At 39.6% G+C, this 57,671-nt stretch carries 41 protein-coding genes (1 of these 41 running past the window's edge); 21 read left to right on the forward strand and 20 right to left on the reverse strand.

What is annotated here, in order from left to right; genetic code table 11:
* Positions 1-174: 174 nt before the first annotated feature.
* The 10 genes from ACOB82_RS15355 to tssA all read right to left on the reverse strand — a co-directional run bounded on the left by ACOB82_RS15355 (position 175) and on the right by tssA (position 12,174).
* Positions 175-1,305, reverse strand: a complete 1,131-nt coding sequence (locus ACOB82_RS15355; protein ID WP_448213862.1) for a hypothetical protein — start codon at positions 1,303-1,305, stop codon at positions 175-177.
* Between the two features lie 154 nt (positions 1,306-1,459).
* Positions 1,460-4,156, reverse strand: coding sequence for a type VI secretion system ATPase TssH (tssH, locus tag ACOB82_RS15360; protein WP_448213863.1), 2,697 nt, complete (start codon positions 4,154-4,156; stop codon positions 1,460-1,462).
* Positions 4,157-4,246: 90 nt separating this feature from the next.
* Positions 4,247-5,269, reverse strand: coding sequence for a type VI secretion system baseplate subunit TssG (tssG, locus tag ACOB82_RS15365; RefSeq protein ID WP_448213864.1), 1,023 nt, complete (start codon positions 5,267-5,269; stop codon positions 4,247-4,249).
* Positions 5,233-7,104: a type VI secretion system baseplate subunit TssF gene (gene tssF, locus ACOB82_RS15370; protein WP_448213865.1), complete on the reverse strand. Its 1,872-nt coding sequence runs from the start codon at positions 7,102-7,104 to the stop codon at positions 5,233-5,235. Before tssF ends, tssG begins: the two co-directional genes overlap by 37 nt.
* Positions 7,105-7,107: 3 nt before the next feature.
* On the reverse strand, positions 7,108-7,608 hold the full coding sequence (gene tssE / locus ACOB82_RS15375; RefSeq protein ID WP_448213866.1) for a type VI secretion system baseplate subunit TssE: 501 nt from the start codon (positions 7,606-7,608) through the stop codon (positions 7,108-7,110).
* A 9-nt stretch (positions 7,609-7,617) separates the two neighbouring features.
* Positions 7,618-8,403 (reverse strand): type VI secretion system accessory protein TagJ, encoded by a 786-nt coding sequence (locus ACOB82_RS15380; protein WP_448213867.1) that lies wholly within the window; start codon positions 8,401-8,403, stop codon positions 7,618-7,620.
* A 68-nt stretch (positions 8,404-8,471) separates the two neighbouring features.
* The gene (locus tag ACOB82_RS15385) at positions 8,472-8,954 is read right to left on the reverse strand and encodes an Hcp family type VI secretion system effector (protein ID WP_448213868.1); all 483 of its coding nucleotides are present in this window, start codon (positions 8,952-8,954) and stop codon (positions 8,472-8,474) included.
* Positions 8,955-8,969: 15 nt separating this feature from the next.
* On the reverse strand, positions 8,970-10,463 hold the full coding sequence (gene tssC, locus ACOB82_RS15390; protein WP_448213869.1) for a type VI secretion system contractile sheath large subunit: 1,494 nt from the start codon (positions 10,461-10,463) through the stop codon (positions 8,970-8,972).
* A 13-nt stretch (positions 10,464-10,476) separates the two neighbouring features.
* Positions 10,477-10,974 (reverse strand): type VI secretion system contractile sheath small subunit, encoded by a 498-nt coding sequence (tssB, locus tag ACOB82_RS15395; RefSeq protein ID WP_448213870.1) that lies wholly within the window; start codon positions 10,972-10,974, stop codon positions 10,477-10,479.
* A gap of 60 nt (positions 10,975-11,034) precedes the next feature.
* Complete coding sequence (gene tssA, locus ACOB82_RS15400) at positions 11,035-12,174, reverse strand: type VI secretion system protein TssA (RefSeq protein WP_448213871.1); 1,140 nt, start codon at positions 12,172-12,174, stop codon at positions 11,035-11,037.
* A gap of 258 nt (positions 12,175-12,432) precedes the next feature.
* Between tssA and ACOB82_RS15405 the strand changes: the two genes are divergently transcribed.
* Genes ACOB82_RS15405 through ACOB82_RS15420 form a run of 4 tightly spaced genes read left to right on the forward strand, consistent with a single transcriptional unit; the run spans position 12,433 to position 17,604 of the window.
* Positions 12,433-15,915, forward strand: a complete 3,483-nt coding sequence (locus ACOB82_RS15405; RefSeq protein ID WP_448213872.1) for a type VI secretion system Vgr family protein — start codon at positions 12,433-12,435, stop codon at positions 15,913-15,915.
* A 12-nt stretch (positions 15,916-15,927) separates the two neighbouring features.
* Positions 15,928-16,389, forward strand: a complete 462-nt coding sequence (locus tag ACOB82_RS15410) for a DUF3592 domain-containing protein (protein ID WP_448213874.1) — start codon at positions 15,928-15,930, stop codon at positions 16,387-16,389.
* Between the two features lie 13 nt (positions 16,390-16,402).
* Positions 16,403-17,209: a hypothetical protein gene (locus ACOB82_RS15415; protein WP_448213875.1), complete on the forward strand. Its 807-nt coding sequence runs from the start codon at positions 16,403-16,405 to the stop codon at positions 17,207-17,209.
* Between the two features lie 5 nt (positions 17,210-17,214).
* A complete protein-coding gene (locus tag ACOB82_RS15420; RefSeq protein WP_448213876.1) occupies positions 17,215-17,604 on the forward strand; it encodes a DUF4280 domain-containing protein in 390 nt (129 codons plus the stop codon).
* Between the two features lie 80 nt (positions 17,605-17,684).
* Here ACOB82_RS15420 and ACOB82_RS15425 read toward each other — a convergent pair whose 3' ends face one another.
* Complete coding sequence (locus ACOB82_RS15425) at positions 17,685-18,449, reverse strand: hypothetical protein (protein WP_448213877.1); 765 nt, start codon at positions 18,447-18,449, stop codon at positions 17,685-17,687.
* A 49-nt stretch (positions 18,450-18,498) separates the two neighbouring features.
* The gene (locus ACOB82_RS15430; RefSeq protein ID WP_448213878.1) at positions 18,499-21,102 is read right to left on the reverse strand and encodes a protein kinase domain-containing protein; all 2,604 of its coding nucleotides are present in this window, start codon (positions 21,100-21,102) and stop codon (positions 18,499-18,501) included.
* A gap of 264 nt (positions 21,103-21,366) precedes the next feature.
* On the opposite strand from ACOB82_RS15430, the gene tagH reads away from it, so the two are divergent.
* The 10 genes from tagH to ACOB82_RS15480 all read left to right on the forward strand — a co-directional run bounded on the left by tagH (position 21,367) and on the right by ACOB82_RS15480 (position 41,587).
* On the forward strand, positions 21,367-22,830 hold the full coding sequence (tagH, locus tag ACOB82_RS15435) for a type VI secretion system-associated FHA domain protein TagH (RefSeq protein ID WP_448213879.1): 1,464 nt from the start codon (positions 21,367-21,369) through the stop codon (positions 22,828-22,830).
* 14 nt (positions 22,831-22,844) lie between these two features.
* A complete protein-coding gene (tssJ, locus tag ACOB82_RS15440) occupies positions 22,845-23,315 on the forward strand; it encodes a type VI secretion system lipoprotein TssJ (protein WP_448213880.1) in 471 nt (156 codons plus the stop codon).
* Positions 23,316-23,339: 24 nt separating this feature from the next.
* Positions 23,340-24,683 carry a type VI secretion system baseplate subunit TssK gene (gene tssK, locus ACOB82_RS15445; protein ID WP_448213881.1) on the forward strand — a complete coding sequence of 448 codons (1,344 nt, stop codon included), beginning with the start codon at positions 23,340-23,342 and terminating at the stop codon, positions 24,681-24,683.
* Positions 24,680-25,996 (forward strand): type IVB secretion system protein IcmH/DotU, encoded by a 1,317-nt coding sequence (icmH, locus tag ACOB82_RS15450; protein ID WP_448213882.1) that lies wholly within the window; start codon positions 24,680-24,682, stop codon positions 25,994-25,996. Before tssK ends, icmH begins: the two co-directional genes overlap by 4 nt.
* A gap of 9 nt (positions 25,997-26,005) precedes the next feature.
* The gene (tssM, locus tag ACOB82_RS15455; protein WP_448213883.1) at positions 26,006-29,428 is read left to right on the forward strand and encodes a type VI secretion system membrane subunit TssM; all 3,423 of its coding nucleotides are present in this window, start codon (positions 26,006-26,008) and stop codon (positions 29,426-29,428) included.
* A gap of 8 nt (positions 29,429-29,436) precedes the next feature.
* On the forward strand, positions 29,437-30,123 hold the full coding sequence (tagF, locus tag ACOB82_RS15460) for a type VI secretion system-associated protein TagF (RefSeq protein ID WP_448213884.1): 687 nt from the start codon (positions 29,437-29,439) through the stop codon (positions 30,121-30,123).
* Positions 30,120-31,199 (forward strand): PP2C family protein-serine/threonine phosphatase, encoded by a 1,080-nt coding sequence (locus tag ACOB82_RS15465; RefSeq protein ID WP_448213885.1) that lies wholly within the window; start codon positions 30,120-30,122, stop codon positions 31,197-31,199. The genes tagF and ACOB82_RS15465 overlap by 4 nt, the downstream gene beginning before the upstream one ends.
* 260 nt (positions 31,200-31,459) lie before the next feature.
* Complete coding sequence (locus ACOB82_RS15470) at positions 31,460-34,723, forward strand: VPS10 domain-containing protein (protein ID WP_448213886.1); 3,264 nt, start codon at positions 31,460-31,462, stop codon at positions 34,721-34,723.
* Positions 34,724-34,887: 164 nt separating this feature from the next.
* Complete coding sequence (locus tag ACOB82_RS15475; protein ID WP_448213887.1) at positions 34,888-38,163, forward strand: WD40/YVTN/BNR-like repeat-containing protein; 3,276 nt, start codon at positions 34,888-34,890, stop codon at positions 38,161-38,163.
* Between the two features lie 163 nt (positions 38,164-38,326).
* Entirely contained in the window at positions 38,327-41,587 is a 3,261-nt protein-coding gene (locus tag ACOB82_RS15480) for a VPS10 domain-containing protein (RefSeq protein ID WP_448213888.1), read from the forward strand.
* A 149-nt stretch (positions 41,588-41,736) separates the two neighbouring features.
* On the opposite strand, the gene ACOB82_RS15485 is transcribed toward ACOB82_RS15480, so the two are convergent.
* Positions 41,737-42,294 (reverse strand): GAF domain-containing protein, encoded by a 558-nt coding sequence (locus ACOB82_RS15485; protein ID WP_448213889.1) that lies wholly within the window; start codon positions 42,292-42,294, stop codon positions 41,737-41,739.
* A gap of 167 nt (positions 42,295-42,461) precedes the next feature.
* Between ACOB82_RS15485 and recR the strand changes: the two genes are divergently transcribed.
* The 4 genes from recR to adk all read left to right on the forward strand — a co-directional run bounded on the left by recR (position 42,462) and on the right by adk (position 47,138).
* Entirely contained in the window at positions 42,462-43,067 is a 606-nt protein-coding gene (recR, locus tag ACOB82_RS15490; protein ID WP_448213890.1) for a recombination mediator RecR, read from the forward strand.
* Positions 43,067-43,825, forward strand: coding sequence for a substrate-binding periplasmic protein (locus ACOB82_RS15495; RefSeq protein WP_448213891.1), 759 nt, complete (start codon positions 43,067-43,069; stop codon positions 43,823-43,825). The genes recR and ACOB82_RS15495 overlap by 1 nt, the downstream gene beginning before the upstream one ends.
* 283 nt (positions 43,826-44,108) lie before the next feature.
* Positions 44,109-46,070 (forward strand): molecular chaperone HtpG, encoded by a 1,962-nt coding sequence (gene htpG / locus ACOB82_RS15500; protein ID WP_448213892.1) that lies wholly within the window; start codon positions 44,109-44,111, stop codon positions 46,068-46,070.
* 423 nt (positions 46,071-46,493) lie between these two features.
* Entirely contained in the window at positions 46,494-47,138 is a 645-nt protein-coding gene (gene adk / locus ACOB82_RS15505; RefSeq protein WP_448213893.1) for an adenylate kinase, read from the forward strand.
* Positions 47,139-47,216: 78 nt separating this feature from the next.
* On the opposite strand, the gene ACOB82_RS15510 is transcribed toward adk, so the two are convergent.
* Entirely contained in the window at positions 47,217-47,642 is a 426-nt protein-coding gene (locus tag ACOB82_RS15510; protein ID WP_448213894.1) for a CBS domain-containing protein, read from the reverse strand.
* A gap of 183 nt (positions 47,643-47,825) precedes the next feature.
* Positions 47,826-49,397, reverse strand: coding sequence for an alkyl hydroperoxide reductase subunit F (gene ahpF / locus ACOB82_RS15515; protein WP_448213895.1), 1,572 nt, complete (start codon positions 49,395-49,397; stop codon positions 47,826-47,828).
* 301 nt (positions 49,398-49,698) lie between these two features.
* Between ahpF and ACOB82_RS15520 the strand changes: the two genes are divergently transcribed.
* Positions 49,699-50,376: a substrate-binding periplasmic protein gene (locus ACOB82_RS15520; protein WP_448213896.1), complete on the forward strand. Its 678-nt coding sequence runs from the start codon at positions 49,699-49,701 to the stop codon at positions 50,374-50,376.
* Between the two features lie 76 nt (positions 50,377-50,452).
* Here ACOB82_RS15520 and trhA read toward each other — a convergent pair whose 3' ends face one another.
* The 4 genes from trhA to ACOB82_RS15540 all read right to left on the reverse strand — a co-directional run bounded on the left by trhA (position 50,453) and on the right by ACOB82_RS15540 (position 55,753).
* The gene (gene trhA / locus ACOB82_RS15525) at positions 50,453-51,088 is read right to left on the reverse strand and encodes a PAQR family membrane homeostasis protein TrhA (RefSeq protein ID WP_448213897.1); all 636 of its coding nucleotides are present in this window, start codon (positions 51,086-51,088) and stop codon (positions 50,453-50,455) included.
* 409 nt (positions 51,089-51,497) lie between these two features.
* On the reverse strand, positions 51,498-53,558 hold the full coding sequence (locus tag ACOB82_RS15530; RefSeq protein ID WP_448213898.1) for a M13 family metallopeptidase: 2,061 nt from the start codon (positions 53,556-53,558) through the stop codon (positions 51,498-51,500).
* Between the two features lie 357 nt (positions 53,559-53,915).
* Entirely contained in the window at positions 53,916-54,530 is a 615-nt protein-coding gene (locus tag ACOB82_RS15535; protein ID WP_448213899.1) for a TetR/AcrR family transcriptional regulator, read from the reverse strand.
* A 2-nt stretch (positions 54,531-54,532) separates the two neighbouring features.
* Complete coding sequence (locus tag ACOB82_RS15540; RefSeq protein ID WP_448213913.1) at positions 54,533-55,753, reverse strand: threonine/serine ThrE exporter family protein; 1,221 nt, start codon at positions 55,751-55,753, stop codon at positions 54,533-54,535.
* 132 nt (positions 55,754-55,885) lie between these two features.
* Between ACOB82_RS15540 and ACOB82_RS15545 the strand changes: the two genes are divergently transcribed.
* Positions 55,886-56,062 (forward strand): hypothetical protein, encoded by a 177-nt coding sequence (locus tag ACOB82_RS15545; RefSeq protein ID WP_448213900.1) that lies wholly within the window; start codon positions 55,886-55,888, stop codon positions 56,060-56,062.
* A gap of 19 nt (positions 56,063-56,081) precedes the next feature.
* Here the strand turns inward: ACOB82_RS15545 and ACOB82_RS15550 are convergent, their stop codons facing one another.
* A complete protein-coding gene (locus ACOB82_RS15550) occupies positions 56,082-56,849 on the reverse strand; it encodes an NRDE family protein (RefSeq protein ID WP_448213901.1) in 768 nt (255 codons plus the stop codon).
* Between the two features lie 109 nt (positions 56,850-56,958).
* Between ACOB82_RS15550 and ACOB82_RS15555 the strand changes: the two genes are divergently transcribed.
* On the forward strand, positions 56,959-57,671 hold the 5' portion of the coding sequence (locus ACOB82_RS15555) for a class II aldolase/adducin family protein (protein WP_448213902.1). Its footprint extends 58 nt past the window's final position; only the first 713 of its 771 coding nucleotides appear in the window; it begins with the start codon at positions 56,959-56,961; the stop codon falls past the right edge of the window.

Consider the following 57,671-nt stretch of genomic DNA (forward strand, 5'->3'; position numbering starts at 1 on the left):
ACGGGCTTGGCTATCCGTTAAGTTTTCTAACTCGGTTATCAGCTTTGTAAATTGTGCTGGGATCATGAGTAAACCCTCGTTAACTGTATCTACATACAGTGTAGCAACAATTTACGGGAACATAGCCTAAATGTTAAATAATTAACTCTAGGAAATTTCAAATGATTTATGAGTTTAAGCACTTGCAACATATTGACTGTAGCCGTCAACTAGCCAAGTGTCAGCAACTTTATTCAAATCAAATATAAATTGGCATTTATTTAAATCAGCAAAATCAATCATAACAATATTGGGTAAGAAAGTTCTTAATATTGCTCCAGAAGCATAGTTTGTGCCATGAAGGTGACGTCGTTCAAACCGCCCTTGAATTGACTCGCCCAAACCACCCTCGAATAAACTAAGTAATTGTCTTTTACCCGGTTCCGTCCACATGAAATCATTGCGGTCTTTTATACTTTGAAAAAGCCCTGTAGAAGTCCAGTACATCATTCCTATTACCCAAGAGCCATAATCCATTTCATTGCCGGCCATTTTACTTAGGTTTTTTCCTTGTTTTTTAATATTTTGCTTGGTTTTACTACTGAAGTTGCCACCACTAAAAGGATTCGTGCCGCCCTTTCCGTAATACTGTAAACCATCATAAGGCGTAGTGTAGGGCTTGTCGGGAATATTCGAACGAAACATTCTACTTTTACCTTTTAAGCTTCGCCAACTAAATATACCTGCTTTATTTTGGACTTCTTGTAAGCCTGATTCAGAAAAAAGAACAATTACCTTACCTTTAAGTTGAAATAAAGACTTAATATTAATGTCACCGCCATCAGTATATAGCTTATCGCCTAGAAGCTCCTGACAGTAGCATGCGATATAATCCCAGTTTTTGCATTTATCAAATTTTAAAATTAAAAACTCGGTGGTATTTGTTTCAACAAACTTTCTTGCGTCAGTTAGCATGTCTACCAAGGATTCACCTAATTGACCTGCTCGAAGTTTTGTATAAGTTAGCTGATGTTGTTCGCCCGTCTCAGCGAGAGTTCGAGTTTTTTTCTTATGAGATATTAATTTTTCATCGGCATGATAAGCCCTAAAAGCTACCTGTTTTCTGCCATTGGCGTCAGTACCTGCTTTGGCCGCTATAACCCTTAAGTCGAATATTCTTACACCACTTACTGCTTGTAAATAAATACCAACAGACTGTGTTTTTGCGTTTTCTGCGCCTGATGTAATACCAGCATCATGGCTGCCTGCAATAATGATGTCGCAAAGTCGTTTATCAGAACCTAATGAGTAATAATTAATAGTCATAATGTCTTATCCTTAACAAGTAGTATGTTACCTTCCCAATATTCGATCTTTATTAAGAGTGATCGTAAGGAATTAAATCGTGCATGCCTAAACTTCCTATTGGCATGCCGCGCTCATCTTTTATATATATTCCATATTATCTAACGACTTCAAGTTAGGTTATTTGATAATGGAACTCACCATTTTCTGCTCTAACTTCAACTTTAGATAATGGCTTACCTTCCAACATATTATTTAAGAACCGATGACTTACTTCAGGTAGCAGTGTGTTAGTCAAAATAGAATCTATCATTCGGCCGCCACTTTCTAATTCGGTACATCTGCTGACTACTAAATCAACTACTGAGTCATCGTAATTAAATGCTATCCCTTTGCCTTTTTCGACGCGTTGTTTGATGCGATCAAGTTGTAAACGGGTAATTGCGCTAATCATGGCATCTGATAATGGGTAATAGGGGATAGACACGATCCGACCAAGTAGAGCTGCAGGGAACACTTGTAACTGTGGTTCGCGAAGCGCTTTAACAATACCATCTGGCTCTGGCATTAAATCGGGGTCTTTACACATGTTCATAATCAGATCGCTGCCAACATTTGACGTTAAAAGGATCAGGGTATTTTTGAAGTCGATTAGGCGGCCTTCACCGTCTTCCATGACTCCTTTGTCAAATACTTGGAAGAAAATCTCATGGACATCTGAATGGGCTTTTTCTACTTCGTCTAATAAAACGACTGAATATGGCTTACGGCGCACTGCTTCGGTTAAAATGCCGCCTTCACCATAGCCAACATAGCCAGGAGGGGCACCTTTTAATGTAGAAACTGTATGTGCTTCTTGAAACTCACTCATGTTAATAGTGATAACGTTTTGCTCGCCACCATATAGCGCTTCTGCTAATGCCAGTGCTGTTTCTGTTTTACCTGTGCCAGAGGGACCACATAACATAAACACACCGATAGGTTTATTCGGGTTATCTAATCCTGCACGTGAGGTTTGAATACGCTTAGCGATCATTTCCATACTGTGATCTTGGCCAATTACGCGTTCTTTCAAAATATTAGGTAGGTTAAGCACCGTATTAATTTCATCGCTAACCATTTTTCCAACAGGAATTCCTGTCCAGTCCGCGACAACAGAAGAAACCGCTTGAGCATCACAAGACGGCAATATTAGTGGTGATTCCCCTTGCAACTTGGACAAGCTCGCATAGTGCTCATTTAGCTCTACCTGTGCTTGTGTGATGGCTTCGGCATTATCAATGGGAGATTCACTGTCTTTACTATCGTTTTGTTCTTGCAGTAACTCTTTGAGTTTACGACGACTTTCTAAAACAGCATCAACCACTTCTTTTTCTGATTGCCACTTTTGTTCTAGTTCGTTTGCTTTTTCTAATTCAAAGGCTAAGCATTCTGCAACATTATCAATACGGCTTTGATTGATTAAACCTATTGTTGCTTCTTTGTATAAAACTGACTGTTCAACTTTTAAATTTTCAATTCGCTGTTTACAATCTTCGAGCTCGGCTGGAGTGGCAAATTGACTAACTGCGACGCGAGCTGCAGCAGTGTCAATTAAGCTAACTGCTTTATCAGGTAACTGTCTTGCTGGAATATAACGATGTGATAATTTAACTGCGGCCTCAATTGCTTCATCTAGCATTTCAACATGATGATGTTTCTCTAGCATACCGGCAATATTACGCAGCATTAAAATTGCTTTTTCTTCACTGGGCTCATCAACTTTAACCACTTGAAAGCGACGAGTTAGGGCGGGGTCTTTTTCAATGTGTTTTTTGTATTCCGCCCACGTTGTTGCACCTATCGTTCTTAGTTCGCCCCTTGCTAAAGCGGGCTTAAGTAAATTAGCGGCATCACCTGTACCAGCTGCGCCGCCTGCACCGACTAAGGTATGAGTTTCATCAATAAACATAATGATAGGCGTAGGCGATGACTTAACTTCTTCTATTACTTGTTTTAAACGATTTTCAAACTCGCCTTTCATGCTGGCGCCTGCTTGTAGCAGACCTATGTCTAAACTCAGCAGTTTAACGTCTTTTAAGCTTGGCGGAACATCACCCCTGACTATTCGGTGGGCAAAACCTTCAACAACCGCAGTTTTACCGACACCTGCTTCGCCGGTTAATATCGGGTTGTTTTGTCTACGTCTCATCAGAATATCAATTAACTGGCGAATTTCTTCATCACGACCGATGATAGAGTCGAGCTCGCCTTTACGCACTTGCTCGGTCATATCTGTTGTAAATTGTGCTAAGGCTTCTTGTTTACCCATTTGTGCAGGCGCCATGGCATCACTCGCAGTACCAGGCTCTGAACCTGCTGCTAAGTTAGAACCATCGGTTGCGCCTTGAGAATCTTCTGGGGAACCTGCAACGATACTATTGAGTTCATCGCCCAATTGTTCGGCTTTAATTTTATTAAATTCGCTCGAAATAGAGAGTAGAGCATTTCTCAAGTCTCTAGTCTTTAACATACCTAAAGTGATGTAAGCCATTCTAACTTTAGAGTCGCCAAATACTAAGCTGCCATATACCCAGCCTCGCTCTATCGATTCCTCTATATGACTCGATAAATCGGATATGGCACTCGCGCCTCTTGGCAGGGCATCCAAGGCATCGGTTAAATCTTTGGCTAAACGCGCAGGATCAATGTCGAAATGTTGAATAATTTTATGGAGATCTGAATCTTGTAATTGAAGTATTTGCTGAAACCAGTGCACAAGTTCAACGTAAGGGTTCCCTCGCAACTTGCAATATACAGTGGCACCTTCTACAGCTTTATAAGCTAACGGGTTGAGTTTGCCAAATAAACTCACTCTACTAATTTCAGCCATGATCCTTGTTCCTTGTTTTTATCGTAACGCCAATGTAACTAACGAATAAGTTTTACCCATTTAGCTTAGGATATCTTAATTAGTTTGCCACTAAGCATTACTCTCTTTTTTGTACACTAAAATAGGTTCAATTTGATGTTGATAATAAGAGTCACCTTGACACCAAGAATTTTGTCCCAATTGTGCATTACCTAACTTGCTGCTTTTACTTTGATTTTTATCTAAATAAATATTGATGTCGTATTCAAATTCTGCGCCCATGGCTTTACGAACGATACTTTCTATTTGGTCAAACTGGGTCGTGTCAGCCAATATCGACTGATATTGTTGATAGGTTAGTGGACCAATGTTTATTGCAAACTTAAAAATCCGTTGAAAGCTTAAGGTACCTAACGTAGAACTAATCCCTAAGTGGCTATTTGTTTTACCTAAAGCGGTTGTATCTTCAATGTTTAATGGGTACCAAGCACCCACAAATTCTTTAATATTGACCGCGAAGGTTAAGCTTTCAGCAAGCATTTGTTCTAACACTGAAGCACTTCTATTTTTATGGCTAAGTAAGCCAGATAAGTACGTTTCGAGCTTATATTTTTTATTTGGTTTATCGTTGTCGACGGTAATTTGCCCGGAAATTGAGCTTAATAACTGCTTAAAAGAGTCGTCGGATGGGCGATCATGGCTCACTGCAGGTTGGCTATCAGCCCATGCTCGATAGAACAGCGAAATAAACCTATGATTGAAGATGTCTAAAAACTGGCTAAAAGTATTATCTTTATGTCGGTGCTGGCGCTCCAACGCATGTTCAGTTAAATGCAGAGGTAATGGCCCATTAATACCTAACATGCCAAAGTAGCTATTTCTTAATTTATAGTAACCACTTGCTTGAGAGAACTTGACATCTGTGAACGCAGCTGGGAAGAAGCTAAGCAATGGAGTTTGACCAAAGCGAACAAAATCTTGTTTAGGTGATACGGAATAGCCAACTCGACTCGCTAATGGCGCGTTAGCTTCCAGGTATCTGACTAACGGTTCAAAACCTTGTTCATGCAGACTTTTCTTGTCTTCGCTAAGCTCGGCTAGATAGGATTTCGCAAGCCGATTCGAATTGGCCATCGATGTATCTCCCCTCTATCTTGCGAATGTAAGACTAATTGTGAAAATGAATTGACGCTAACGTATTGAGCAAAAAATTGATCTAGAACCATACCTAATAAAAACACACTGCTGCCTTCATAAGCTAATTCATCTATCACTAGTTTGATTTCGACACCGCGACCAAAACAAATAGGACCTGCTATTGGTAGGCGTTGTGTTATTTGCCTTGTATTTACCGCTGTAATACCGTCAATCAGTTTTGATTGGGTGTAGTCGTTTTTATCCATCATCAACTTCAATAATGTTTGCAAACTGAGCAGGCTCTCTCTTTGTTCTTCGTCACTGAGGCCCAAAAAATTAATTGATAGGAGGTTGATTAAGTCCCATGCGACACTTCCTTGGCTTAGTGGCGGATGTGGACGGCTGGGTTCGCCAACACACCGGACCGATTCACATGGCGCTCCGGTTTCTATAGTAAAGTCAGTTTTTCCTTTCCCTAAAGGCATCATTAATGGCAAGTCACGATTGCAGCACATGGTTGCAACTGAGATTTGCTTTAGGTCATCAGCATAGGGCGGATGCTTGGGATCAGAAATTGATATAAATACTTCTGAGCCAATGTAACTTGATCGGTGACCAAACTTTCGCTGATTGACATTTAAATTTCTAACGCGTCGCTTGCTTGTATAATAAGCGTGTGATTTATGGTCGTTACTTTTGTGACTGCCATACAGTGGTAAGAATAAATTAGTTGGCTCTATTCCTGTGCTAAATCCTTTGACGTCAGTTATTGAGCACACTTCAAAATCCAGTGGCCTTAATCGATCAGGGACTACGTGAAAGTCATTTTTAACCCTAGATATATTGATTCGTTCAGCACGTTTTGGAAATAAGTTGATAGCGGGAGTGCAATACAAGGCAAAGTTGTCTGCAGAAACTAAGTTTTCTAAGCGACTATCATTGTGATCTAACAGCAGCAATAACTGAACTTTGTTTTCATGGCATTGCTGAAGTGTTGAATGTAAGTGACTTATGGTTAAAAATAAAAATCGGCTAGGAAAAAGAAAATATTCTTTAAGTAGCCGAAAGCCATCAAATTGACGATTTGAATAGGGTAACAAGGCTTGCGCTTTATCATAGCCATTAGCTTGAGTTGTTGTTACCGCTTCCTGAATGCGCCACATATTACTACCTGATTTATAAAGACAACCTTGGAAGCCTTTATAAATAGCTTCGAATAAGTACAAAGGAAAAGATTCCGAACCTCTAATAAATAGTTCTAGCTCATCTAAGCTGATTTCAGAAAATTTTTGTCCTGGCGGCAGCTCTAGAGTTAATAATATGCCACTTTTAACTTTAATATTGGCTGATAATTTCTGGGTATAAGATCCTATCGATTGTGCGTTAATATACTCGGCACCGGTTATTGCCACTGGCCATAATGTTACATCATGTGCGGTTCTGTACTCACAGGCTGTTTGTTCACCTTTACTCAATAAACTATGCAAAGCCGTGCCCTTTGCGATAGTAACGCCTTCCATTAAGGAACCTTCTTCATAGTCTGGGTTAAATTGGCTGATTAACATAGAAGGGCAGGGTTGTAAAAAGGTTGGAAAAAGCAACTCCATTAAATGCTGAGTAAATTGAGGAAAACTTGCATCAAGCTTTTGATGAATGCGAGCGGATAAAAAGGCAAAGCCTTCAAGTAATCGCTCTACATAAGGATCTGAACAATCGAAGCCCTCGAGACCCAGACGACCGGCAATTTTTGGGTATTCTTTAGCAAATTCAGAACCTGTTTCGCGAATAAACTTGAGTTCTTGGTTATAAAATTCGAGAAATTTTGCGTCCATATACTAATTCCAATGACTCAAGGAAACGCTACCCGTTTCAAGATCAACATCTGTTTTTAGAAAAAGCTGTAATGGCAAGGGTTGGGCCCATAAATCGCCACTAATTTCAAAGGTTATTTGATTTTTGTTCATCTCTTCTGGGGCAAGATTAATTTTTACTTTGAGCGTATTTGGGATGATGCGGGGTTCATAGTAGCGGATGCGTTTTATCAATTCACGCTCGATAAACTTAGGACTAAAAGTCGCACCGCTATAGCCTGTAAGATCCATAATGCCGTAATTTAGTGCTGAGCTTTCAACTTCTGAGTATAGCGTTAAATCGAGATGAGAAGCACTGGCAACGCTATTAAGCAACCACGCAAGGTCTCTTTGAACTAAAGTGCGTAGTCGGTTAATAGAAATAACCCGTTTGTCTCTTGACTCAGTTTTTTTATCAGGCTCGTCGTCACTTAGCCTATCGAGTAGTGATAGCTGTAGACGTTCTTTTTGTGATAGTTCGGGCATGGTGAATCGTTAATTAAATTGAATACTGTCAATATTCATTAGGGGATATTCGCTAGCATCAGTTATTAATACTTTTTGGCCATTGCCGACATAATAATTTGCAATTGGTTCATGCCAGTCACATACTTTTGCCAGCAGCTGTTCATCTGTGGTGTTGGCATGAATAGGGTAACGCATAGGCATAAAGATGATTAATTGACCATTATTTTTTAACGTTAAGTTAGCGGGGCGCCATACTACATCACGTAAATCTTCAATTGGTTCAAAGTTAATTTCTTTTATATATTCAAAAGGTAAACGGTAGTAATTACCATTAAGCATAACTTCAAATGATGGGCCAAATCGAATATCGCCATCGCTTAACCATGCAAATGATTCAGAGTTGTTGATAGTGCCAGATATGGCAGGGGCTAGATCTGCACCTTTCTCTATTAAGGTAAGTGATTGATCAAAATGCCCATTTATATATTGTTGATAGCCTTGAGTATAAAAAGCTAACCATTGTGCGGGCTCACCAAAGCAAGTTGGCTCCTTGTTGCCTGATAATACGTTAATTCGTTTCTGTTCACATCCAATAAGCTGCTCATAGGTACTAACCATAGCCAGAGTGGCGTCAGACATTTCTTTAAGTACGTTGAGTTGGTTTTTAGCTCGTTCCCAGTCACATGACACACAAGCAAGTTGAAATAAGAAAATTCTGAGATTGATATTACTTGGATCTTTTCTAATTTCACCAAATAGCTGGTCTTTACATTCGCTTAAATTGCCTTCATGTAACAGGCTTTCTGCATCCATGTGATTGTCCTTAACTAAATGAAAGATTGCCACAAGTTTGTGGCAATCTAATGTTAACGCTAAGTGTCTTAAGCTGGTACGTTAGCCGGTATATCCCACTTAAACTCAACTTCTGCGCCAGCACCGCCTTTATCATCCTGGGTCTTATAGACGGTTCGAACTTTTGCAAAATTAAGTGTAATATTTTCCGTAAGCCTATCTTCGCCACCAGAGCCGCCCGTTGAATAAGAAGTAACCATCACTTCTTTTAATTCAATGACGAAATATTCTAATGGTTTTCCACCGGCTTTTCGGACAACAATTTTACCATCAGCAATATGTTCGCCTGTGGCAATTTTATTCATTAATGTCGCGGAAGAATTATCGACATATTTAGTAATGCTAATATCTTGAAAGTTTGCTTTACCTGCACCACCACCTTTACCCATATGCATGGTACCACTTTGAGATAAACCCCAGCTCCATGCTAGTACATCAATCTGATCTTTATACGTTTTATCTTCTGATTCACCTTTTATGCCGTTAAGCACAAGGAACATATCAACAGCCATAGTTATTCTCCTTTATTAACCTTTTTCTGAGGGTAGTTTTGAAACTAAACGAAGCGAAGCAGTTAGTCCTTCAAGCTGATAGTGAGGCTTTAAGAAGAATTTAGCACTGTAATAACCAGGGCTACCTTCGACATCATCAACAACAACTTCAGCATTCGCTAATGGTTTGCGAGCCTTGGTTTCTTCTGTTGAATTCCCTGGATCACCATCAACATAATTGTTGATCCAAGACTGCAACCATTTTTCCATGTCGGCTCTAGCTTTGAACGAGCCAACTTTGTCACGCACAATACATTTTAGGTAATGAGCGAATCGGCACGTTGCAAAAAGGTATGGAAGGCGAGCTGATAAAGCTGCATTTGATGTTGCATCAGGGTCGTCATACTCCATTGGTTTTTGTAGGGTTTGGGCACCAATAAAGGCTGCCATATCACTGTTTTTACGATGAATAAGAGGCATTAAACCACAGGCAGAAAGCTCAGCTTCACGACGATCACTAATGGCGACTTCAGTAGGACACTTCATATCAACGCCACCGTCATCACTTGGGAACGTATGAACAGGCAGGCCTTGGACATCACCACCAGACTCAATACCTCGGATACGTGAACACCAGCCATATTCCTTAAATGAGCGATTAATATTAACAGCCATTGAATAAGCAGCATTGGTCCAGCAATATTTTGATGAGTCAGAGCCAGACGTATCTTCCTCAAAATTGAAACCTTCACAAGGTTCCGTGTCAGCGCCATAAGGCAAACGAGATAGCACTCTTGGCATTGTTAAGGAAATATATTTAGCATCTTCTGTTTCGCGCAGTGACCTAAATGAAGCAAAGTCTGGAGTAGAGAATATTTTGGTTAAATCTCTAGGGTTAGTAAGTTCACTCCATGTATCCATTTGCAACAAACCTGGCGATGCAGCAGAAATAAATGGTGAATGTGAAGCTGCACACACTTTTGACATGTTAGTTAGTAAGCTGACATCTGCGGGGCTATTGTCAAAATAATAATCACCAACAATACAGCCAAATGGTTCACCACCAAACTGCCCATATTCTTCTTCATAAAATTTCTTAAAGACAGGGCTTTGATCCCAAGCGGTACCTGCAAATTTTTTAAGGTTTTTGCCAAGCTCTTTTTTAGAAATATTAAATACTTTTACTTTTAAATATTCATCAGTTTCAGTGTTATTTACTAAATAATGTAAGCCTCGCCATGTACCTTCTAAAGTTTGAAAGTCTTCGTGGTGAATGATTTGATTAACTTGATCCGTTAGCTTTTTATCTATCTCGGCGATAATGGCTTCGATTGAATGTACAGTATCTTCAGAAATTATCGCCGCATCCTGCAAAGCATAACCTGCAAGGGTGTTTACCGCGTTTTCAACTTCTGCTTTAGCACGATCTGACTTAGGCTTAAACTCTTTGTTTAATAGCGAGGCAAAGCTATTCGCATCAAGCTCTTCGACTGTGCCTTGCTCTAGTTCTGTGGCTTGTTGTTCAGACATTGTCATTCTCCTACTATTCCGCTTCAGGCTTAGGTGCTGAGCTTAAAGATGCAAGCAATGCAGGATCTTTTAATGCTTTAGAAATTAATTGTTCTGCACCTTCTTTACCATCCATATAGGTAACTAAGTTTGCTAACTGAGTTCTTGCTTCAAGCAACTGTTTTAGGCCATCAGTATGTTTGGCAATAGACTCTGGAGAGAAGTCATCCATACTTTCGAATTTTAATTCAACTGCTAAATTCCCTTCGCCAGTTACAGTGTTTGGTACAGTAAATTGGACGCGCGGTTTAGCTGCTTTAAGCCGATCATCGAAGTTGTCTACATCTACCTCTAAAATTTTTCGCTCTGATAATGGTGCTAACGGCTCTTCCGGGTTACCACTTAGATCGGCCATTACCCCCATTACAAATGGAATTTGAACTTTTTTTTCTGCGCCATAAAGCTCTACGTCATACTCTATTTGTACACGAGGTGCTCTATTGCGTCCGATAAATTTTTGACCGCTGGACACTGTATTCTCCTTAATTTGCATTTAGTTAGTGGTGATAGTGTATGTGTGAAACACATATACCTACCAATCACTTGTCACACTAGTGGTTGATGATTCTGCTGCTTTTGCTTGCTCAATATTTGATTGGCCATCATCTGTTTTTTTTCTATCAGATTCTGAAATGCCGCCAAGTTTCATTATTTCAGCCAAAGCCTCTGGAGATAAATCTTCGATAATGTCTAAGAAGTCCATGTGGACAAATTTCTTAGCTCGGCTTATTAACACAGGAATAGGGCTTGATGGCTCATATTCTTTATAATATTGGCAAATAAGCTCAAAGCATTTATCTACATCTTGTCGAGACGTTAGCTGTGAATTAGCAATATTAAAGGATAGTTGGTTTTGGCTAGATTGCGTGGTATTTGAAATGGAAATAGTTGATGAAGTATTTTCATCCGTAGTTGTAGTCATCTCTACGGAAGTTTCTTGCATTAAATCGGCATTATCCTCTAATGCAATTTTGATATGTGTGAGTACATCAGATAACGGATCGAAATTTACCGCATAATTGTTGCCAGCTTCTCTAATAAATGTTTCCGAAATATCAATAACTGCAGTAAGGGCGGCCTGAATTGCTAGATAAGTATCATTAGTAGCTTCTTTATCAGCATCACTAAATATCCCGCGTATTTGCGACGGCTCTAAATCGTTATCTTCAGGTTTTAATGAGGAATCTTTTGAACGCTCTATAACTCTAAGAGTGACACTGCCTGCAACTTTTGAAGTAACAAGAGGGGTATTTTTTAAAATATCGAGTATAAAGCTTTTATCGGTTAAATGGCCTAGTGCTGAAATCCTTTCCATAGGATCGCCATCATCTTCATCGAGCGGAGGGTAAAGCGCTTGCCATTGGTTTTGAATTAACAAAGAAAGTCCAGTCAAACATTCACTGAATTTTAATATCCCTTCTGTATTCAGCACTGCTTGGGTTAGGATGGATAATAATTTTAAATCGCGAGTTTTAGCACAGAATTCAATGGCTGACTTTTTTACATTGCGCCATTCTGGTGGTTCAGCGGGAATCGTATTTTGACCATCAAATTTTTCGGGCGTGCCTTCGGCTTCAAAAAAAAAGTTTTGAAAGCTAGCATCATCTTCTAGGTTTTCTCCACATCCATTATTTCCGGGAACTACTGAAGAGAATAGATCTTTATAATCCATAGTGAAATAAATCCATCATTTCATTTTTATATTTTTTAGTTGGTTATAACCTAGTATAAAACAATAATGAATTAAAGGTATTTTATTGAATATTTTTTAATCTATTTGTCGTTTGATGGAAATTAAAGAACGCCTTTTTCGGAATATGCGTTAGTATTTAATGCGTTGACTTAATTATTTGGTAGTTAACTAAACAGTAAACTACCATTAACATTCCGTTAAATTAATGACGTACAAGGATCTGTAAGGGACAGTGATATGCGCTCACAAGAGCATAGGTTAATTGCTATTTCCACGCCGTTAGCAGAAGATAAGCTGCTGTTTTACAAAGGAAGTCTAATTGAGGAATTGGGGCGCCCCTTTCATTACGCTTTAGATTTATTGAGTGAGGATGACGGGGTCGAATTGAGCGATCTCCTTGGTCAAAATATTACATTAAGATTAGAAACGGCAGAAGATGAACCACGTTATTTCAATGGCTTTGTTACAGAGTTTCACCAAAAAAGTACGGAGTCTCATTTAACTCACTACGTAGCAATTGTTAAACCATGGTTTTGGCTACTATCCTTAAGTGAAAACTGTCGAATTTTCCAAGAAAAAAATACACCAGATATTATAAAAAATGTCTTTGACGAGCTCGGTTTTTCTGACTACGAAGATAGATTAACCAACACTTACGCTGCACAAGATTATGTAGTGCAATACAATGAATCTGACTTTAATTTTGTTTCTCGGTTAATGGAAGAAGTGGGGATTTTTTACTTCTTTGAGCATATCAATGGCAAACATACCTTAATTTTAGTCGATCAAAACTCAACTATCTCTTTGTTTGGTGAGGTTATCTACTTACCGATGTCAGAGCAGGAACCTGATAATCATATTGAAGTGATATCTAGTTGGGAAAACTCGAAAAAGGTGAAAACCTCTGGTATTAGGCTTACTAGTTTTGATTTTGAAGTTCCAAGTAAAAATTTAGAAGCTGTAGCATCTGTACCAACAACGCCATCATTATCTGCTATCGAAAAGTTTAGTTATCCGGGTAATTATAAAGAACGTAATGAAGGGACAAATTATACAAGGCTTTTGATGGAGCGGGAAAATGCTGATTTTGAAATTAAGTCGGCAAAAACCAATATTCGTCAACTTGGGGTCGGTCTACAATTTAAACTAACTGAGCATTTTAGAGAGGACCAGAACACTGATTATCTAATCACCAAAATATCAATGGAGTTATATTCCGATGACTACGTTAGTGGTGACGATGAGCTAGAACAACCCCTGTTTACTGCACAGTTGAATGCGATACCTTCTAAAGTTCATTTTCGAACTCCACTTCTAGCAAGAAAGCCTTCAATGCAAGGTCCACAAACGGCAATGGTTGTAGGTAAAAACGGTGAAGAAGTTTGGACAGATAAATACGGCCGTATCAAAGTGCTGTTTCACTGGGACAGGTACGCAAAAGCGAATGAAACCAGTTCGTGCTGGGTACGCGTTTCACAAACTTGGGCAGGTAAAAATTGGGGGGCGATGCAGATCCCTCGTATTGGTCAAGAGGTTTTAGTAGATTTCCTCGGTGGCGACCCCGACCGCCCAATTGTTATAGGAAGTGTCTACAATGGCTCAACTATGCCTCCCTATGAATTGCCTGCAAATCATACTCGCTCAGGATTTAAATCTCGCTCGACTAAAGGTGGCGGTGGTTTTAATGAAATCCGCTTAGATGATAAAAAGGATAATGAACAACTTTTTATCCATGCAGAAAAAAACCAAGATAATCGTGTTAAGAACGATAGATTAAGTTGGGTGGGTAATGATGCCCATGAAATTATTAAAGCAAATAGTTTTGCACTGATTGAAAAAGATAAACATCAAACGATAAAAGGCAATGATTTTTCCAGTATTGAAGAAAATCAGCACCTTGACATCAAAGGTGGTTTTTTTACTCAAGTGACCAAAACCTTTAATGGTAAATACCTTGCGGATTATAAAATGTCGGTTGGTGGCGATAGTCATTGGCAAGACGAAGCTAATTATAATCATAAAGTAGCGCAGCAATATTCATTAAATGCTGGCAAAGATATTCAAATGAAAGCTAGTATGAATATGGCCGCAGAAGCTGGTATGGCTATACATATCAAAGCTGGCATGAATTTAGTACTTGAAGCCGGTGTACAAGTTACTTTAAAAGTTGGTGGTAGTTTTGTTTCGGTTGGGCCGGCTGGCGTAGATATTTCAGGCCCATTGGTCAAAATTAATAGTGGTGGCGCTGCTGGCTCTGGCTCAGGCAGCAAGCCGATAGCACCCAAGGCGATCAAAACGCCTAAAGAAGCAAAAGAAGCAAAAGAAGCTGATAACGATAAAGCTGGAGGACAAGCGACAGCCCCGAAAGCTAAAAAAATTGACTCAAATCAAACGACCTTAAAAAGCCAACAGGTTGGTGCTTTTGTTGCCCAGCCTATTGCCGCAGCGGCAGTAAATAAATCTGTAGAACCTCCACCTAACTGTAAAATTAAGTCACTTACTACTCAGTGTAGTCATAGCCGTAAACCAGATGCTAACTACAATTTGCTAGAAGTTGTGCCGACAGCAACCGAGCAAAAAGAAGAAGAAACAACTATTAAGCTTGATGGGGCTTCGTTATTGAGTGCTGACGATCAAAATGCATCATCTTCAACCGGACGTTACGGGCAAGCGGTAAATAGCGCAGCAAGTTCTTCAAGCAACTTACCCAACTCAAACAAGGTGGGTAGTGCTTCATATGTTAAAAAAATAGAGTATGGTGGCAGCGAAAAGCTGGCAACTAAATTAGCAATTGACGACGACTGTGGTACAGGCCAACTCATGTGTTCTTCAGACAGAAAGTGGCTTAAAAGTTACAGTAAAAGCTTTGAATTAACACCAGAGCCTGCTGATACCGATAAGTTAGGGGATACACCCGCGCGCAGTTATTTCCTTCAGGGCAAGTGTGAACACCACAGTGGTGAAGTTTTAGAAGTTAAAGTTTATCCTTCTGAGCAAGTATCTGCCGAAGTTTCACTGCAGTTTATATCCGGGAAAATGGATCAGTTTAACAAAGCATGGGAACAATGGGGCAGCAAATTTATGGGGTTGACCCCATTAGATTTGAAGCCGAAATTGATACCACCAAGCGGAAAGTTAAGCTATAGCAAAGGCTGGAAAGAAAATAGTAAGGACTGGCGCGCTTATTATGAAGTGGAGTTTAAGGCATCACTAGAGCCGATTGCCGGTATTGAAATCGAAGTTCAGTTTAGTATTACTCGATTAATTGGCACTATGGTAGGCATACCCCCACATTTAGCTCATTTTGCTTCTGAACATATCGCTGATGTATTGGTGCTGTTCGAAACGGGCGTTAATCTAAAAAGTAGTGGTTCTGTTCTTAATCAATACTATTCAACTGGCGAATGCATGACGAATGGGCAAATTACTTTAGGGGTCGAAGGAAAATTATCATTTGGCTTTATGGCACGTGCTGGTAGTCAGTATTTAGCCAGTGTTAGCGCCTCCGGGCGTTTAGCCATTACTCCTTATGGTGGCGGTGAAGTGGATATTAATAAAGATGGAATGTTTATTGAGCCAAAATTGAAGTTACCTCCAGCGACAGCCACGGTGAAGGTAGAATTTAGGGCCTTTGTTATGTTTTCTAAGAGCAAGACTAAGCAATGGAAGCTTTGGGAAAGCGATAAAGAAGTCGAATGTCGTAAATACCAACTGGTATAACAGGAGCAGCAGATGACAACATCAATACTTAATATTGTGATAGCCCTCGTAATTATTGTCGCTTTGTATTTGTTATTTCAATTAAAAAATAGTGGTCAGTGGCTGCAAACACAAGCAACAATTACTGAACTTGCGATCACTGAAAATTTTAACCGCAATAATAGTACTAATAGAAATAGTGTAGAGCACCACGTGGATATTCGCTTTAACTACTCCGTAGCAGGTAACTCTTACCAGGGGACTAAAATATACCCTAGTTTGCCTAATGTGTTCACAGATCAAAATGATTTAGCGCGGTTTACGGAACAATATCAACAAGGGATGCAAACAACAGTATATTATAATCCAAATGACCCTAAACAGTCGGCCTTAGTCAAAGTGCAGTTAAGTAATGTTGCATTTCTTGTTCTAGCTTTGATTATTTTATTGGTGGCGGGCATTATTTATTGGGTGATAAATAAACTTATAGCGTAGGGACAGCACTTTCATGCAAGCAAATTATTATCTCGATTTTTATAGTTCTGGCTATCAAGTAGCACTGACAGTAAATGAATTTCCGATTGTCTCAGAGCTCAGTGGTCAAGAAGTGACAACAACACAAATTATTAACCGTTGGCTTGGACAGAAAAATAATCGAGCTCATATAACGTTAACTATTCCAACATTCACGGCAAAAGATCCTGACGATCAACCAAGTACGAACAAGGCGGTTCGTATAAATATTTTTAAAGGAGAAGAGCGCGATGGGAAATTAGTTGCTATCGACAATTTAGTGCAGTTAGAACTAAGTGAAAATGACCCGATCATACAACAAATGACTAGCCCTGATGGATATGAAATTAGCTTTCCGCAAGTGTTAAGTGATTTACCGTTAACACGTTTGTGGCAATACGCAGAGACCATGGAGCAATTATCTCAGCAAGATAAGTATGATATTTTTTTAGTGTTAAAAGGCGTTCGTAGTTTTTTCGCTAAAAAACAGTTCGAGCAAGCATATGAGTTTTTCAAGTATCGCTATGAAGATGAAGAGATAGCCGATCATATTCCTAAGGGGCAATTGCAACAATCGGTTCTAGCAATGTGGAAGCAATATTTAGCGGATCCTGAATTATCTTTAGTACAATATGCAGCTGAGTCTGTTGCTATCAACTGGTTGGATAATAAACGGGTTGCACAAATAGTGGTTAACGATGGACAGTATCCAATCGAGTTTGTCCATGCAGAGCAAGACATGAGCTTTGGCTTTCCATTATTTCTGTGCAAAATTAACGGTCAATGGATCATAATTCGGTAGATTAAATGGCTATTCAAGTTACCAATGGAGCGATGTTGATGTGCAGTCAAGGTATGGCACCTAGCACCCTAGTTGTGCCACCTATCAACCGTGTAATGGTTGATAATATGCCTGCGGCTAATATTATGGACTTTAAACCTATGGTTAATATTTTACCATTTGGTATGTGTCGTTCCCTTGCTAACCCAACAGTCGCAGCAGCGACTTCAGCAGCATTAGGTGTACTGACCCCTATGCCTTGCATACCTGTAATACCAGCACCTTGGGCACCTGGCGCACCAACCGATCTTATTGCCTATTTCCCGGCTTTAAACAACTCAAGTAAATGTATGTGCACGTGGGCAGGCACTATATCAATCACCAACCCAGGGGCAACCACTGTAATGGTGCCTTAACCTGAGGTTTGTATAAAAAATAATAAGATAAAAAGTTGCCGCGTAGGACGGCAACGCTCTGAAATAGAAGTTTTCAGAATTTATTGGTTAAGCAAGCCAAATACGCCCATTGAGTAAGCTCGTTTTTGGTTAGTCCCCATTAAAGAGCTTACTTGAATATTTGAGCCAAGTGCTAACGGCTGATTTGAATAACGGCTGCTGCCTGTGCCTGTGCTATAACCGACTCCAGGTGTTGCCGTAAACTCGTAAGCGATGACATCACCTTTCTCCACTCCAACTGTATTATTAAATTGAAGGCGATTAGGTCCAGTAGTATCCATTGTAATGACTGAGCTCTCCCAAACTGTTACCAAGTTCGACTCAATATAGCGAAGAACTTTAACTTTCATCGCTGTTGGTCGAGTGACGTAGGCACCGACACCAGTTAATACACCAGCACTTGGCATACGATTACTTAAATCAACAATCGTTATTGGTTTTTCATCTAGATTAATGCGCTCTACTAATTCATCACCAACATAATCGAGTAAATCACCTTCAACTAAAAAAGCTTTTAACGCATCAATCTCATTTTGCACAAAGTTACGTACTTGCCCCCTAAGAACAGTGGACTCTTGAACCCTCGAGCTTTTTTCAGTATCTAGCACCGCGATGACTTGGTTAAGGTTATCAATTTTCTTATTTAGCAAAGTATTATTTGCTAATAGCTCACTATTTTCTTGCTTTTGTGCTGCAAGTGCTTGTCGCAAGTTGGTATTAACAGTTTGAAGGTCGTTTTTATTGCCTGTAGAGCCACAGCCTGATAGTGCTATTATGCTGATAGGTAGCAGAAGTATTTTACGCATTTTATTCTCCATGAATTATCGTTCTTCCATCAGTTAAGTTGATAACTGGTTAATTTTCAATCGCAAATCGTTCAGATGCTAACTTTTCATTATTTATGGTGAGTTCAAGGATGTACCCACCTTCAGCAAAACCGTCAACGGGTTTAGAAATTTTGAAAAATTTAGTGCCATTTTCTTCGGTTAATATAACCGGAACTGTTGAAATTTTAACAGTTTGTGAGCCATCAAACAGCGAAGCTTGTACCACATTTGTACCCGGGGAAAAATTGCTAAACTCAAAACCAATAAAAATGGTTCTATCGGCAGAAATAGTTTTTTCATGACTGCTTGATATTTCAGTAAACGCTTGCCCTTTTACTTCAAGAACGCTAATTCTTGGCTTAGAAGCTTCAATCTGAGCTTGCTCGGCATCCACTAAGTTACGGTTAAAAGTTGTAATAGCGGTACTTTCTGGAAAAAATTTGGCGGCATCAAGCAAAGTAGCTTTTGCCTGTTCAAACTGCTTATTAGCAATTTGCTCGGGAACACTTTTAATCAGCGCTTGTTCGATTGTGTAAAGTCCTTCAATCGCTTCCGGATTTTCTGGGTAATTGACTAAAATGTCACGGAACGCTTGATATGCATTATTACTATCGGGTGGCAAAATATTACCTAAAGTTAACTGCTGTTGAGCCAAGGTAATTTGATTAGCTAAGGCTTTATTTTGAGCTTTTTCCTGGGCAATTTGAGCAAATGCTTGATCGATATTCTCACGTAAAACAAGCAAAGATTCGTGTTTATTGTTAGAGGTTATCAGCCCTTTATCTGTGTAAAGCTTAGCCCGTTGTAAGTTATTGCTATCAAACTGAGCTTTTGCCAACTGATAGTAGCGATCACTTATTTTAAGCAAGCCTTTGTTAGCCGCTGGATGTTGTGGGTTAATTTCTAAAATCTTTTTAAAGTCATGGTAGGCATTATTATCATCGTCACCGGTTAGCTGGTCTTTAGCTAAATGACTTTCTGCAGACTCGATTAAGCTCAATATATAAAGCTCGTTTTGAATTTTTTCACTAATGGCTGTTACTTGCTCTGATTGTTTAAGTTCAGGGTATTTGCGTAAGGTGGATTTTAATAACTGACTAGCGTCTGCATAATTTGTCTGTGATAAATGTTGATTGATGCTATTTAAATAAGCTTTTTGTAATTTATTTTTGCCTGCAACAACTGTTGGGTGGTTATCAGCCAAAAGTGAGATAAATTGGTAAGTTTGATAGAGTTCTTCTGCTACATCAATGGAGCTGTCTAGCTCTTGTTCCAATGATTCAGCCTGAGCTACCAGTTTTGCTAATTTTTCCTTATTTTTTTTGTCTTGTTCCGATTCTTGCGCTGGGATGGGGCTATCTGATGGTTGATATTGCTGAGCTTGATTATCTTTTGATTGCACGGGAACAATATCGTTAGTACTTGCTTGGTTGTTCCCTTTATCGGCAACTTCTAGAGGTTGAGTTGTTTGAGTCTTTGTTGCTAGTTGATTCTCTGGTGCAGCTTGCGTTGTTAGCGGCTCTTCCAATTGTTGTTTTGAGTTGTTGTAAAACCAATAACCGCCAATGGCTATTACGACGATAACACTAATGATACTTGCATAGATGAGTGTTTCGTTTTTATTTGAATTAGTATTCACTGCGGATTGTTGGGGGATTGATTTAAAATCAATCACTTGAGTTTCATCAGTGATTTGCTTTGAAACAACCATGGTATAGTCGCCAGTATCTGATGAAGCTGCAACTGTCCCACTGTGATAATCTAAAGGTTTGGTTTTTTCTCGTTCGGCATGTTTAGCAAATAACTCATTTAATTCATTAAGCTGTTGGCTTGGTATCTGATTTAAGGCACTCACTAATTCACTGCCATTTTGAAAACGATCGTCAGGTACTTTTGCCATTAATCGCTCAATGATTTCCTGAAAACTAGCTTGTAAATAATCGGGAATTTTGGGAATTGGATCACTAAGATGTTTTATTCCAACAGAGACAGCTGAGTCGCCATTATAGGGAACTTCACCAACAAGTAATTGATAAAATACAACGCCTAAACTGTATAGATCCGAACGCCAGTCTATTTCTTTACCCTTAGCTTGTTCTGGGCTCATATAATAGGGAGTACCAATTGCAGTACCTGTTTGCGTCATTTCACTAACAGTATCAAAGGCTTTTGCAATGCCAAAATCCATCAATACCGCACGGCCATCTTCATTATTTATCATAATGTTTTCTGGTTTTATATCGCGGTGAACATAGCCTTTACGCCCAGCATAATCCAGTGCTAAAGCAATTTCTTTAATGACTTTTAAGATATGAAATAGGGAAATGGAATGTAAACGGTTTTTAAGGTCATCACCTTCAATGTATTCCATCGATAAGTAATGGTGATTGTTGACAACTCCAACATCGTAAACCGTCACAATATTGGGGTGAACTAGTCGACTGACGATTTTAGCTTCGCGAAGAAATCGCTCTCCAAATGCAGGGTCAGAAGAAAGTTGCTCGGCCATAACTTTAATCGCAACATCTCTTTCGAAACTATTTTGAATTGCCAAATAAACAGTAGCCATGCCACCGTGCCCAAGCACCTGTTTAATTTGATAACCATCTATTTTAATTGTCGTCTCGTCCATAATACCTAATTGTTAGCCGCTAACGTGCGATAGAAGAAAATTTGATTGGTTGGTATATCAGTATAGTTTTTATTATCTTAGCTAATTTAAATAATATTTGGTTTTAAGTAAAACAAAATACTAAACTGATAAAACTAAATATCTTTTTCTCATATTTACGCGGTTTACAGAGGTATCAATTTTTTGGCTATTGAAATAAATTTCAATTAGGGCAAACTGATTGAGTAAAGGATAGACAACAACGTTAGGGATTTATTGTTGGTTATGGCGCAATTGCTATTAAAACTCGTCTCGGGTACTGCAGGTACACAAAATTCTGTATGGTTTTATGAACAGGGTGGCACTATTGGCCGTTCAGCGACATGTGATTGGTCGTTACCTGATCATGATCGCTTTATTTCAAATAAACACGCCTCAATTTCTTACCAAAATAATCAATTTTATTTAACTGATACCAGTACAAATGGCGTTTTCGTAAACGATACAGCAAACTTATTAGGTCGTGACAACCAAGTAAAAATGGCGGAAGGTGATGTCTTTATTATTGGTGAGTACAAACTTCAAGTGGCAACAATTGAAGCGTCGGTGCCTGCCCAAACAAGCCAACCAAATGAGGAGTCAGGTGGCTTATTAGATTTAGTGCTTGGCAGCAACGCAAATTCATCAGTGTCACAATCTAAAGATCCGATTGCGTTAATGAATCAAGAAGATCACCCAAAACAAGATAATTCACTTGGATTAGGTGAATTGCTTTCTTCACCAGTTGTACCTTCCAATGAAAGTGCCAACTTTCAGCCACCTAATTTATCGTTTGATGATGCTTTTGCACAGGATGAACAGCCAGCATCAACTCCTGCATCAAGCCATGTTAATCAAGGGATTCCAGAAGACTGGGAGTTATCAGGAATAGTTCCAGCAATACCTAATGCAGACGCTTCCTCGCCGATACCAGTACAATCAAATAAAATTGAGGAACAAAACAACCTTAACGCTAGCCCGGAAATAAGACCGCCAAATGTCAATTCTTCAGCTACAGACAATACCGTCCAAGAGCAAGTAAATATATCTGCGCCACAAGAGCTAAATGCGAGTATAGAGAACCGAAGCGCTCAGCCGGTAGCGGCAAATAAAAATACTGGACAAAGTGATAGTTTTTTTACGTTGTTATATCAGCAACTGGGGTTGCCAAATGAATATCAAGAAACTGTCGATCAAGCAAAGTTTGCTGAGGATATTGCGACAATACTATTATCAAGCACTAAAGGCTTAATGGCACTGCTTAACGGTCGAAGTATTTTCAAACAGGAATCACGCCTTTCTTTAACCTCGATTCAGCCGCGTTCCAATAACCCACTAAAGTTTTCTATCGATCCGTCTGACTCATTAGAGATGCTACTAATTAAAAAGAAAGCGGGCTATTTAAGCGCAGAACAAGCCTATGAAGAGGCGATAAGCGACTTGCAATCTCATCAAATGGCATTTTTAGCAGGGTTGCAAGCAACGTTAACTGGCATCTTGGAACAACTATCATCAGATGTTATTGAACAAGAGCAACAAAAGAAAAGTGGCGGCTTTATGGGGCTCAATGTAAAAGCACAAAAGTTAAATATTATTGAAAATAAACAAAAAGAACTGGCAGATAGTGTGCAGCACAACTTAAATGAGATTCTGAGTAAGTATTTTGCTGAAGCCTATCAGGCACAAATAGATAATATTAAAAAAGATTAAAGAAGGAATTTTCCATGATCAAGCGATTTTTCCCTGTGTTTGTTGTGGCGTTAATGACGATATTGGCTTCGTGCTCTTCAACTAATGAGCATAATGTCGATTTTAGCTATTTTATCACTGCAAGTGACTCTATTAACCCTGATATTCAAGGACAGCCCTCGCCAGTTTTAGTGAGGGTTTATCAATTAGCTAATAATGTTAATTTTGAAAATGCCACTTATGATTCGTTATTTCAATCAAATCAAAATACGTTAGGTGGCGAATATATTTCCTTGAATGAATACTTAATTCACCCTGACTCTAAAAATAATGTTGAGTTGCAAATCTCTGAAAATGCGAAATATATTGGTGTCGCTGTTGGTTATAGAAGTGTTGAAATGGTCACTTGGCGGACCATAGTAAAAGTACCTGAAGGTAAGTTTTGGCGTGATGCTGGATTGGAAATCAAGGTTGATAAATTATCTGTCCGAGTAATTGAACTGTAAATAATAATTATAAAAGAGGCGTTTATGGCGTGGGAGAAGCGAGTTGTTTGGTCAGAAGGGATGTTATTGCAACCTCAGCACTTTCAACAAAATGCTAGGTTTCATGAGGCACAGCTACGTAATGTCACCCAGCTTTGCCAAAATAGTTTATGGGGTATGGCCACCATTGAAATTGATAAATCTCAATTAAAGCAAGGTAAGTTGAGCTTAAATCAAATATCCGGCATGTTACCTGATGGCAGTTACTTTGATGCACCAGAAATAGACGGTTTACCGAATGCGTTGGATATCAACGAGTCTCATTTAAATCAAACCATCTATTTAGCATCAACAATCAGAAGGTATGGAAATACCGAAATCTCAAGAGAAATTCATGCTAATGACGTCAGCAGGTTGCGTATTGAAGAGTATGATTTTCGAGATGTCTCTAGTACGGGTTCATTAAAACAGACACTAGAAGTAGCCGGTTATAATTTTTGTTTATTGACCGATGCTGATGTCAGAGATGAGTATGACTGCATTGCCATTGCTGTTATTGACGATATTAGTGCAAATGGAGAAGTCAGCCTAAAAAATGAGTTTGTTGGTCCGACAGTAAATATTAAACAAAACCTTTATTTAAGAAGCTTTGTTGGCGAATTAGTTAATTTGGCCCAGCATAGGGTATCTTCATTGGCAGCCAGAGTTTCTGTGGCAGGCAAAGCATCAACTTCTGAAGTGCAAGATTTTTTAATGCTACAAGCGTTAAACAAAACTTTGCCTATGTTAAAACACCTTGATGCAGTTGCTAAACTTACTCCAATGGCACTTTATGAGTTTTTGATTGTGTTAATTGGTGAGCTGAGCACCTTTATTAAGCCTGATAAAATGCCGCCAGATTTACCGAGCTACAAACATAAAGAGTTAACTGAAGTATTTTCAATATTAATTCAAGAAGTTAGGCAAAGCTTCAGTGTTGTGCTTGAGCAAAATTCGATAAATATTCCGCTGCAAGAGAAAAAATACGGTATTCGCGTTGGTGTAGTAGCGGACAAATCATTGTTTACTACTGCATCATTTATTTTAGCTGTACATTCCGATTTATCGCCTGAAGAAATGCGACAATACTTTTCACCTCAAGTGAAAATAGGGGCGGTCGAGCAGATAAAAGAATTAGTCAATGTGCAACTCCCTGGTATTCAACTTAATAGCCTTGCCGTTGCTCCTAGAGAAATTCCCTACCAACGAAATTTTGTTTATTTTGAGTTGGTTCCTAAGGGGGAATATTGGCAGGCTCTAGCCCAATCAGGTGGTATAGCAATACATGTCGGAAGTAACTTTCCTAATTTATCGATAGAGCTATGGGCGATAAGAGGAAATCAAGAATGAGTGATGATAACTTATCCAAAACCTTGATTGTTCCCAACCCAGGAGGGCGAAGAAAAGGGACGGAAACGAACATCCCTGTACCTAAGCAACCAGGGCAGCCTCAAAGTAATCAAACCCCACCACAGCCTTCTTCCAATGCTCCGCTAGCTTTGCCTGATAGTGAAAATATTATTTTAAGCTCATGCCAAGAAATCCTAACTCTAGCCAGCAATATTAAATCGTTAGAGCCAGCAAATTCTATATTACAGTTACGCCAAGATATAGATCGTTTAATCAGCCAGATGAACGATAAATTAACACGGGCCAACCAAAGTAATGAAGTTATTCTTACCGCTCGTTATATTGTCTGTTGTTTGCTGGATGAGCTTGTGTTGTCAACCCCATGGGGCAGTGAAGGCGTATGGAGCCAGCAAACGCTGTTAAGCCAATATCATAATGAAACCTGGGGCGGTGAAAAGTTCTTTCTAATTGTTAATAAATTATTAGAGCAGCCAGAACGCAACATTAATTTAATTGAACTTTGTTATGTTTGTTTATCTGCAGGTTTTTGCGGTAAATATCGAATTGCTCAAAATGGTGAGCGAGAGTTATTGAAAGTCAGCCACACTTTATTACAACAAATAGAGCAACAACGTCCTGTTTCAGCTGAATTATCCCCCCATTGGCAAGGCGTGGGGAGTGAGCAGAAATATCGAGGTAAACAAGTTAATGTTTGGATGGTATTCATTGCTATAAGTTTAATGTTAGTTGCAATATATGTTGGCTTCCTTGCTAATTTAAATGGCAAAGTTGAACCAGTTTACCAAGAGCTAGAGTCCGTTGGTTGGCAAGACTTCGTCGAAAAAATGGCTGAAACTCAACCCGCAACTTTAGATATTAATGATGTTGCGCAACAAATAAGAATATCTCTTTCCAAAGAAATAGATAATCAGCTAGTCGCGGTAGATGTGCGCGATAAAATGGTTATTATACGCCTAATAAGTACTAGTTTATTTAAGTCAGGTAGTAGTTTTGTTAATGAAGATGCGTTACCTGATGTTAATAAACTAGTAAATACCATTCGCGAACATGCGGTGAGTGTAGTGGTTGTCGGTCACACCGATTCCACTGGCAAAGCTGAGTCTAACTGGCTTATATCGAGAAAACGCGCTGAGGCTATTGCACATTGGTTAACCAAAGCTAATCACCAATTACGTAATACGATAACCCGTGGTGCTGCCGATACCCAACCTCTCTTTGCTGATGATAGTGAGAGTGAATATAACCGCAGTATGAATCGTCGCGTGGAACTTATTTTAAGGCTGAAGGGGTAGCATAAAAACATGGATAAGTTAGCTAAAATTGTTTATAGCAATTGGTTTCTCCCCTTGGTTATTTTTATTATTTTTTCCTTGGTTGTGTTGTTAGCTGGGCCTTATTTAGCTTTTGCTGAATATTATCCGTTGGCACAACTGAGTAAGCAAATTGTCTTAATTGTTTTTGTGCTGTTGGTTTATACCTCAATTAAATTTTTTCAGTATCACCGCTCGTTAAAAGTTCAACGTAGTATGGTTAGCGACATGACTGATGAACAAGGTGTAGGTGAAATTATTGATGCTGAGAAAAAGGCGCTTAAAGAAAAATTTGAACAAGCTTTAAACCTGTTGAAGCAAAAAAAGGGAAACAAACAAGCATTAACGGAAATGCCCTGGTATATGATTATTGGCAATCCTGGCAGTGGCAAAACCACATTATTGTCTAATTCAGGTTTACAATTTCCTCTATACAATGAGTTGTCTAATCAGGCATTACAAGGCGTAGGTGGTACAAAAAATTGCGATTGGTGGATTACCCAAGAAGCTATTTTGCTAGATACTGCGGGCCGGTATGCCTCACAAGATAGTCACCAAAAAGCCGATGAATCTGGTTGGATGAATTTCTTGAACTTGATTAAACGCTATCGTCGTAAGCCTATTAGTGGCCTTTTGGTTAGCTTTAGCATGTCTGATTTACTGACCATGAATGATTTCGAACTTGGTCAACAGTTGATCCAAATAAAGCAACGCATTGCAGATTTAAATAAGTTTTTTGATACTCGTTTTCCTGTGTATGTGGTGATCACAAAAAGCGATATGTTAGCCGGCTTTAGTCAGTTTTATGAGTCTTTTTCATCGCAGGAGCGCGAGCAAACGTTTGGCATTACCTTCGAGCCAGCAAAAAGTGACAGTAATAATATCAGTCAGCAGTTTTCACAGAAATTTACCGAATTACACCAATCACTAACTCGAAGACAATGGCAGCGCACCGCATTAGAGCGCGACCCAAGTCGTAAATCACTGATCTTTAGCTTTGCTAACCAGTTTGGCTCACTTAAGCCGACACTTGATAAAATAATTCAGAATTTATCGAGTCCAGAAGATAATTGTGTAAAAGGAATTGTGCGAGGACTTTATTTTACTAGTGGTACACAAAACGGTGCACCCATAGACCGAATGATGGCAAAAGTCGCTCAGACATTTGGTCTAAAAAATAAAGCGCAAGTACTTTGGAATAATGATACACGAAGCTATTTTATTAAAGACTTGCTGCAAAAGGTGGTTTTTCCAGAGTCTGATCAATTTGGTGTGTTAGCTGGATATCAAAAACGTCAAGGTAAAATGACTAAAATAGCGATGTTAGTTGGCGGCGTAATTGCGATTGCCTTATCGCTGGCTTGGTTAGTTAGCTATAGCAACAATGTTGGTTTTATTGAGTCTAGCCAAATCGCTTTAAAAAATTGGCACCAACGCTACCAAGAAGCGACAGAGCAATCAGATATACGAGGCTATTTAAAAGCACTAAATGACTTTTCTGGATCAGTATCAAATTTAACCCATCAAAGTGACAATACGTTTTCAGGATTAGGACTTTCACAAACTGATAACTTAGGTAGTGCATTTAATGCTAGTTACAACCGTTTAATAACGACGGCGTTACTACCATATGTGAAAAAGCAAATTGAAAACGCAATATTGCAAGCGAAATCGGATGAAGATAAATATCAGGCACTAACTGCCTACTTGATGTTTTCTCAAACCGATAAGCGCAATGCTGAGTATTTAACAGCATGGCTGAAACGCCACTTGAATAATGATGCCGTATTCAATGACGATGAATATATTGCTTTGATGGTGCATGTAGATCACGCAGTTAGTCAAGGTATGACATTTAATGACATTAACGATAAATTGGTAGCTCAAACGCAGATTGCCCTGCAACAAGCGTCTCTTAGCCAAGTGTATTATGCTCAGTTTAAACAGCAATACCTTGGCACGACGGATAATATGTTGTCGATGACTCAATTAGCAGGCGCTAATTGGCGTGTCCTAATGGAAACAAGTTTTGATGATATATTGACCATTTCTCGTTTGTACACACCTTCATTGTTTAATCAGGTGAGTTCAACTTTGTTACCTGATTATTTAACTGGATTAGCTGAGAATTCGTGGGTACTAGGTGATAATTATCAGTTAAATAAATCAGTGCTGTCGAAAGAGTTACTGCAAGCATATACCAGTGATTATATAACCAGTTGGCAACGGCTTTTAGACAGTATTTCAATTAAGTCTTATCACAATTCAGAGAATGCAGAGTCAGCGTTAACCACCGCTGGTGATATTGACTCGCCATTAATTACCTTGTTGGTTAGTGTGTCAGATGCCACCAAGCTAGTTAACACCGAAACCGCCGAACGAGCACTTTCTATTGCTGCTAAGAATACTAGTGTTGCTAAAGTGGCTAGTCGACTAGATAGCATCAGTATTGATACACCAGCAATGACCATAACAAGGCAGTTTAGTAAGTTACATGAATTAGTCTCAGCGGAACGAAAAACGTTGACGCAACAACGGTTCTCGGCATTAACCTCACAATTGGCATTATCGTTAGCCTCATTAAGTGATGAAAATGATGCCAGTAGTCATATCAATGCGTTAAAAGCGTTTGCTTATAGCCAACCAGAACCGCTAAAAGCTTGGGCGAATCAACTCGCCGACCGTATGAATATGGTGATTAATTTGGGGTTAAAGTCGCAAATGGCAAGTATTTGGAAAAACGATATTGTCAGTCAATGTGTGAATATCGTTAGTGACAAATTTCCGTTTGACAAGGCGGCAAAACAAGAAGCAAGCTTGAGCGAACTGGCCAAACTTTTCGCTGATAGTGGTGTTATCTTGCAGTTTTATCAGCAACATATTCAACCTTTAGTTAATACTAATGTTCGTCCATGGCGCTGGAATAAAGGCATAAAAGAAGCTTATCAATTTGATGATGCTGTTTTGACGTTTTTTGAGCGGACACAACAAATCGGGCGTACTCTCTTTCCTACAGGCGGTAATCAACCTCGCTTGGGATTGAATTTGAAACCTCTGTATTTAGATCCTAATGTAGCTAAATTTAAAATGGAGATTTATGGCAACCAATTAAATTACCAATTTGGTCGGCCAATAAGCTCACATATCAGTTGGCCACCAGAAAATGTTGGTCAAGGAGCAAGTTTTAGTTTTGTCCGCAGAGACGGCAGTGAAATAGCAGGGCAAGCACAGGGTTTTTATGGTGTTTACCGGTTAATTGCTGGTGCTAGTGTGAACGTAGTAAATTCAAACAAAGTTGAAATTACTTTTGAAAAAGAAACTTACAAAGCGGTTTATGAACTAACGGGGGATGAACGTTCAGATCCCTTGTTAATTAATAAACTGAGTCAATTCTCATGTCTTAATACGTTATAGGTGAATTGATGAAAGTAGGATTTTTCGGCAAATTACCAGGGTACGGCGACTTCATTCAGCGAAACGTATCACAAGAGTTTATTCATTTTTGGGATAAGTGGCTTATTCAATCTATTGAAAGCTCAAGAGGGCAATTGGCCGAAGAGTGGCAATATCATTTTTTCCATACGCCCATCTGGTGCTTCAGTTTAGATAAAGGTATTGCCAGTAATCACGTTATTACGGGGCTATTAATGGCCAGTGTTGATAAATCAGGACGTTGCTATCCGTTTACGGTGGTTTGTGAGTCAGAAACAGAATTAAATTTATTATCCTTATCTAGAAATATCGACGCACTACACAAACATACCGAAGAGTTCTTGCTGTCACTATTGGAGAAAGACAACCCTAACTTAGATGAGTTACAAGACGTTCTCGCCAAAATGTATCACTCACTCAGTGACGCTAATTACCAAAACATTACAAGTATTCAAGGTCAAAGCTATTCAGAACTGGGTAGCTTGGTGGGCAATGAACTTGATGATTTTTCACGCTGCAACGACACCTTTATTCAGGGTTTACTGGATATGCAAAATGTAAAATTAACGCTGTGGTGGATGCGTGGGGGCATCGATATAAAGCCGCAAAAGCGTTATTTTTCAGGCATGCCGCCTGTAGATTGTTTCAGTTCATTTTTGTTGGGAGTCAATGAATGACAGAGCAACATTGGTATAGCTATTCGGTAACAGATGTCGGTAGAAAGCGTAAAGTCAATCAAGATGCAATTTATGCTAATGATCAAACTGGAATTTGGTTGGTCGCTGATGGTATGGGGGGACACAGAGATGGTGACAAGGCTAGCCAAGCTATTGTCGCTGCTATTAAAAGTCGCCAGTTTAGTAATACGTTAGCTCAGCGAATCATCGAAATTGAGCAATTGATTCGTCAACTTAATGATGAGTTGCAACTTTATTCGAAAAACAACTTAAATGGTCAAAATACGGGTTCGACAATTGTTTTAATGACAATATGCGAAGGAATCTGTGCGTTAATTTGGGCGGGGGACTCTCGCTGTTATAAAGTTGAACAAAATAATATGACCCAACTTAGCTGGGATCATAGTTATATAGACGAGCTATTACGTGCAGGACAGATAGCGGAAGAAGAAGCTGCAATAAGCAAAATGTCTAACGTCATCACTCGAGCAGTTGGCGCGCATGAAGAACTATTTTTTGACCATGTGCTATTCCCTCATTCCGATCAGGAAGTTTATTTGCTATGTAGTGATGGCTTAACTAATGAAATGTCAGATAAAGAAATTAGTGACGTTATATTTACTAATGGGTGCAGTCAGGCTAGCGTTGATAGTTTATTAGCTAAAACACTGGCAAGTGGAGCTAAAGATAATGTCTCTATTATGTTAGTTGCTTGTAGACAACGTAGGCCAATTAATATTAATGAAAAACGTTTGTTGGAAAACCATACCCAAGCCATTAGGACGGCAAGTCAAGCGGCTTATAATAATGAAATACCACTAGCAGAATATTATGTGCAATTAAAAAGGCAAGTGGAGTTAGCGATTAAAGAGCATCAGCAATTTAAGGGGCAAGGCACTAAAGAAACGGCTGCTTTATCTGATATCGGGACAAGTCCCAAGTTACCCATTACCGATAATGTACGGACACAGCCTAATGTATCAACACCTAAATCTACCGTTGATTTGCAATATATTCTTTTAATATTTGCCATGATCATATTATCAGGCTTACTCTTTTTTTTATTATTACAGTAATATTGTTTTGCTCTAAAAACTGCCTTTGTTTGCAGTGATGGGCAAAACCATTTATCGCTAAAACCTTCTTATTTATCGTTTTTCCAAAGCAACATTATATTTTATTGGCTATATTGATTGATTAACAATATGGATAAAACCATTGCAAAAGCACGAATAATTATAACAAATTGTCGTCGTAACTCGTTGTTGGCGCTGAGCTAAGTTATGTATGACTTAATCATGCGATATGCTGTTTAGGCATATTTAAGGAAGCAAAAATGAAGTCAATCCTCAGTCTGGTTGCAGGTGCAGTATTAGCGTCGTCTAGTTTAACTGTGCTAGCTAAAGATGCACCTGTCATAGAATCATCACTTTTTGATAATTTTAAATTTCGTAGTATCGGCCCTGCATTTATGTCTGGTCGCATTGCTGATATTGAAATTAGCCCATCAAATAAAAATACTTGGTATGTTGGTGTCGGCTCTGGCGGTATGTTCAAAACCGATAACGCTGGTACCACATGGCAACCAATATTTGATAAACAAGATGTTTACTCAATTGGCGCAGTTACGATAGATCCGAATAACCATCAGACTGTTTGGGTTGGCACAGGTGAAAATGTTGGTGGTCGTCATGTTAGCTTTGGTGATGGTATTTATGTGACTTATGATGGTGGCCAAAATTGGAAGAATATGGGGCTTGGCAAGTCTGAGCATATTTCTGAAATTATAGTTCACCCTAGCGATTCTAATACTGTTTGGGTCGCAGCCCAAGGTCCACTTTGGAAAAAAGGTGGCGACCGTGGTTTATATAAAACAACTGACGGTGGTAAAACTTGGCGTAAAACCTTAGGTGACGATCAGTGGACCGGCGTTACTGATGTCGTTGCCGACCTGCGTAACCCTGATGTTATGTATGCTGCCACATGGCAGCGTCATCGCACTGTTGCGGCTTATTTGGGTGGTGGTCCTAATACTGCTATTCATAAATCTACTGATGGCGGTGAAACTTGGGTGAAGCTAGAAAATGGTCTGCCGAAAAGTAAGCTAGCAAAAATTGGTTTAGCTATTTCACCGATTGATCCAGATGTTCTGTATGCTGCGATAGTATTAGATCGTCGAAAAGGCGCAGTGTACCGCAGTGACAACAGCGGTGCTTCATGGACAAAACAATCTGATGCGGTTGCTGGCGGTACTGGCCCGCATTACTACACTGAGCTTTATGTCAGCCCACATAATATCGATGAAATCTATTTAGCTGGCGTGCGTATGCAAAAATCCACCGACGGTGGTAAAACGTTCAATGCGATGAAAGAAGAGTATAAACACTCAGATAACCATTCATTAGCCTTCTTAAAAAGTGATGATGATTATTTATTAATGGGCTCAGATGGCGGTATTTATGAAAGCTTTGATAACGGCGCGAATTGGCGTTTTGTTAGCAATTTGCCAATTTTACAGTATTACAAAATAGCACTAGATGATGCTACGCCGTTTTATAATGTTTATGGCGGTACCCAAGACAATAATTCTCAAGCTGGGCCAACCCGTACTGATAAAGTGCAAGGCATTGAAAATGGTGATTGGACAGTAACCTTATTTGGTGACGGTCATCAGCCAGCCACTGAGCCAGGCAACCCTAATGTCTTTTATTCACAATGGCAGCAAGGTAACTTAGTACGCGTAGATAAAAGCACGGGCAGTATTGTTTATGTGCAGCCACAACCAGCAAAAGGTGAAAAACCTGAACGCTTTAATTGGGATGCGCCAATTTTAGTTAGCCCTCATCAACCCACTAGGCTTTATTTTGCTTCACAGCGCGTGTGGCGAAGCGATGACCGTGGTGACAGTTGGACGCCAATTTCCGGTGATTTAACGAAAAACCTACCACGGATTGAACAGCCAATTATGGGGCGTACCCAAAGTTGGGACAATGCTTGGGATATGTTCGCCATGTCCAAATACAGCACCATAACGTCTTTGTCAGAATCGCCACTAAAAGAAGGGCTAATTTATGCTGGTACTGATGATGGTTTAATTCAAATTACCGAAGATGGCGGTAAGTCGTGGCGTAAACTGAATGTGGGTAAGCTACCAGATGTTCCAGATACGGCATTTATCAATGATATTAAGGCCGATCTTCACGATGAAAATACCGTTTATATTGCACTTGATAATCACAAATTTGGTGACTTTAAACCATATTTATTAAAAAGCACCAATAAAGGAAAGTCTTGGAAAAAATTATCAAGTGGCATTCCTGATAAACACTTAGTTTGGCGAGTGGTTCAAGATCACTTAGATCCTGAACTGATGTTTGCTGGCACTGAGTTTGGATTATTTGTCACCGTTGATGGTGGTAAAAACTGGGTTGAATTAAACGGCGGTTTACCGACGATTTCATTTAGAGACTTAGCGATTCAAAAACGCGAAAATGATCTTGTTGCCGCATCATTTGGCCGAGGTATTTATGTCTTAGATGACTATCAAGCATTGCGTGATATATCTGAGCAATCATTAAAGCAAGATGCCGTGATTTATCCTGTGCGTGACGCATTGTGGTATATCGAAAAAATGCGTTTAGGGGGGGAGAAAAAAGGTAATGCGGGGGCTTCACATTATGTAGCTGATAATCCACCTTTTGGGGCAACTTTTACTTATTACATTAAAGATGTACCAAAGTCGCTAAAAGAGCAGCGCCAAGCTACGGAGAAGAAACTAGACGAGGATGCGAAAAATATTCCATTTCCAGGATGGGATAAATTAACTGATGAAGCAACACAAGAAGCGCCAATGCTGCAGTTTGTGATTAAAGATCAGCAAGGGATAGTCATTCGTCGCCTTGAAACGAAAATGACCAAAGGCCTTAACCGATTTACATGGGACTTAAGGTACCCAACCCGCGACCTAGTCGGTGATGCTGAGGGATTTTTTACTGAAGAGCCAGCAGGCTTTCTGGCATTACCCGGTCAATATACAGTGACTTTAGCTGCAAAAGTTGACGGCAAAGTCACACCATTGGCAGAGCCTATGCCTTTTTCCGTAAAACGTTTATACAACAGTGAGCTAACAGAAGCCTCGCATCAGCAAGTATCAACATTTTGGCGAGAGTTAGAACAAGCGCATGCCGAAAATAGTGTGTTGAATAATCAACTTAAAGTCTCTGAGCAGCGGGTTAAAGACTTAGCAGTTGCCGTACTTCGCTCGCAAGCTGATGTTGGTGCGTTCGAACAACAGCTGGCAGGTATTAAAACAGAGCTGGCTAAACTTACTTATCAATATCATGGTAGTAAAGTAAAAGCTGAAGTGGGTATTTTAGATGATCATGTCACTATCAATCAGCGCTTATTTGCTGCTAGTTTAGGCACAGGTTTATCCAGCTATGGTCCAACACCAACACATAAGCAGTCGTTGGCAATAGCCCAAGCTGAAATTAATGAATTAGCTAGCAAACTAGCGACATTGATTGAGCAAAAAATTGTCAAACTAGAAGCTGAATTAAAAGCGGTGAATGCACCTATGGTAAAAGGGCAGGCACTGTAAGTCAGCTTCCATAAAGCAGTGACTATAGGCTAGTCATTATAAAATTTAAGAAAACAGACTAGGTCATTGTTTAGCAAGTTGAATAACAAAGGCCTAGGTACAGCAGTTTTTTATCAATCTTGATAAAACCAATAAAATAAAAGCAAACAAGGAATTAAACTAAAATGAAAAAGTCCTTAACGTCACTTGTTGTTTCAGCGGCACTTTTTGCTTCAGCAACTCAAGCTTCAATAGATACTGATTTACTCTCTGGTATTAAAATTCGAAATATAGGCCCTGCGGCAACTAGCGGTCGAATTTCAGACATAGAAGCGGTCGTCTCTAACCCAAATATCATTTATGCCAGTGCAGCATCGGGTGGGCTATGGAAGTCAATTAATGCTGGTTTAACCTGGCAGCCAATATTTGATGATCAAGATTGGGCATCGACAGGGGCATTAGCTGTGCACCCACAAATTCCTGATATTGTTTGGTTAGGTACTGGTGAAGGTAATGTTCGTAACTCAGTTTCTATCGGTGGCGGCATTTATAAATCAATGGACGGCGGTAAAACTTGGAATAATATGGGGCTTAAAGCAAGCGAACATATTAACCGTATCGCCTTACATCCAACCAATCCCGATATTGCCTATGCTGCAGCAATGGGCACACTATGGTCGAAAAATGAAGAGCGTGGTATTTATAAAACCACCGATGGCGGTAAAACGTGGAATAAAATTTTATATGTCGATAACGTCACTGGCGCATCAGACATTAAAATGGATCCAACCAACCCTAATAAACTTTATGCGTCAATGTGGCAGTTTCAACGTTGGCCAGATAAATTTGAATCAGGTGGCCCAGGTTCTGGTTTATATGTTTCGATAGATGGTGGTGAAACTTGGCAGCAAAAAACGTCGGCTGACGGTTTACCTAAAGGTGAGTTAGGCCGCATTACTTTAGATATTGCGCCAAGCCAACCAAATACGGTTTATGCGTTGGTGGAAGCTAACGAAAGTGCGTTACTGCGTTCAGATGACGGTGGCGACAGCTGGCGTACGGTGAATAGTGATTATAATGTTGCCGATCGTCCGTTCTACTATTCAGAAATTGAAGTTGACCCTAAAGATCCTGAAACTATTTACAATATCGCAACCTTTATTCGTCGCTCAATTGATGGCGGTAAAACCTTTAGTAAAATTGATAAGGTTGATTGTTGTGCGGTTGGTAATACCATCCATATTGATAATCACTCATTATGGATTAATCCAAATAACCCCGAGCACTTAATTTTAGGTAACGATGGTGGTATTGGTATCACTCAGGATAAAGGTGATAGCTGGCGATTTGTGCAAAACTTAGCTGTATCACAGTTCTACCATATCCGTGTTGATAATGAAGTGCCTTACAATGTGTATGGCGGTTTACAAGATAACGGTTCGTGGCGCGGTCCTGCTGAGGTGTTCCACAGTGGTGGTATTCGCAACTTACACTGGCAGGAAGTAGGCTTTGGTGACGGTTTTGATACCATGCCATTCCCTGATGATGCCACTAAAGGTTATGTTCAGTCACAAGGTGGTTACTTAAACCGTTATGACTTAACTACAGGTGAGCAAAAATTAGTACGTCCAGCCGCGCCAGATCATGACACTGAACTGCGCTTTAACTGGAATGCAGGTCTTGCCCAAGATCCATTTGATGCCAATACCATTTATTACGGCAGTCAGTTTGTCCATAAATCTACTGATCGCGGTGAAACATGGCAGGTAATTTCAGGTGACTTATCAACTAATAATCCTGATTTTCAACGTTATAAAGAATCAGGTGGTTTAACACCAGACGTTACTGCGGCCGAAAACCATACGGCAATTATAGCGATTGCGCCAAGCCCAATTAAACAAGGGGTGATTTGGGTTGGTACCGATGATGGTCGAATTCATGTTACCCAAGATGGCGGTAAAACGTGGAACAGCGTTGAAGGAAAAGCACGTAAAGCACCTGAAAATGCATTTGTGCCACATATTCAACCGTCATTACACAATGCCGAGGAAGCCTATATCGTCTTTGACAATCATCGTCGCGGTGATATGAAGCCTTATATTTTTAAAGCAAGTAAATACGGTAGTAAATTTACTAACTTAACCAGCAAAAATATTCGTGGCTATGCCTTATCTGTGGTTCAAGATCATGTTGATGAGAATTTATTATTCTTGGGCACAGAGTTAGGCTTATATGTCTCTACTGACGGCGGTGACTCTTGGTTTAAACACCAAGGAGTACCAACAGTTTCGGTTATGGATATGGCAATTCAGCAGCGTGAAAACGACTTAGTATTAGGTACACATGGCCGTTCAGTGATTGTAATTGATGATTATAGCCCGCTACGTGGCTTAACTGAAAAGTCGTTCAATACGCCGTTGCAATTACTCAGTGCTGGTGACGGTCAACAATACGTAACGGGCCGAGCGCCATCAACTCGTTTTTGGGGTGATGCTGCTTATGTTGGTGACAACGAAGTTTACGGTGCAACTATCAATGTCATGGCATCTGGCGAGCATTTAGTTCACCCTGATAAAGACAAGGAAAAGGCACGCTTATTAGCAAAGGCTGAAAAAGAAAAAGCTAGCAAAGCTAGTAAAGATAAGAAAGGCGATTCTGACAAAACCGAAGAAAAACCATTGTCGGATAAAGCACGAGTCATCGTTAAAAATGCCAACGGTGAAGTTGTTCGAACGTTTGTGACGAAACTTAAGCAAGGGGTTAACCGCATTGTTTGGGGCTTAGAGTCTGATGGTGACGGCTTTATGCCGGGTCAAGAGCCAAAAGAAGATAAAGACATTAAGCCAGCGGGTCCTGAAGTCGTACCGGGTACTTATACGGTGCAGGTTAAGTTAAATGACCATCAAATCGAAACCCAAGTTAATGTGTTAAAAGATCCGCGTTTTACTGACGTTAGCGCAGAAGACATGCAAGCACGTTATGACTTAGAGCATCAGGCGGTTGCTATGTATGCAACGTTAACTAAAGCTGCACATGCGTTAAATGACAGTAAAAAGGATATTGAAGTTGTTAAAGCATTAGCAGATAAAGCGTTAGAAAGTGCAGAAAAAGATGACAAAGATAGCCCTGCTGCTAAGCTGTCAAAATCTGCAGCAGACTTGGTTAAGAAAATTGCTGAGTTAGATAAAAACCTTCGTAGTTTGCCAAAAACTAAAGGGATTGTTGATGAAACTTATAAAGTATCGTCACATGTCTTTATGGCCTGGGGCTATGTCGGTGGCCGTTACGGCAAACCATCACCAACGGCTGAAATTTACTTAGAAAAAGCTAAGTTAGAGCTGGATAAAGGTGTCGGTAAGGTTAACGAGTTTATTAATAACGACCTTGCCGAGTTTAAACTGCAATATCAGGCATCAGGTTTAGGATTACTTTCAAGTACCCAACCAATTGCTTTAAACTAAGCTAATCTAAAAAGCCCAAAACAAACGTTTTGGGCTTTTTTATTTTAGGCAATTTTTAATAGATTCGGTTAATAGTAAAAAATAACATTTCGCTTAACAAAGCGTTAAATAGACCAAGACAAAAACAAGTTACAACAGTTAAAAATAACAATAGGACATAACCATGAAACTCTTGCCTTCATTGCTGGCTGCTTCTGTGGCGTTTGGATTATCAAGTATCTCGTCAATAGCTTATGGCGCAAAGTCGGATAAAGATCCTGTAGATGCCTCAATTTATAGCAGCATCAAATTACGAAATTTAGGGCCGGCACTTACCGGTGGCCGCATAAGTGACTTTGCGGTTAACCCAAAAAATCCAGCGCAATATTATGTTGCTACAGCGTCCGGTGGGCTATGGAAAACAGACAATGCCGGTGTAACCTGGCAGGCAATTGCCGATGATATGCCAAGTTATTCCTATGGTGATGTCACTATGGATCCAAACAATGCGAATATTTTGTGGGCGGGTACTGGTGAGAATAATTCACAGCGCTCAGTATCTTATGGTGACGGTGTCTATAAGTCGGTTGATGGTGGTGCTAGCTGGCAAAATGTCGGGTTAAAAAATTCTGAGCATATTGGTGAAATTTTAATTGATCCACGTAATTCGGATGTCGCTTATGTTGCTGCTCAAGGGCCATTATGGAGTAAAGGCGGTGATCGCGGTCTTTATAAAACTACCGACGGTGGTAAAACTTGGGAAAAGTCACTTAACATTAGTGAACATACAGGTGTTAGTGATATAGCCTTTGACCCGCAAAATCCCGATGTAATTTATGCCAGCGCTTATCAGCGCCGTCGTCATGTTTGGACATTAATTAACGGTGGCCCAGAGTCAACTATTTATAAATCTACTGATGCGGGTAAAACATGGAATAAGATTAATAAAGGCCTGCCAAGTGTAGATTTAGGCAGAATTGGTATTGATGTCGCGCCAAGTGATGGCAATATTGTGTACGCAATTGTTGAAGCGGCTGATGGTCAATCAGGTTTCTATCGCTCAACCAATGGCGGGGCTAGTTGGCATAAACAAAGTAGTTATGTCTCTGGTAGCCCACAATATTATCAAGAAATCGTCGTTGATCCGCTGAACCCTGATCGCGTTTATTCTCTTGATACCTATTTGATGGTGTCGGAAGACGGTGGTAAAACCTTTAATAAAGCCGGTGAAGACCATAAACATGTTGATAATCACGCAATGTGGATTGATCCAAATAACACCAATCATTTAATTGTTGGCAGTGATGGCGGTATTTATGAAAGCTGGGATCGAGCTAAAAACTGGTCGTTTAAAGACAATATGTCACTTACCCAGTTTTATAAAGTTACCGTTGATAACGACTATCCGTTCTACAATGTTTTTGGTGGTACGCAAGATAATGCTTCATTAGGTGCGCCACATCGCACAACAACCAATTCCGGCATTCGCAATAGCGATTGGCTATTTACACAATTTGGCGATGGTTTTAAAACGGTTATTGACCCCAAAGATCCAAATATTATTTACTCGCAATATCAATATGGTGGTTTAGCAAGGTACGACAAACGCTCTGGCGAGCGCGTGCAAATGCAGCCGGTATCGCCTGATGCGAATGTTGCCCAACGCTTTAATTGGAATTCTCCGCTACTGATCAGCCCACACAACAACCAACGGATTTATTATGGCTCTCAAACGTTGTTCCAATCGGATAATCGTGGTGATGAGTGGCGAGCAATCAGTGGCGATTTATCACAAAATATCGATCGGAATAAACTCGAAGTGATGGACACAGTGTGGAGTGTTGATGCGGTGGCTAAAAACCAGTCTACTTCATTCTATGGTTCATTAATTGCGGTAACAGAGTCACCATTGCAAGAAGGCCTATTGTATACCGGCAGTGATGATGGAGTGATGCACGTCACCAAAAATGGTGGTCAAGACTGGAGTAAACTCGATTGGCCGTCAAAAGTGCCAGAAAATGCTTTTGTGGCCGACATGGAAGCGTCTTTATTTGATAAAAACACCGTATTTGCCGTATTTGATAACCACAAAAAAGGTGACTTTAAACCTTATGTTTATCGCAGCGATAACAATGGTAAAAGCTGGAAAAATATTACAGGTGACTTACCAACACGCGGCTCTACATACACCATAGCGCAAGATCACCAAAATAAAGACTTACTTTTCGTAGGCAGTGAATTCGGCGTGTTCTTTAGCCAAAATGGTGGTAAAAACTGGGTGCAATTAAAGTCGGGCATACCAACCATTGCTATACGAGATATTGAAATTCAGCGACGAGAAAATGACTTAGCGCTCGCTTCATTTGGCCGTGGTTTTTATATTTTAGATGATTACTCACCACTTAGAGAAAACGCAACGGACGTTAAAAAGCAAGATGCAACCTTGTTCCCTGTACGCAGAGCATTTCAGTTTATTGAACATGATCCACTTGGTTTACCGGGTAAAGCGATGCGTGGTGCCGATTTTTACTTTGCTGAAAATCCAGAATATGGCGCTAGCTTTAGCTATTACATCAACGAAGATTTTAAGTCATTAAAAGCACAACGTCAGGAAAAAGAAAAGCAACTGCGTAAAGACAATAAGCCGGTTTACTACCCAAGCTGGGAAGCGTTAAAACAGGAAGATTTAGAGCAAGCTTCAAGCTTAATTTTTACCGTACGCGACACTGATGGCAATTTAGTTCGTCGTATAACAGCACCTGCGAAAAAAGGCTTTAATCGCATTAATTGGGATTTACGCTACCCCGGCTTTGAGCCAATCACCACCAAAGGCGAAATGGATGCTGGTCCGCTAGTGGTACCGGGCAGCTATAATGTCTCAATTTCGAAAGTCGTGAATGGTGTTGAAACAGCGTATGACCAGAGCCAAACATTTGAAGTCACGGCGATAGATAATCGTACGTTTGCTAGTGATGATCGCAAAGCAGATCTGGCCTTTGATATGAAAGCAGGGCGTTTGTATCAAGCAATTACTGGTGCTGGTAAGCATTTAGGAGAATTGGCATCACGCATTGAGCATATTAAAGCGGCAGTACCTGAAACGCTGGCACTTGATCAAACAAGGTTAGCATTAGTTTACCAAATGCAGCGTGATTTAGATGAAATTAAGCTGGAGCTAAATGGAAACTCGGTTATTGCCAAGCGTTCTGAACCAACTCCAACCTCAGTTAGTGATTATATCGGTTACTTATTGTGGAGCCGCAGTGAAAGTACCAGTCCAGTATCTGCGCAGCAAAAACTGCGCTTTAAACGCGCCAGTGAGGCCTACGGTGAAGTTTACCAACGCATTGTGCAATTGGCCCAGTCTGTGAAGCTTGCTGAAGATGAAATAGTCAAAGCTGGCGGTAATTACTTGCCAGGTACTTTACCTTCCTCAGGGAAATAATAACTGATTGTTGGAAGGTGGATTTAAGTAAGTCGCGCCAGTTGGCGCTGCTTACTTAATTGTTTGTTTAGCTTTTAGTTTAATTTTTTGATTAATTTTTAGTTAAAAGCTTTATTTATTGGTTACCGCTTAAGGCTTTGCTTAAAAAGCTAACTGCTTACAGATTGACTGAGTTTCACCAATAGTTCTGTTTTAGATTGGGCAGAGTAGGTTTGAGAAACATTTTCAGCCAAAAAGATCGAAGTGACGTTTGCTAGGCGTTTTAACTTAGCTAAATCGTCATCACTCCAATTTGTCGGCGCTCCTGTACGTTCACAGCAAATAATTCCCAATGGCTTAAAGTCATAATTAAAGGTGATATCGAGCAACGAATGGATATCATAAACGTCGAAATACCCCTGATTAAAACAGCTGGCAATTTCATGGTTTTGGGCATTATCAGCAACCAAAAATTGATTCGTTAAAATATGATCAAAATAGCGCTGGTAGTCATTGGCAAATAACTCTAACCCATTAGATACTGTATTGTGTTCATCAAGGCAGGCCAATGAAATCATTTCAGAGTGATCAGCATTAAAAAGCCAGATTCCAACGCGATTAGCTGTTGGAATAGCCTGTTTAACCGCGTAACAAAGCTTAATCAGTTTTTGATTAACAGCTAGCCTTGGGTTACTGAGCACAATTGAAAGTGCAGAAATATCAGCCATGTTGTTATTAGTAATAATAAATGATCCTAGCTATATAATACGCCATATTATCGCTTTAACACAATTTACTGTGGCAATAAGCTAATCACTGCTATAGTAGGGCGGTCGTGATAGACTCCAAATTAAAATGAAAAAACGTTAATTTAAGGCAGATGAAGTAGAGGCGTATGAAGTTTAGTCCATTAGTTCAAGAGTTAATTGAATCATTTCGATGTTTACCAGGTGTAGGTGCAAAAACCGCGCAAAGAATGGCATTTCATTTACTTGAACGTAACCGTCAAGGAGGTAGCAAGCTTGCTAGTAAATTGGCGCAAGCCATGGAAAGTGTTGGACACTGCCAGCAATGTCGAAACTTTACTGAACAAGACTTATGTGAAATTTGCCAAAGCCCCAAACGTCAACATTCTGAATTACTATGCATTGTTGAAAGTCCAGCCGATGTAATTGCCATTGAGCAAACTGGCGATTTTCAAGGACGTTATTTTATTTTAATGGGCCATTTATCGCCAATAGATGGCATTGGACCTGATGATTTAGGCTTAGATTTACTCGCCAACCACTTAAAAGCCGGCAATATCAATGAAGTAATTTTAGCGACAAACCCAACGGTTGAAGGTGAAGCAACAGCGCACTATATCGCGCAGATTGCCCATGAGTATGATGTGAGCTTATCTAGAATTGCTCATGGTGTGCCGGTAGGGGGCGAGCTTGAGTATGTTGATGGTAATACGTTGTCCCACGCCATCACTGGGCGTAAATCATACGAGTATTAATGATGAGATTTAGGCGCCTGTTAATTAGTTTTGTCTGCTTAATAATGGTAAAGCTACCACTAAAGCAAGCGGTCGCTGAAGAAACAGACACTCATGATGAATTATGGATGAAAGATTCATTGACTGTGGTAGCAGAGCCTTGGTGGCCATTTAATTATTACGATGAACAAAGTGAAATAGTAGGCCGCTCAGCTGAGAGAGTTAAAGCGTTAATGGCAAAAGCGGATATTAATTTTAATCACGCACTTTACCCTTGGCGCCGAGCGTATAATATGGCTTTGGCAAAGCCTAATGTCTTGATTTATTCCATTTATCGAACCAAGGCTAGGGAAAATAAATTTAATTGGATTTGCCCGCTGTTAGAAAGCTCAACTCATAAAATTTATAAGCTGCGAAGCCGCACCGATATTCAAATTAACAATGAACGAGATCTTAGTGCTTACCGAATCAATGTTGTGCGTGGTACTTATCCTCACGATTACTTGCTTAAACTAGGTTTAAAAGAAGGCAGTAGTTTGCAATTAAGTGCGCTGGTTGAACAGCACCTTAAATTATTGCTAAATAAACGCGTTGATTTAATTGTTGAAGCAGGCGAAGTTATTAATGAGCTGTTAGCGCAGTCTGGTTACCCCGCTGACTTACTAGAAGAGGTTTATACGTTTAAGAATACTCCGCAATTTTGTATGGCAATAAGTAAAGGTACATCGCCTCAACTTATTGAAAAAATCGAACAAGCCCACCGAGAATTAATACAATAGCTAACGGCATAACTAGTGCCGTAACTAACGCCATAATTAGTGAAACAAATAATGCATTAGTAGTATTGCTGATTTTTCCATTTGCAATATCAAATCCAGCCTATCGTTAAAATTTTTCTATTGATGCTCTTGAAAAAATTTCTTTGGTCCTTATCTCTTAATCAAACGCAGTTACCCGCTGTCTAGAACAAGCGTCAAATCAAAACAGGAAGCGATTATTTTTAAGCAATTTGACTTAAAAAAGCAGCTTTACTAAATAGTTAGATTAGGTAGGTTTATTACAATGACTGAGCAAAACACTCAACAAAAACACAACTTTGGAACCGATGTTTCTAAGTTACTTCAATTAATGATCCACTCACTTTACTCAAATAAAGAAATTTTCCTTCGTGAGTTGGTATCAAATGCCGCAGATGCTTCAGATAAATTACGCTTTAAAGCGTTGTCAGACGATAGCCTATTAGAAGGTGATGCCGAGCTTCGCGTACGCGTAAGTGCCGATAAAGAAAACAATACCATTACTATTTCAGATAATGGTATTGGTATGACTCATGATCAAATCGTTGAGCACTTAGGCACAATCGCTAAATCAGGCACGGCAGAGTTTTTCTCTCAGTTATCAGGCGATCAAGCGGCAGACTCGCAACTTATTGGTCAGTTTGGTGTAGGTTTCTATTCGGCATTTATTGTTGCCGATAAAGTAACCGTGCGCTCACGAGCCGCAGGTGTAACTGCAGCTGAAGGCGTTGAATGGCAAAGTGAAGGTCAGGGCGAATTCACCACCAAGCAAATTGATAAAGCTAACCGTGGTACTGACATTATCCTTCACTTAAAAGAAGATGAAAAAGAGTTTGCTGATGATTGGCGCTTAAAATCAATTGTTACTAAATACTCAGATCATATTTCGGTATCCGTTGAAATGTTAACACCGGAAGTGCCAGCAGTTGAAGCCGTGGCCGAAGAAAAAGATGAAGACGGAAAGGTTATTCGCCCAGCGGTTGAAGCACGTGATGCAATTCCTGCGAAATGGGAAGCAGTAAACAAAGCAACTGCCCTTTGGACGCGTGAAAAAGCAGATGTGACTGACGAAGAATACAAAGAATTCTACAAGCACGTATCACATGACTTTGCCGACCCTATGCTGTGGGAGCACAATAAAGTAGAAGGTAAAACCGAATACACTTCATTACTTTATATTCCGAGCAAAGCACCGTTTGATTTATACAATCGCGAAAAGCAACACGGCTTAAAATTATATGTGCAACGCGTATTTATTATGGATGACGCTGAGCAGTTTATGCCAACCTACTTACGTTTTGTTAAAGGTTTGCTTGATTCAAACGACTTACCACTGAATGTTTCTCGTGAAATCTTACAAGACAGCAAAGTCACGCAAGCAATCCGCAAAGGTTGCACAAAGCGCGTATTGAAAATGCTTGAGAAATTAGGCAATAAAGATAAAGAGCAATATCAGTTATTCTGGAATGAATTTGGTCAGGTACTAAAAGAAGGTCCTGCAGAAGATTTTGCTAATAAAGAAGCGATTGCTAAGTTATTACGTTTTGCTTCAACTAACGAAGACTCAGCGGTGCAAAATGTCTCATTAACTGATTACATTGAGCGCATGAAAGAAGGCCAAGATAAAATTTACTATGTAGTGGCAGACAGCTTTGAAGCGGCGAAAAATAGCCCGCACTTAGAAGTTTTCCGCAAAAAAGGTATTGAAGTTTTACTACTTTCTGACCGTATTGACGAGTGGTTAGTCAGTCACCTAAATGAGTTTGACGGCAAGCAGCTACAATCTGTTGCTCGTGGCGGCGTTGACTTAAGTAACCTAGATGACGAAGAAACCAAAGAAGCGCAAGAAAAGCTAGAGCAAGAATTTGACTCAGTGATTAAGCGCATGAAAGATTCTTTAGGTGATAAAGTTAAAGACGTAAAAATTTCACAGCGTTTAACTGACTCGCCTGCGGTTATTGTGACTGCAGAAGACGATATGAGCATTCAAATGCAAAAATTAATGGCGTCTGTTGGTCAGGAAGTACCTGAGTCTAAGCCTATTTTTGAAATTAACGCCGAGCATGAGTTAATCAAGCATGTTGCTGATGAGCAAGACGATAGTAAGTTTAACCAGTGGGTTGAAGTATTATTTGAGCAAGCAACGTTAGCAGAGCGTGGAAGCTTAAAAGATCCTGCATCATTTGTAACTCGCTTAAATAAATTGATGTTAAGTCTGACCAAGTAATCATTTGTATTGATGATGTAATGGAAAAGGCGCTTAATAAGCGCCTTTTTTAAAAGCATAATTTAGTTCATTTGCTTAATCTGACTTAGGTCTTCTAGAAAGTACTCAGGAAGAAATCAGTACTTAGCGACAGATAAACTTACTTAAATACGCATTTAGCTTATTTCAATTGAATTGGTTTGTTTTGTTTTGTTTTGGTTTGTTAAAATTTCCCACCTGTTAGACATTAGTCTAAAAAAGCGACAATATCGTCGGTTTTTTGATCCGACGAGTTAAATGTTACTTGTTTGCATACAAGTGAAAATGTATAGTGTCACACGTTATTTATCTGGCTAAATTCATACTCATTTGGTTGTTTTATTTCAGCGATTGTTCTTATAAGTAGACCAACCAAATTAGTATATAACTCATAGGGCAATTTTTATGCGCATTATTTTGTTAGGTGCTCCAGGAGCAGGTAAAGGCACTCAAGCACAGTTTTTGATGTCGAAGTACGGTATTCCTCAAATTTCAACGGGTGATATGCTACGCGCTGCAATTAAAGCAGGTACTGAGCTTGGCAAAAAAGCAAAAGAAGTAATGGATGCAGGACAATTAGTTTCTGATGACTTAATCATTGGCCTAGTAAAAGAGCGTATTGCACAGGATGACTGTAAAGCAGGCTTTTTATTAGACGGCTTCCCACGTACTATTCCACAAGCTGATGCCATGAAAGCCAATGGTGTTGATGTTGATTGTGTCATTGAATTTGACGTTGCAGATGAAGTGATTGTTGAGCGTATGGCGGGTCGTCGCGTGCACTCAGGCTCTGGTCGTGTTTATCATATCGTTTATAATCCACCAAAAGTGGAAGGTAAAGATGATGAAACAGGTGAAGATTTAGTGATCCGTCCTGATGATGAAGAAGCCACTGTTCGTAAGCGTTTAACGATTTATCATGAGCAAACTAAGCCGCTTGTAGATTACTACAAAGCTGAAGCAGACGCTGGCAATTGCAAATACTTAACTATCGACGGTACTCAACCAGTAGAACAAGTTAGTAGCATTATTGTTGAACAGCTTAACTAATATATTATTAAGACATAAAAAAAGCCCGTTTAGCGGGCTTTTTTTATGTCTCGAATATGCAATGCTAAAACAGCTAAATTAACTAGCAGGTTGAATTTTATCATACAAATATTTGATGATGTCCTTAGTGGTAATAATGCCTACCGGTTCGTTTTCGTCATTGACAATAGGGATGCAGGTGACCCTAAATTCATGAAATATTTTTACTGCTTGCGCTAAGTTGGCGCTCGATTTTAAAGCGATCGGATTTCTGTTGGCAACCTGATGCACTCGCTTATTGAGGGTAGCAATATCTTTTGCAGTTTCCCTTACTGAACCAATGTTGTGGCTGATGGCTTTTAATAAATCCCGATCAGATAACACGCCACAAAGTTTGTCATTACTATCAACGACTAGAATATGATGAAACTTAAATTCTTCAAATATTGCTTTTACTTGTTCAAGACGTTGATCTAGGTGAGCAGTAATAACATTGCTGGTCATTAATTCAGAGACAAAACGCATAAAATTCAGTCAGTAAAGGTTGTTGTACTAACTATAATACAAAAGCTTCCTGACGAAAATGTATTGTCTTGTAAGGCTAACAATAAAAAATTAGTTGAAACTTCAGACAAAAGAAAACCCTGCAATTGCAGGGTTTTTAATACGTTCATAAATGCTAGTGCCAGATATTAGTAGTAGCTGAGCCTATGCTGCTTTTTCTTCGTCCGAGCTTTCTTCTTGACGAATTAAGTAATCGAACGCTGATAAACTGGCAGTTGCACCACTGCCCATGGCAATAATAATTTGCTTATAAGGTGATGTTGCAACATCGCCTGCGGCAAATACACCTGGCATTGACGTTTCACCACGTTCGTTAACTTCAATTTCACCGCGAGCAGTTACATCGATTGCATCCGCTAACCACTCACTGTTCGGTACTAAACCAATTTGTACGAAGATACCGGCTAATTCGATGCTATGGCTGTCGCCTGTTGCACGATCTGTGTATTGTAGGCCTGTAACTTTATTGCCATCGCCTAATACTTCAGTAGTTTGTGCTTGGGTAATAATGTCGATATTGCCCATAGATTTTGCTTTACGCTGTAGTACTTCATCAGCACGTAGCTTAGTATCAAACTCTAAAACTGTTAAGTGTTCAACGATACCAGCTAAGTCAATTGCAGCTTCAATACCCGAGTTACCACCACCAATTACTGCAACTTTTTTGTCTTTAAATAATGGACCATCACAGTGTGGGCAGTAAGCAACACCAGCACCACTATATTCTACTTCACCAGGTACGTTCATTTTTCTCCAGCGGGCACCAGTGGCAACGATAACTGACTTACTCTGTAAGGTTGCACCATTTTCCAGCTCAATATTCACTAAGTCAGATTTAGAGATTTTAACCGCATTCGAACCGGTCATAATATCGACATCATAATCTTTAACATGCTCTTCAAGGCTAGCAACTAATTTAGGGCCTTCAGTTTTCTTGACTGAAATAAAGTTTTCAATGCCAACAGTTTCTAATACTTGGCCACCAAAGCGGTCGGCAACAATACCCGTTTTAATGCCTTTACGTGCCGCATAGACTGCCGCTGAGGCACCCGCAGGACCGCCACCAACAATTAATACGTCAAATGCTTGTTTAGCGTTAAGCTTTTCTGCTTGTTTTTTGTCTGCGTTACTATCAACTTTCTTAAGGATGTCTGATAAAGAAACACGGCCTTGAGTAAAAGGTTGACCATTTAAGTAAACACTTGGCACTGCCATAACATTGCGCTCAGTAACTTCTGCTTGGAATAGGGCGCCATCGATCATGGTATTGGTAATGTTCGGGTTAATTGCCGACATAATATTAAGTGCTTGAACTACATCAGGGCAGTTTTGACAGCTTAATGAGATATACGATTCAAAGCTAAAGTTGCCTTCAAGCGCCTTAATTTGTTCAATTTCATCTTCGGTGATCTTAATCGGGTGACCACCAGAGTGTAATAAGGCCAGTACTAACGAGGTAAATTCATGGCCTAATGGAATACCAGCGAAGCTAATTTGTGTACCTTCAACAGATTTTACTGTCATTGATGGAACTCGCGCTGAGCTATCCGTGTTTTGCTCAATTGTAATTAAGGTTGAAAGCTCAACAATTTCTTTGGCTAATTGGTTTAATTCTTCAGACTTAGCGCTGTCGTCAATCGCCATGCTTAAAGTCACTGGCTTGCTTATATTGGCTAAATAAGTTTTTAGTTGGGCTTTTAATTGTTCGTTTAACATAAGTGCTCCTATCATGACCTTTGCATATTTTTAATAACCAAACGCTTTGATTATTGATAATTTTGTTAAGTAATATTTCGCTTAAGTAAAAATGAGGTTTTGATCATTTTTATCGGTTATTGGCTACGGGAGCTATCTTATTAAAAAGGTATTGATTGTTAAAACTGATTATTTTGAATTTTATATTCTAAAAAATAGAACTTTGTTTTTGACGCTTGTGTTTAGCACGGTTTCGATTAGACTGTCCCTTTTTATTACCCAGTATTAGACGGCCGGATTATTTAAATAGGCGATCATTATTATGCGATTAATTTTCCTTTTCTTATTTATCTTCGCTAGTAGTTTATTGTCGCTGATAGCCAGTGCCAGCGATTTACCAATACGTATTGGTATCAATAGTTCTAAAAGCCATGATTTTTACGTTGATAATAATCGCTTGCAAGGTAGCTATGGTGAGCCTTTGCAGTGTGTGCTTGATAATTTAGCTAAAAATACTCAAATACAAATTGTGCCCGTTGCTCGGTTAGTTGCTTTATTAGGAGCTGGTGATATCGATATTGCGGTAGGGTTAGCCCAAACTGAGGGCAGAGATAAAATTGGCTATTATTCTGATCCGGTAGTTGAAGTGCCGTATGCATTAATAAATGGCCTTAAATCTTTTGTTAACGCCAGTGATATTAATGGTGTACGGCTTGCAACTTTGCGATCATCTAATATGGTGCCAATGATTGAGAAGTACTTAGGAATTCCACATGAGTTGGCGAGCTATGACCAAGTAATGAAAATGGTGATATCCAAACGCGTAGATGGTGCTATTGTTCCTGAAAATGTATTTAATTCAATGAAAATCCAAAATAAGGATAATCTTGAATATCAAATAATTCAGGTAAACTCGGTTGGTTTTTATATTTCGCGTAATGTACCTGAAAGTCAGGCACTGTTATCGAAGATAAATGCCAGTGTTTCCCTGTGTATTTAACCTTAACCTTAACTTTAATCTGAGTCTTGCGCTTTTTAACGTCATTAAATGGCTAAATATTTTATTAATCAGTTAATTAAACATATAGCATCATCATAAAGAAATGACAGCTCGCCCCACCTAATACAAACATATGCCAGATAGCGTGATTAAAAGGGATCTTTTTCACGGTATAGAAAATAACACCAAGCAAGTACACAGCTCCACCTACCGCCAAAAGGGTTATGCCACCGTAGGGTAACGCCTGGTAAAGCTTATGAATAATGGTTAGCGAAATTAGTCCCATGCCGATATAAGTAATTAGCGAAATAACCTTGTATTTATGACCGCAAATCACTTTAAATAAAATGCCTGCGATCGCTATTGACCATACTACGGCTAACAGTGAATAGCCCAAAGTCCCTTGCAAAGTAATAAGCAATAACGGGGTATAGGTGCCAGCAATCAGCAAATAAATAGCGCAATGATCAAACAGCTTAAATATCTGTTTTGCTTTTTCGTGGACAAATGAGTGATATAAAGTGGAGGATAAAAACAGCAATACCAAACTTGCGCCGTAGATGGCAAAGCTAGTAATTCGTAATGCATCTTGTTGAATAGCGGCATAAGTCACTAAAAGCGTTAACCCTGCAACACTTAACAACGCGCCTAAACCATGGCTGACGGCATTGGCAATTTCTTCGTAAATACTATATTGGTGTGTTTGAGCCATGTTGTTCTATTTCGCCAAAATAAAATTGAGTTGACCAATTTCTTGATCAACTTTTAATAGGTTTAGTGTACAAGCAATTTCAGTGTACAGTTGTAAGCTGAATAATAGCAAAGCTTGTTGATTAATCATAGAGATCAGACCACATTAACACCATGAATATTTTATGACGAAAACAAAGTGGCTTGATTTACTGGTTTTGATGTAAAGGCTAAGTTAAGGCGGTGCAAAATCAGCGCCGTGCAGAGTGGGAAATGTTAGGTAGATAGGAAAAATAAGTAAAGCAAAGTACTAATGATTAGTACGTATGCATAGTTCAGCTAGTAACATAATACAGGCAATAAAAAAGGAGCCTAAGCTCCTTTTTTTAACTGCTATTAACTGGCATTATAGCAATTGTTGTTTCAGCAAATTACCAAATTTTAACGCGTTTTTCTGGGGCGATATACATGGCATCGCCTTCTTTAACATCAAACGCTTGATAAAACTCATTCATATTTGATAACGAACCTAATGCTCTAAATTCACCTGGAGAGTGAGGGTCAGTCGCCACGCGATTTCTTAACGCCTCTTCAACAAACTTGCCACGCCAAATTTGCGCATAACCCATAAAGAAGCGTTGATCACCGGTTAAACCGTCAATGATTGGCGCTTCTTTGCCATTAAGTGATGCTTTATAAGCTTTGTAAGCAATGGTAACGCCCGATAAATCACCAATGTTTTCACCTAATGTTAAACTGCCATTAACGTTTAAGTCGTCAAATACTTGGTAACCATCATATTGAGCAACTAAGCTCGCTGTGCGCTTTTTAAACTCTTCTAGATCGTGCTCGGTCCACCAATTACGTAAGTTACCTTCGGCATCATAACGACTACCTTGGTCGTCAAAACCGTGTCCCATTTCATGGCCGATAACCGCTCCAATACCGCCATAGTTTACTGCATCATCAGCACTCATATTAAAGAATGGTGGTTGTAAAATAGCGGCAGGGAATACAATTTCATTTACTGTAGGGTTGTAATAAGCATTAACCGTTTGCGGTGTCATACCCCATTCCCATTTGCGAATTGGACCACCTAGCTTCTCTACTTCTTTTTGGTGAGCAACGCTGCCTGAGCGCATAATATTACCGACTAAATCATCACTTTTTATCGTTAATGAAGAGTAATCTTCCCACTTATCTGGGTAGCCAATTTTAGGAGTAAAGGCTGCTAATTTAACGTGTGCAGCTTTTTTAGTGTCATTAGACATCCAGTCAAGTTCATCAATTGATTGACCGTAAGCGCTGCGTAAGTTTTCAACTAACTCACTCATACGCGCTTTAGCTTCTGGCTTAAAGTGACGACCTACGTAAACCTTACCAATAACTTCGCCTAAGTTGTTATTGACCACGCCAACACCACGTTTCCATTGTGGGCGTTGCTCTTTACGGCCATTTAGCTGTTTTGAGAAAAACTCAAAATTTTCCTGATCAAGATCAGTCGTTAAATAACTAGCAAACGCACTTAACGTGTGGAATTTTAAGTAGGTTTTCCAATCGTCTAATGACGTTTCAGCAATTACATTACCTAAACCTTCTACAAAGTCAGGTTGGTTAACAATTAAGTTTTTCTCATTGCTAACGCCTTGAGCTGCTAAGTAAGCTGACCAATCAATTTTATCGCTTACTTCAGTTAATTTATCTGTGGCAAATTTGTTGTAGCGTTTTTCACTGTCACGCGATTGCACGCGCGTCCAGTGATGCTCAGCAAGTTTAGTTTCAATGGCGAAAATGGTTTTTGCTGCTTGCTTACCATTTGCCATGTTTGCTAAGTCAAACATTTTAGCAATATGTGCTTGATAGCCGTCACGAAGAGTGGCAAAACGCTCAGCTTCATTAAAGTAGTAATCTTTATCCGGTAAGCCTAAACCACCTTGCCAAACATGCGTTGCATAACTGCTAGAGTCTTTAGCATCAACACTGATATAAAAATAAAGTGGTGAAGTGACGCCAACTTTTTGGTATTTACCGAAAAACGACATTAAATCAGATTTATTGTTGATGTTATCAATATCAGCTAAAACTGGCGTAATAGGGCTAATGCCTAAGGCGTCACGGGTTGGTTGATCCATATATGATTTAAATAAATCAGCCACTTTTTGCTCATCTGAGCCCATTGCTAGGTTTGGTGTTGCTGCTAACTCTTCGATTATCGCCTTAACATTGTCGTCGGCATCGTCGCGTAAATCATAAAATGAACCGATAGATGTTTTGTCGGCCGGAATTTCAGCTGACTTTAACCAGCCGCCATTAACGTATTGATAAAAGTTATCTTGTGGGCGAACAGATAAGTCCATATTGGCTTTACTAATACCTGACGCCAATGCGGTCTGGCTGATGCCAGTGGCGGCTTCTACACGATCAGAGGTGTTATTACAGGCGGTTAATAACAGTAATGAGGAACATACTGCAGTTGTTAGAATAGTTTTCATTGTTTTGCTCATTAGAATAGGGGGTTGTGTTTACTATAATTTTTGTTTTAGACAGTGACCGATACTAATCACTGTCTCGAGGAATTACTAGCCAAGGTAACAAATTTTTAACAAAAAAATCGCCGTTTTAATGGCGTAAATTTGTTAAAAATTATGTGATTTCTGATCATCGTGTGAGTAGTATTGAATTATGGTCTAGTCGTGCAAGTCTAGTTACGCGCAATTAGTTATTAAAGTGCTGTTACTCATCGTAGCATTGCAGTTGTTTGGCATGACAAATTGCATTTAGTGTGACTTAAATAAAGCCATTAAATTTCAACTTTAGCGTCAAATGGTACCAAAACGCTTTAATAAGAGTTAGTTGGCCGCCGCTAAAAATACATTTACCGCGCATTCACACATTTCTTCAATGCTATTGGCATCTGCGTAAATACCATCGATGAGCAGATGGGCAATACCATGCATGGTGCCCCATGTTACTTGTGCTAAACGTAGGGTATTTTCTGACCTCGGCAAAACGCCATTTTCTTGCCATTGCTTGGTCATTTCCACTTGATGTTGAAATACTGGGTAGGCAATATCACGTAAATCCTGATTCGATTGGTCGTTCTTCCAAAGCGTATGCCCAAACATTAAGTTGTATAGCGCAGGATTATTGGCGGCAAAGTTAATATATTGAAAAACGAATTGTCGATAGCGTTCTTTCATCGGTAATTGTTCGTCATTAAATATTTTTTCTTCTACCGCGCGCCAGCTAAGAAAACCTTGGGCGGCAACTGCGCACAGTAAATCATGTTTATCTTTAAAATGATGATATGTCGCGGTACGCGAAACACCTACTTGTTCGGCTAATTTGCGCAGCGACAAGGCTTCAATGCCACCTTCTTTAATCATTTGGGTGGCAGCTGTTAGCAGTGATGGCCGAAGATCGCCATGATGATATTTATTCTTAGTATTTGTATTAGTGCTCATAGTTACAGCGGTTTTCTCGAACGAAAGGCTACATTAGCAAAAATCAAACCGGCAACCAATGACATAAAGATAAGAAATGTTTGCGAGGCAATATCTGGCATATACATCATATCTTGACCTGAAATAGCTGAGTTTAAGCCAATATATACTTTACTTCCTGGCACCAGCACGACGAGACCCAGTAACATGACGATACTGCTTGGCAAATTCATTACCCTAGAAAAGATATTACTGTACAGGCCTAAGGCAAATGCACCGACAAACGCACCTAATGCGTAACCTAAATAAGGAGTGGCAAGTAAGGTCGCACCAAAGGCAACATAGCCTGAGATAATGCCCCAAGGAGCATCTTTTTTACGAACTTGAAATAAAATAACCAGACTCATTGATAAAATAGTAACGGCTACCCAAGAGGTCCAGATTGGTGTGGTTTCTGGTGGAATAAACTCTCCAACGCCCCAAAATAAATTACCTAGTGCTACCCCTAAAAATGCACCAAAATACAATTTGAATAGCATCATTATGGCGTCCATGATGCGGGCAGTGCCTGAAATTAAATGCCTGGCTGCTAATTCTTGCAAGCCTAAGGTTAAGGCAAGGCCTGGAATAAACGGAATAATGGCGGATAAGGTTACTAATGCCATGTTCATATGGGGATCGAAGTTTGATATTGCCGATGTAAGCAAAGCACAAACTAACGCTGAACCTGGCTCTAGCATTTCAGTCACACGCCTTGAACGTTGTGACCAAAAAACAAAAATAGCGACCAATAAGCCTAATAAACTTGCCCAAATTACATCATTCCAGCTGGTGTGCATTAACATGGCAAAGGCACCGCTGGTCGCGCCAAAGGCAAAAAAGGTTAAGGTTTTACCATAAGGGCTAGGTTTATCATAAATTTCTTCTAGTCGTTCGATGGCTTCTTCAAGTGAGCGTTGTCCGGTACTTAATTCATCAACTAACTCATCGGTTCGGGCAAGTGAGCCTAAATCAATGTCACCAGGCATTACTCTAACTAAGTAATTGTGCTCATTAAGCTCTTCGTCAATTAACACAAAAGTTAATGCCGTTGGCGTAATAATGAAAGAGGCTTTAATACCAAGGAAATTAGCTACACTTTGTAAGTGAGCTTCAGCACGATAGGAATTGGTACCAAATTTATGTAGAGCCTTTCCTAGGCTAATGATAAATCGGCGTTTTTGTTTAAACTCTTCACTTTGCATCATTGCTACCGCTTTCCAAATGATATGACTTTGACTATGTTAAACAAAACTTGTTACTTTTACCTAGAAAAAGTTAGCTAAGTTGGCATTATGCTTAGCTTTTATTTAGCTTTTGATTGAGATAGGAAAATTATGACGCTATTGGTGATTTTGGCATTTGTGTTTATTGGTGTCGCTTTGATGGTGATTTTCGGCGAAAAATTCGGCAAACCACTCGAAGTAGGTGAACAACGTAAATACAGTAAAATTTTGATGCTACTAGTATTTGCCTCGCTATTTATTGCCTTGATAAAGAACCTAGTCGAATAAAAAACTAGTTGGATAAAAACTAGCTTGTTAATTGCCATTGAAAATTGGCCTGCTGCTCTACATTGCCATTAGCACAATAGCAGACTTCGGTAACTTTCATATTTTGGTTATTATCTAAGGTAATAATGCACGATGAACGCGTACCATATTCAGGACCTTTAATAAAAATCGCGCTTAATTTTTGCTCCCAGTCCAAACTAAGGCCTGTTGCTGGAAGCAAGTACTGTGGTGCTTGCTGCTGATCATGTAATAACGTCAGTAATTCTTGGTGATTAAGTTGCTCATGATTTGCTATATAGTGCTCTAGTGCTTGTTCTCCTTTGGCCATTTTCGGCCAGATATCATCGAGGGCACCATTACATAAACTGAAAATACCTTGGCTGCGTTGATGCACCTTCTGGTTAATATTATCAATACACACTAAACCTTGAGCATCTCCATAGAGTAAATTAAAGCCCTGGTATTTTTGATCATCATTTTGTAGCTGCGCTAAAAATTGTGCGTTATTGGTTGCCGTTAACGCTTTAACAACTAACTCACCTCTGCTGGCAACAGCCTGATCATTTTTTAATGGGAACTGGCGGTAATTAGTCAGTGCGGCAAATCGGCCATTTTCGGTTAACCCTAGCCAAGTACCACCTGCGACTAAATCTTTACCGGCGAGTATCTTTGGTGTTTGCCACCAAGACATAGCATCTGTTGCTCTTTGGTGAAATTCATCTCGGTTGGCAACCACCACCAGTGGATAATTAGGGTGCTGATTTAGCGAGACAAATAAGATACACATAAAATTTAAATTGCTTGATGAATATTTGCTATAACTTAGCGTATTCAGCACTTTAACTAAAGCATCACCTGCGTTAAAGTTATCGCCCCAAAAGTACTATGGATAAGCTATGTTCGAATTACCTGAGATTAATCTTAAAAATAAAGTTTCAGCCAAAGAGTGGCAAACTCGCATTGATCTGGCAGCTTGTTATCGTTTGGCTTATCTGCATGGTTGGGATGACTTAATCTATACCCATATTTCGGCACGAATTCCGGACACTAATGAATTTCTTATCAATGCCTTTGGCTTAGCGTTTGATGAAATTACTGCGTCAAATTTAGTGAAAATTGACTTAGCCGGTAATGTTTTAGATCCCGACTGTCCGTTTGCGATAAACCCCGCGGGCTTTACTATTCATAGTGCTGTGCATGAAGTAAGACACGATGCCATGTGTGTAATGCATCTACACACCAATGAACTGATTTCCGTCGCAACATTAAAAGAAGGGCTGTTACCTTTAAGCCAATATTCAGCATTTGCTTTGGCTTCGATGAGCTATCATGGTTATGAAGGTTTAGCGGTTAATGCAGATGAAAAAGCACGCCTACAACAAGACTTAGGAACTGCTAACTTTATGCTGTTACGCAATCATGGTGGCTTAACTTGCGGTCAAACTATCGGGGATGCGTTTATGCATATGTATGACTTAACCCGTGCCTGCCAAGTACAACTACAAATATTAGCATCTGGTAAGCCATATATCGAAGTTGAGCAAGGTATTGTTGATGGTATTAAAGCTCAGGCAAATGTGGTTCATACAGGCCTTACTGGCGGGCAAAA

The sequence above is a fragment of the Colwellia sp. MEBiC06753 genome, assembly GCF_053470325.1.

Excerpts from the sequence above, each read along its gene's own strand:
- ACOB82_RS15355 (WP_448213862.1), bottom strand. The coding sequence starts at position 1,305 with ATGACTATTAATTATTACTCATTAGGTTCTGATAAACGACTTTGCGAC.
- ACOB82_RS15470 (WP_448213886.1), top strand. The coding sequence starts at position 31,460 with ATGAAGTCAATCCTCAGTCTGGTTGCAGGTGCAGTATTAGCGTCGTCT.
- ACOB82_RS15415 (WP_448213875.1), top strand. The coding sequence starts at position 16,403 with ATGCAAGCAAATTATTATCTCGATTTTTATAGTTCTGGCTATCAAGTA.
- tagH (WP_448213879.1), top strand. The coding sequence starts at position 21,367 with ATGGCGCAATTGCTATTAAAACTCGTCTCGGGTACTGCAGGTACACAA.
- ACOB82_RS15410 (WP_448213874.1), top strand. The coding sequence starts at position 15,928 with ATGACAACATCAATACTTAATATTGTGATAGCCCTCGTAATTATTGTC.
- ACOB82_RS15480 (WP_448213888.1), top strand. The coding sequence starts at position 38,327 with ATGAAACTCTTGCCTTCATTGCTGGCTGCTTCTGTGGCGTTTGGATTA.
- tssA (WP_448213871.1), bottom strand. The coding sequence starts at position 12,174 with ATGGATTATAAAGATCTATTCTCTTCAGTAGTTCCCGGAAATAATGGA.
- adk (WP_448213893.1), top strand. The coding sequence starts at position 46,494 with ATGCGCATTATTTTGTTAGGTGCTCCAGGAGCAGGTAAAGGCACTCAA.
- ACOB82_RS15380 (WP_448213867.1), bottom strand. The coding sequence starts at position 8,403 with ATGGATGCAGAAAGCCTGTTACATGAAGGCAATTTAAGCGAATGTAAA.
- ACOB82_RS15550 (WP_448213901.1), bottom strand. The coding sequence starts at position 56,849 with ATGTGTATCTTATTTGTCTCGCTAAATCAGCACCCTAATTATCCACTG.
- ACOB82_RS15510 (WP_448213894.1), bottom strand. The coding sequence starts at position 47,642 with ATGCGTTTTGTCTCTGAATTAATGACCAGCAATGTTATTACTGCTCAC.
- ACOB82_RS15430 (WP_448213878.1), bottom strand. The coding sequence starts at position 21,102 with ATGGACGAGACGACAATTAAAATAGATGGTTATCAAATTAAACAGGTG.
- tssJ (WP_448213880.1), top strand. The coding sequence starts at position 22,845 with ATGATCAAGCGATTTTTCCCTGTGTTTGTTGTGGCGTTAATGACGATA.
- ACOB82_RS15385 (WP_448213868.1), bottom strand. The coding sequence starts at position 8,954 with ATGGCTGTTGATATGTTCCTTGTGCTTAACGGCATAAAAGGTGAATCA.
- ACOB82_RS15545 (WP_448213900.1), top strand. The coding sequence starts at position 55,886 with ATGACGCTATTGGTGATTTTGGCATTTGTGTTTATTGGTGTCGCTTTG.
- tssF (WP_448213865.1), bottom strand. The coding sequence starts at position 7,104 with ATGGACGCAAAATTTCTCGAATTTTATAACCAAGAACTCAAGTTTATT.
- trhA (WP_448213897.1), bottom strand. The coding sequence starts at position 51,088 with ATGGCTCAAACACACCAATATAGTATTTACGAAGAAATTGCCAATGCC.
- ACOB82_RS15535 (WP_448213899.1), bottom strand. The coding sequence starts at position 54,530 with ATGAGCACTAATACAAATACTAAGAATAAATATCATCATGGCGATCTT.
- tssM (WP_448213883.1), top strand. The coding sequence starts at position 26,006 with ATGGATAAGTTAGCTAAAATTGTTTATAGCAATTGGTTTCTCCCCTTG.
- ACOB82_RS15485 (WP_448213889.1), bottom strand. The coding sequence starts at position 42,294 with ATGGCTGATATTTCTGCACTTTCAATTGTGCTCAGTAACCCAAGGCTA.
- tssE (WP_448213866.1), bottom strand. The coding sequence starts at position 7,608 with ATGCCCGAACTATCACAAAAAGAACGTCTACAGCTATCACTACTCGAT.
- tagF (WP_448213884.1), top strand. The coding sequence starts at position 29,437 with ATGAAAGTAGGATTTTTCGGCAAATTACCAGGGTACGGCGACTTCATT.
- tssC (WP_448213869.1), bottom strand. The coding sequence starts at position 10,463 with ATGTCTGAACAACAAGCCACAGAACTAGAGCAAGGCACAGTCGAAGAG.
- tssK (WP_448213881.1), top strand. The coding sequence starts at position 23,340 with ATGGCGTGGGAGAAGCGAGTTGTTTGGTCAGAAGGGATGTTATTGCAA.
- ACOB82_RS15530 (WP_448213898.1), bottom strand. The coding sequence starts at position 53,558 with ATGAAAACTATTCTAACAACTGCAGTATGTTCCTCATTACTGTTATTA.
- ACOB82_RS15520 (WP_448213896.1), top strand. The coding sequence starts at position 49,699 with ATGCGATTAATTTTCCTTTTCTTATTTATCTTCGCTAGTAGTTTATTG.
- htpG (WP_448213892.1), top strand. The coding sequence starts at position 44,109 with ATGACTGAGCAAAACACTCAACAAAAACACAACTTTGGAACCGATGTT.
- ACOB82_RS15465 (WP_448213885.1), top strand. The coding sequence starts at position 30,120 with ATGACAGAGCAACATTGGTATAGCTATTCGGTAACAGATGTCGGTAGA.
- ACOB82_RS15495 (WP_448213891.1), top strand. The coding sequence starts at position 43,067 with ATGATGAGATTTAGGCGCCTGTTAATTAGTTTTGTCTGCTTAATAATG.
- ACOB82_RS15540 (WP_448213913.1), bottom strand. The coding sequence starts at position 55,753 with ATGCAAAGTGAAGAGTTTAAACAAAAACGCCGATTTATCATTAGCCTA.
- ACOB82_RS15405 (WP_448213872.1), top strand. The coding sequence starts at position 12,433 with ATGCGCTCACAAGAGCATAGGTTAATTGCTATTTCCACGCCGTTAGCA.
- ACOB82_RS15420 (WP_448213876.1), top strand. The coding sequence starts at position 17,215 with ATGGCTATTCAAGTTACCAATGGAGCGATGTTGATGTGCAGTCAAGGT.
- ACOB82_RS15425 (WP_448213877.1), bottom strand. The coding sequence starts at position 18,449 with ATGCGTAAAATACTTCTGCTACCTATCAGCATAATAGCACTATCAGGC.
- ACOB82_RS15475 (WP_448213887.1), top strand. The coding sequence starts at position 34,888 with ATGAAAAAGTCCTTAACGTCACTTGTTGTTTCAGCGGCACTTTTTGCT.
- tssG (WP_448213864.1), bottom strand. The coding sequence starts at position 5,269 with ATGGCCAATTCGAATCGGCTTGCGAAATCCTATCTAGCCGAGCTTAGC.
- icmH (WP_448213882.1), top strand. The coding sequence starts at position 24,680 with ATGAGTGATGATAACTTATCCAAAACCTTGATTGTTCCCAACCCAGGA.
- tssH (WP_448213863.1), bottom strand. The coding sequence starts at position 4,156 with ATGGCTGAAATTAGTAGAGTGAGTTTATTTGGCAAACTCAACCCGTTA.
- recR (WP_448213890.1), top strand. The coding sequence starts at position 42,462 with ATGAAGTTTAGTCCATTAGTTCAAGAGTTAATTGAATCATTTCGATGT.
- ahpF (WP_448213895.1), bottom strand. The coding sequence starts at position 49,397 with ATGTTAAACGAACAATTAAAAGCCCAACTAAAAACTTATTTAGCCAAT.